The organism is Teichococcus aestuarii (assembly GCF_042651065.1).
GTDB classification, from domain to species: domain Bacteria; phylum Pseudomonadota; class Alphaproteobacteria; order Acetobacterales; family Acetobacteraceae; genus Pseudoroseomonas; species Pseudoroseomonas aestuarii.
In genome coordinates, this window is record NZ_JBHSCH010000041.1 from 1 (window position 1) to 42352 (window position 42352).

Consider the following 42352-nt stretch of genomic DNA (forward strand, 5'->3'; position numbering starts at 1 on the left):
CGGCGGCGACGACGTGCTGGTGATCGCCCAGGGGCCGGCGCAGCCCATGGTGGTGCGCCGCAAGGTCCGCGTGCTGGGCCTGTGGCTCAACGGCGCCTCGGCCCGCTTCTGGCGGGTGCCGGGCTACTACCTGCTCGCCGGCACGCGCCCGCTGGCGGAGGTGCTGAGCGAGGAGGAGCGCGCCGCCAAGCGCATCGGCCTCGAGGCGCTGCCGCTGGAAGCGGCGGGCAACCAGCAGAGCGAGTTCCGCGAGGCGCTGATGGAGCTCAAGCAGGCGGCCGGGCTGTGGGGGGAGGCGGGCAGCATGCACATCGCCGGCGCCCGGCTGTTCCGCGCCAGCCTGCCGCTGCCCGCCACCGTGCCGACCGGCGACTACCTGGTGCAGGTGCTGCTGGTGCGCGAGGGGCGCGTGGTGGCGCGGCAGGAGCTGGGCTTCCGCGTCGGGCGCGTCGGCACGGCCGCCCGCATCGCCAATGTCGCCAAGGTGCAGCCGGTGGTATACGGCCTGCTCTGCATCCTGCTGGCCGCCCTGGCGGGCTGGCTCGGCAGCGTGCTGTTCCGGAGGGGATGAATGCCCGAAGCCGCGCGACGCGACCGTGTCTTCCTGGTGGTGGTCGATGACAGCCCGGAGCTGCGCATCGCGCTGCGCTATGCCTGCCTGCGCGCCAAATACGGCGGCGGCCGCGTGGCGCTGCTGCGCGTGGTGGAGGAGGCCGGCACGGTGGAATGGGCCGGCGTCGGCGCCATGCTGCAGGAGGAGCGGCGCGACGAGGCGGAGAAGCTGCTCTCGGCGCTGGCCGCCGAGGTGCAGGAGATCACCGGCGGCATCCCCATCCTGCTGATCCGCGAGGGCAACCCGCGCGACGAGCTGCTGGCGCTGCTGGAGGAGGACCCGCGCATGTCCATCCTGATCCTCGCCACCGCCGCCAATGGCAGCGGGCCGGGGCCGCTGATCACCGCGCTGACCGGCCGCTACGCCCCGCGCCTGCGCGTGCCCATGACCATCGTGCCCGGCACGCTGGACGAGAAGGACCTGGAACGCGTCACCTGAGGGCCAGCCCGGCCCCCGGCGCGGGCCCGGGCCGGTTGCACGCGGCGCCCCGACCGCCCAAATCCCGGCACAAGACCAGAGCCGACCTCACACGGAAAAGCCCAGAACAATGTTCATCGAGACCGAAGCCACCCCGAACCCCGCCACCCTGAAGTTCCTGCCGGGCCAGGACGTGATGGGCGGGCGCGGCACGGCCGATTTCACCAGCGCCGAGGGCGCCGGCCGCAGCCCGCTGGCCGAGCGGCTCTTCGCGCTGGAGGGTGTCGCCCGCGTCTTCCTCGGCGCCGACTTCGTCACCGTCACCAAGTCCGAGGCGGTGGACTGGCAGGCGCTGAAGCCCATGGTGCTGGGCGGCATCATGGAGCACTACATGGCCGGCCGCCCCGTGGTGCTGGAAGCCGAGGGCGAGGACGCGGTCGAGGACAGCGACCCGGCCGATGCCGAGATCGTCGCCCAGATCAAGGAGCTGCTCGACACCCGCGTGCGCCCGGCGGTGGCCGGCGATGGCGGGGACATCGTCTTCCGCGGCTTCCGCGACGGCGTCGTCAAGCTGCACCTGCAGGGCGCCTGCTCCGGCTGCCCCTCCTCCCGCGCCACGCTGAAGCATGGCGTCGAGAACATGCTGCGCCACTACGTGCCGGAAGTGATGGCGGTGGAGCAGGTGGACGCCTGAGCCATTGGCCGGGTGGAGCCGGGCCGCGCGGCCCGGCTCCACTCGGCTCCCATTCACGGGGCGAATGTCGGCCATCCGGGCGGGCCGATTGGCAGGCTCCGGCATCGGCACCATCCTGGGCGCAAGCACAGGAGCCACCCGATGACCACCGCCCTCGACGACACCGCGCTCGACCAGCTGTTCCGCACGGCGCGCACCCACAACACGTGGCAGGACCGCCCCGTCAGCGACGAGACGCTGCGCCAGCTCTACGACCTGGTGAAGATGGCGCCGACCAGCGCCAATGCCTCCCCCGCCCGCTTCGTCTTCATCCGCACCCGCGAGGGCAAGGAGAAGCTGCGCCCCGCCCTCTCGGCCGGTAACCTGGAGAAGACGATGACGGCGCCGGTGACGGTGATCGTCGCCTGGGACCAGAAATTCTACGACAAGCTGCCGGTGCTGTTCCCGCACGCCGACGCCAAATCCTGGTTCACCGGCAGCGCCGCCTTCGCCGAGGCCACCGCCTTCCGCAACTCCTCCCTGCAGGCGGGTTACCTGATCATGGCGGCGCGGGCGCTGGGGCTGGATACCGGCCCGATGAGCGGCTTCGACAACGCCAAGGTGGACGAGGCCTTCCTCGCCAACACAGGGTGGAAGTCCAACCTGCTGGTCAATCTCGGCTATGGCGACGAGGCCGGGCTGTTCGGCCGGCTGCCGCGGCTGCCCTTCGACGAGGCGGCGGATCTGGTTTGAGGATCTTCTTTTTCTGAAGAAAAAGAAGCAAAAAGACTTTTCGGGTTTGGCGCTGCGCCATCAACCAGCGCAGCGCCAGACCAGCAAAAGTTTTTTGGTTCTTTTTTCCAAAAAAGAACCCTTCTTTTCTTCCTCTTAACTGTCCAGACGAATGCCAAGCTCGCGGATCAACGGCCGCCAGACGGCGTTCTCGCGCAGGACGAAATCGTTGAACTCCGCGGGCGACCAGGGCGCGCTCTCGATGCCCAGGTCGCGCATCCGCGCCTGCATCGCGTGGGCGGCGATGGCGGCGCGCATCTCCTGGTTCAGCCGCGCGATGACGGGCTGCGGCGTGCCGGCGGGGGCCGACATGGCCTGCCAGCCGAAGGCCACCGCCTGGCCGATGCCCAGCTCCAGCGCCGTCGGCACCTCCGGCGCCTGGGCCGAGCGCGCCTCGGAGAGCACCAGCAGCGCCCGCGCCTTGCCGTCGCGCAGGAAGGGCAGGCCGGTGGCGCAGTCGATCAGCACGCTGTCCAGCGTGCCGGCCAGCAAATCCTGCATCGCCGCCGGGCCGCCGCGATAGGGCACGTGCGTCGCGTCGAAGCCGGCGCGGCGCTTCAGCATCTCCATCGCCAGGTGGTGCGGCGAGGCGACGGCGGGGGAGCCATAGGTCGGCACCTGCTGGCGCGAGGCCGCCACGTAGCCGGCGAAATCCGCCACCGCGCTGTCCGCCCGCACCACGAGGAAGAGGGGGAAGCGGCCGATGAAGCCCACGCCGGTCAGGTCGCGGTCCGGGTCGTAGGGCAGGCGGGCGTAGAGGGCGGGGTTGTAGACGAGGTTGCCATTGTCGGCGTGCAGCAGGGTGTAGCCATCCGGCGCGGCGCGGGAGACGGTCTCGCTGGCCAGCACGGCGCCGCCGCCGGGCCGGTTCTCCACCACCATGGTGTGCCCGAGCGCCGGCCCGATGCCGGCGGCGATGAGCCGCGCGAAGGTGTCGGACGGCCCGCCCGCCGGGTAGCCCACCACCCAGCGCAGCGGCCGCTCCGGCCAGCTGCCCTGGGCCTTGCCGCTGCGCGCGGCGAGGGCGCCCGCAAGGCCGAGGGCCAGGCTGCGTCGCTGTATGTTCATGCTGTGCCGTCCCGCATCTGTCCGCCCCATCATGCGGCGCACAACCCCGCAGAAAAAGATGATGGGGGGTGCGGGGGGAAGAATTCCTTCTTCCCCCCGCCCGATCTCAAAGCGCCAGCAGCGCCACCCAGAGCGGCAGCGTCAGCATGGCGAGGAGGTGCTGCGTCGTGGTCATCGCCGCCATCAGCGGCGCGTCGCCGCCCATGGCGCGGGCCTGCACATAGGCGGTGGTGGCGGTGGGCTGGGCCATGAACAGCACGGCGACGGCCAGCGCCTGCGTCTCCAGCCCCAGGACGCGCCCCAGGCCCAGGGTGACCACCGGAACCACCAGCAGCTTCAGCGCCGCCGTCAGCCCCTGGGTGAGCGGGCTGGCCGCCAGCGCCCCCGGCGTCAGCGCCGCGCCGACGCAGAGCAGCCCGATGGCGAGCGAGCCCTGCGCCAGGCTGCGCAGCAGCCCCGCCACCCCCGGCGGCGCCCCGCCGACCAGCGAGAGCGCCAGCCCCGCCGCGCAGGCCAGCAGCAGCGGGTTGGTGACCATCTGCCAGAGCACGCGCACCGGGTCCGGCCGGCGGGTGCCGCCCAGGCTGAACACCAGGGTGATGATAACCTGCACGAAGGGCACGATCAGCCCGGTGGCGATGCCGCCGAAGGCGATGCCGGCCGGCCCGTACACCGACCCCGCCACGGCGAAGGCCAGCAGGGTGTTGAAGCGGATGCCGCCCTGCAGCACGGAGGTGGCGGTGGCATGGCTGTGCCCCAGCGCCCGCGCCAGCAGCAGCGACAGCACCGCGCCGAGCAGCAGCGCGCCCCAGATGGCGCCGGCCATGCCGCCCAGCGGCAGCTCGGCCAGCCGCACCGCGCCGATGGAGGAGACCAGCAGCGCCGGCAGCAGCACGGTGAAGACCAGCTTCTCCATGCCGGCCCAGACGGCCACATCGGTGAGCACCCTGCGGCGCAGCAGCGCGCCGAGGCCGATCAGCCCGAAGGTGGCGACGAAGGCATCGAGCCAGGCCCCCATGGTGGCCGCCTCCTGTGCCCGGCGGCCCTCAGGCGCCGACCAGCGCCTTCAGCTCGGCCTGCGGGCGGGCGCCGAAATGGCCGATGCACTCGGCCGCGGCGACCGAGCCCCAGCGGCCGCATTCCGGCAGGGCGTGGCCCTGGGTCAGCGCCGCCAGGAAGCCGGCGGCATAGGCGTCGCCCGCCCCGGTGGTGTCCACCACGGTGGTGGGCTCGGCGGCGATCTCGTGCGTCGCCTCGCCGGCGACGATGATGCTGCCCTTCTCGGAGCGGGTGATGGCGGCCAGCCCCGCATCCCGCCGCACGGCCTCGATCGCCGCCTCCAGCCTGTCCGTCTCGTAGAGGCTCATGATCTCCGCCTCGTTGGCGAAGACGATGTCCGCCTGGCGCGCGACGAAGGCGCGGAAGGCCTCGCGGTGGCGGCCGACGCAGAACGGGTCGGAGAGGCTGATGGCCACCTGCCGGCCGGCCGCGTGCGCCAGGGCGGCGGCGCGGCGGAAGGCGGCCTGCGCCGCCGGCGGGTCGAACAGGTAGCCTTCCAGGTAGGTGACGGCGGCGGAGGCCACCATCGCCGCGTCCACATCCTCCTCGCCGAAGCTGACGCAGGCGCCGAGATAGGTGTTCATCGTCCGCTGCCCGTCGGGCGTGACCAGGATCAGGCAGCGCGCGGTGGGGTCGCCGCCCTGCAGCGGGGCGGTGGGGAAGGCGACGCCGGCGGCGCGGATGTCGTGCGCGAAGACGCGGCCCAGCGCGTCGTCCGCCACCTTGCCGAGGAAGCCCACGCGGGCGCCGAGCGCCGCGGCCACCGCGCAGGTGTTGCCGGCCGAGCCGCCGCTGCTCTCCACACCCGGCCCCATGGCGCCGTAGATCGCCTCGGCGCGGCTGGTGTCGATCAGGGCCATGGCGCCCTTGGTCATGCCCTGCGCGGCCAGGAAGCCGTCCTCGGCGCGGGCCAGCACGTCCAGGATGGCGTTGCCGATGCCGAGGATGTCGAGGGTGGAGGCGGCCATGTGCGAAACCCTGTGCTCTGGATGCGGCGGTGCCGCGCAGCCCCGCCGATAGCAGCCCCGCGCCGCCCGGCATAGGGCAGGGCGGGCCGGGGCCAGGGCCCGCCCAAACCTGGCGGCGCGAAAGTTTATTAACCGTTATGGAAGGATTGCCCCGCATTGTTCCCGCAGGGGGCGAGCCGGCCCGGCGAACTTCCGGAAGCTTCTGGAAAATCGGGGATTCGTTGCGCCCAGCCGGTTGTCCGGACGGGCCGCCGCGTGATAGCCGGAGTGAGGAGCGCGCCAGCCCATGATGGAGCTGGCGCGCAAGGCTTCATACCCAGCCGTTGCACAGGGGGAGCAGATGTCCATCTTCCGCCGCCGCGAAGAGCCCACACCGCCCGCGCCCGGCGCGGGAGGGGCAGAGGAAGGTTCCGGCGCGCCGACCACCGTTCCGGTGGCGCGCGATCCGGACCTTGCTGTTCCCCCCTTCCGCCCCGCGCCCAGCAAGGAGGCCGCCATGAACCTGCCGCCGAAGCCCAGCCAGCCCCCTGCCGGAATGGGCATGCCGCCGCGGCCGCCGGTGAACGCCGGCATGAATGCCGGCATGAACGCGGGCGCCCAGCAGGCCCCGGCCGCCGCCGCCCGCGCCCCCGGCCCGGCCGCCGCCACCGAGCGCCGCACCATGGTGGTGGGCAAGGGCATCAGCCTGCAGGGTACCGTGACGGATGCCGAGCGGCTGGTGGTGGAAGGCACCATCGAGAGCCAGATGATGCAGGCGGCCGAGCTGTTCATCAGCCCGAGCGGCGTGTTCAAGGGCGAGGTCGAGGTGGACGACGCCGAGATCGCCGGCACCTTCGACGGCACGCTGACGGCGCGCGGCAACCTGGTCATCCGCGGCACCGGCAAGGTGCTGGGCGTGGCCCGCTGCCGCAAGCTGCAGGTGGAGGAGGGCGGCCAGCTCTCCGGCCGCATGGAGATGCTGAGCGACAGCGCGCCGCAGCACAGCTACGCGCCCTCGCCGCTCGCCATCCCAGCCGCGGAGGTCTGACCGGCGGCGCGGGCGGCCCGTCTCCGCGCCGGCCTTCCGCGCCATCCTCCTCCCATGCGTCCCACCCTCCTGACCGCCCTGCTGCTGCTCGGCGCCTGCGCCGCGCAGCCCTCTCCGGCCGATCCGCACGCGGTTCTGCAGGAGGTGCTGGACAGCTACCGCGCCAACTTGGCCGGCATGCAGCCGACAACCGCCCCCGTCCTGCCACGGCTGGAAGGGGCACCCGAGCGTGCCGCCCAGCTTCTCGGCCAGTCGCCCGAGGCGCTGCGGCGCTGGCTGGGCGAGCCGCGCCTGCGCCGCACCGAGGGCGCGGCGCAGATCTGGCTCTACCAGACCCCCTTCTGCCATCTCGACGTGGTGCTGGACCGCGACGACGCGCCCGGCTCGCCCCTGCGGGTCAGCTACGCCGCCGCCCGCGCCTCGGGCACCGAGCGGCGCACCGAGGCCGCCTGCCTGCGGCAGCTCGCCGGAGGCATGCGGAGCGCCGCGAATTGACAAGGCGGCGGCCATCGCCCCATTCCCGGCGGGTCCCGCCGCCGCAGATATCGAAAGCTCCCCGCCCATGCGCCCCTCCGGCCGTGCCCCCGACGCGTTGCGCCCCGTCAGCCTGGAGGTCGGCGTGGCCCGGCATGCGGAAGGCTCCTGCCGCATCCGCATGGGCCACACCGAGGTGCTCTGCACCGCCAGCGTGGAAGGGCGCGTGCCCTCCTTCCTGCGCGGCAAGGGGGAGGGCTGGGTGACGGCCGAGTACGGCATGCTGCCGCGCGCCACCCACAGCCGCGGCGAGCGCGAGGCGGCGCGCGGCAAGCAGTCCGGCCGCACGCAGGAGATCCAGCGCCTGATCGCCCGCAGCCTGCGCGCGGTGGTGGACCGCAGGGCGATGGGCGAGCTGGCCGTGGTGCTGGATTGCGACGTGCTGACGGCCGATGGCGGCACGCGCTGCGCCGCCATCACCGGCGCCTGGGTGGCGCTGCACCAGGCCTTCGAGCATTGCGTGCTGAAGAACATGATCAGCGGCAACCCGATCCGCGACCAGGTGGCCGCCATCTCCTGCGGGCTGTGGAAGGGCGAGCCGGTGCTCGACCTCGACTATGCCGAGGACAAGGACGCCCAGGCGGACGGCAATTTCGTGCTGACCGGCAAGGGCGGCATCGTCGAGGTGCAGGGCACGGCCGAGGGCGCGCCCTTCTCCGACGCGCAGCTCACCGCCATGCTCGGGCTGGCGCGGCAGGGCACGGCGGCGCTGTTCGCCGCCCAGCGCCGGGCGGTCGGCCAGTGAACGGCGCCCCGGTGAGCGGCGCCCCGGTGAACGGAACCCCGCACCGCCGCCTGACGGAGCGGCGCATCGTCATGGCCAGCCACAATGCCGGCAAGGTGGCGGAGAACGCCGCGCTGCTGGCCGAGTACGGCATCGGCATCGTCAGCGCCAAGGAACTCGGCCTGCCGGTGCCGGAGGAGACGGAGACCAGCTTCCTCGGCAACGCCACGCTGAAGGCGCTGGCCGCCGCGCGCGCCTCCGGGCTGGTGGCGCTGGCCGATGACAGCGGCTTCTCGGTCGCCGCGCTGGACGGCGCGCCGGGCGTCCACACCGCCGACTGGGCGGAGCTGCCCGGCGGCGGCCGGGACTACGCCGCGGCCATGGCGAAGGTGCGCGACCTCGCCGCCCCGCATGCCGACCGCACCGCCTGGTTCACCTGCGCCCTGGTGCTGGCCTGGCCGGACGGACATGTGGAGGGCTTCGAGGGCCGGGCGATGGGCGAGTGGGTCTGGCCGCCGCGCGGCCCGGGCGGCTTCGGCTACGACCCGATGTTCCAGCCCGCCGGCCAAGCGCTGACCTTCGCGGAGATGGACAAGGCCGGCAAGCACGCCATCAGCCACCGCGCCAACGCCTTCCGGATGCTGGCCGAGGCCTGCCTGAAGGGCTGAGGCCTGCCTGAAGGGCCGAGGCGTGGCGGGAAGGGGGCCGGGGCTCAGCCGGCCGCCACCGCCATCACGGCGCGCGCGAATTCCTCCGGCGCCTCCTGCGGCACATTATGCCCGATGCCCGGCAGGATGCGGCGCGCATAGGGTCCGGCGAAACGCGGCGCGTTCCTGTCCTCCGCCGGCAGCGGCCCCTCCACGCCATCCGCCGCGCCCTGCAGCACGATGGCGGGCACAGGGATGCGGGGTTGCGCGGCCAGCCGCGCCTCGATCTCCTCCAGCGCCGGGTCGCCGGGGGCGCCGCCATGGCGGTGCCGGTAGGAGTGGATGACGACCTCCACGAAGTCGGGGTTGTCGAAGGCCGCGGCGCTGCGGGCGAAGGTGGCCTCGTCGAACGCCCATTCCGGCGACCACAGCCGCCAGAGGAGGCGGCACAGGTCGCGCCGGTTCTGCGCCAGGCCGGCGCGGCCCCGCCCGGTCTGGAAGTAGTACTGGTACCAGTGGCGGAGCTCCTTCTCCGGCGCCGCCGGCTCCCCGGCGCGGGCGAGGTCCTGGATGTTGTAGCCGGTGCCGCAGCTGACCAGGCCACGCACCCGCTCCGGCCACAGCGCCGCGGCGACGCAGGCGGCGCGGCCGCCCCAGTCATACCCCGCCAGCACCGCGCGCGGGATCCGCAGCGCCTCCATCAGGGCCAGCAGGTCCGCCCCCAGCGCCGCCTGCTGGCCGGAGCGCGGCGTCCCGGCCGAGAGGAACCGCGTGCCGCCATAGCCGCGCAGGAAGGGGATGACGCAGCGCCACCCGGCCGCCGCCAGCATCTCCGCCACGGCGTCATAGGCATGGATGTCATAGGGAAAGCCGTGCAGCAGGATCGCCACCGGCCCCTCGGCCGGGCCCGTCTCCCGATAGGCCACCGACAGGCCGCCCGCCTCGATCCGCCGCATCATCGCCCCGCCTCCCCTCTGGCCGGGCGGCAGGATAGGCCGGGCCGGCATTTCGCGCGCCCCGTCCCGCCGAGTCGCGCGCCGATCGCCGGAAGCCTCTCGCCTTCCGGCCGCAAGGGGCCTAGCCTTTTCCGCCATCCGCCCCCGGCTGTGCAGGATCGACCATGAACCAGATCAACGTGCCGCGCCCGAACGACCTTGATGCGTTCTGGATGCCCTATTCCGACAACCGCTACTTCAAGTCGCACCCGCGCCTGCTGGCCCGCGCCGAGGGCATGTCCTACTTCACGGCGGACGGGCAGGAGATCATCGACGGCACCGCCGGGCTGTGGTGCTGCAACGCCGGGCACGGCCGGCGCGAGATCACCGAGGCGATCCAGAAGCAGGCGGCGGTGATGGACTTCGCCCCCACCTTCCAGCTCGGCCACCCCATCGCCTTCGAGGCGGCGGCCCGCGTGGCGGAGATGACGCCGGAGGGGCTGGACCGCGTCTTCTTCACCAATTCCGGCTCCGAGAGCGCCGACACCGCGCTGAAGATCGCGCTGGCCTACCAGAAGGCGCGCGGGCAGAGCCAGCGCGTGCGCCTCGTCGGGCGGGAGCGCGGTTATCACGGCGTGGGCTTCGGCGGCATGTCGGTGGGCGGCATCGGCGGCAACCGCAAGCAGTTCGGCGCCATGCTGCCCTATGTGGACCACCTCCCCCACACCCACCTGCCGGAGCAGAACGCCTTCTCGAAGGGCCTGCCGCAGCACGGCGCCCACCTGGCGGACGCGCTGGAGAACCTCGTCGCCCTGCACGGGGACACCATCGCGGCCGTGATGGTCGAGCCGATGGCCGGCTCCACCGGCGTGCTGGTGCCGCCCGTGGGCTACCTGAAGCGCCTGCGCGAGCTGTGCGACAAGCACGGCATCCTGCTGATCTTCGACGAGGTGATCACCGGCTTCGGCCGACTCGGCACCAATTTCGGCGCCGAGCGCCTCGGCGTCACGCCCGACATCATGACGATGGCCAAGGGCCTCTCCAACGCCGCCGTGCCGATGGGCGCGGTCGCGGTGAACAACGCCATCTACGACACGGTGGTGAACGGCGCGCCGGAGGGCATCGAGCTGTTCCACGGCTACACCTATTCCGGCCACCCGCTGGCCTGCGCCGCCTCCATCGCCACGCTGGTGCTGCACAAGGCGGAGGACCTGCCGGGCCGCGCCGCCGCCATGGAGCCCTATTTCGAGGAGGCGGCCCACTCGCTGCGCGGCCTGCCCAACGTCATCGACATCCGCTCGATCGGCCTCGTCACCGGCATCGAGCTGTCCTCGCGCCCGGGCAAGCCCACCGCCCGCGCCGTGGACATCTTCCGCGACTGCTTCGACAAGGGCGTGCTGATCCGCACCACCGGCGACATCATCGCCCTCTCGCCGCCGCTGATCGCCGAGAAGCACCACATCGACCGGATCTTCGGCACGCTGTCCGACGCCATCCGGGCGGCCGCCTGAGCAGCCTCCCGGGGAAGGCGCGCGCCTTCCCCGGGACCCCTTCTTCTCAGCGGGACAGCAGCAGGCGCAGGCCCAGCGCGGCCATCGCCGCGCCCGCCAGGCGGTCCAGCCAGCCCTTGCCGCGCAGATAGGCGGCGCGCGGCGCGGCGGTGGAAAGAGCCAGGGCCACCAGCCCGTACCACCCGGCCTCCACCGCCAGCACCAGCGGCGGCAGCACGACGGCAAGCCAGAACGGCGCCTCCGCCGGCAGCAGGGCGGCAAAGATGCCGGCATAGACCAGCGCGGTTTTCGGGTTGCTCAGCTGCGTCGCCAGCGCCAGCAGGAAGGTGCGGCCCAGCCCCGCCTGCGCCCTCTCTCCCGCCGGGGCGCTCCCCTCCTGGGCCAGCGGCACATCCGCGCCACGCCAGATGCGCCAGCCCAGCCAGACGAGGTAGAGCCCGCCCGCCACCCGGACCAGGAGGGACAGCGCCTCCACCTGCGCCAGTAGCGCGGTGAGGCCCAGCAGCGCCAGGGTGGCGAAGGCGGCACCCCCCACCCCCATGCCAAGCGCCGCCGCCAGCCCGCACAGGCGGGATCGCGTGACGGCGATGCGGCTCACCAGGACGAAGCTCGGGCCGGGGCTGATCGCCCCCAGCAGGAGCGCCCCCAGAATGGCCATCAGGGCTGTGGTCGCGGACATGACAATCTCTCCGTCAGGGAGGGTGGATTGCCCAGGCGAGCGGCATGCGGCATGGCCCCGCACTCCCCGATGGTGCTCCATCTTTTCTCGCCAGTTGCGCGGGAGGGCAGGCTAAGCCAGGGCGGCGGCCCGCGTCCAGCACAGGCGTGGGATGCTCTTCGCGCCGCCCCCCGTGACCTTCGGAGGGAACCGTATCATATAACATGGCCGAACGACGTCCCCCTCCCGGCAGGAGACCGCGCGCCATGAGCGAGACCAGCGACACCATCCCCGTCACCGTGCTGACCGGCTATCTCGGCGCCGGCAAGACCACGCTGCTGAACCGCATCCTCACCGAGAACCACGGCAAGAAATTCGCGGTGGTGATCAACGAGTTTGGTGAGCTCGGCGTGGACAACGACCTCGTCATCGACGCCGACGAGGAAGTGTTCGAGATGAACAACGGCTGCATCTGCTGCACCGTGCGCGGCGACCTCGTCCGCATCCTCGGCGGGCTGATGAAGCGGCGCGGCAAGTTCGACGGCATCATCGTCGAGACCACCGGCCTGGCCAACCCGGCCCCCGTGGCGCAGACCTTCTTCATGGACGAGGACGTCAAGCGCGCCACGCGGCTCGACGCCATCGTGACCGTGGTGGACGCCAAGAACCTCATCGCCCGGCTGGCCGACAGCACAGAGGCCGAGGAGCAGATCGCCTTCGCCGACCTCATCGTGCTCAACAAGATGGACCTGGTGAGCGAGGAGGAGGCCGCCGAGGTGGAGCGCCGCATCAAGGCGATCAACCCCTATGCCGAGATCCAGCGCGCCACCAAGTCCGCCGTGCCGGTGGAGAGCGTCATCGGGCGGGACGCCTTCAAGCTGGAGCGCATCCTGGAGCGCGAGCCGGACTTCCTCACCTCCGACGAGCACGAGCACAATGACGAGGTGATGAGCATGTCCTTCGAGGTGTCGCAGCCGATCGACGCCGAGAAGTTCAACGCCTGGATCAGCCAGCTCCTCCAGGCCAAGGGGCAGGACCTGCTGCGCACCAAGGGCATCCTGGCCTACAAGGACGAGCCGAACCGCTTCGCCTTCCAGGCCGTGCACATGATCGCCGATGGCGACTTCATCGGGCCGTGGAAGGAAGGCGACCCGCGCAAGTCCAAGATCGTCTTCATCGGCCGTAACCTGAACCGGCCGCAGCTGCGCCGCGGCTTCGAGGGCTGCGTGGCCTCCCCGGGGGCGGCATGAGCGAAAGCCTGAGCGGCGGCGCCATGGGAAGCGTCGAGGACGCCGACTTCCTGCTCTCCACGCGCGGGGCGGGGCATGAGCTGGGCGCCTGGGTGGTGAGCGCCGCCTTCGGCCGGGACGGCCAGGGCGCCGCCTTCGGCCTGGGCGACGGCACGCTGCACCTGGCCGACCCGGCGCAGCCGGCCGCCCCCTGGCGGAAGCTGGAGGCGCATGACGGCGCCTGCCTGACCGTGGTGCCCGACTTCGCCGCCGGCTTCCTCTCGGGCGGCGACGACGGCAAGCTGCTGCGCGTGCTGCCCGACGGCAGCACCGCCACGCTGGCCGATTTTGGCATGATGAAGTGGGTGGAACACATCGCCGCCCATCCCTCCGGCCTGCGCGCCGTGGGTGTGGGCAAGGCGGTGCACCTGCTGGACAAGGGCGGCGCGACGCTCAAGACGCTGGCGCACCCCTCCACCGTGGGCGGCGTGGCCTTCGACGCCAAGGGCAAGCGCGTGGCGGCCGGGCACTACAACGGCGTCAGCCTGTGGTTCGTCAACAGCAAGGAGGACAAGCCGCGCGTGCTGCCGTGGAAGGGCAGCCACCAGCTCGTGGCCTTCAGCCCGGACGGCACGCATGTCGTCTCCACCATGCAGGAGAACGCGCTGCATGGCTGGCGGCTGACCGACCAGCAGGACATGCGGATGTCCGGCTACCCCGCCAAGATCAAGTCCTTCTCCTTCACCGCCAAGGGCCGCTGGATGGCCACGGCGGGGGCGGATTGCGTGGTGCTGTGGCCCTTCTTCGCCGGCGGCCCGATGGGCAAGCCGCCGATGGAGCTGGCGGGGGGCGATGGCGTGCTCTGCACCCAGGTGGCCTGCCACCCGCAGCACGAGGTGGTGGCCGCCGGCTTCCAGGACGGGCTGGTGCTGATGGCCGAGATCGGCAGCGGCAAGATCGTCCCCGTGGCCGCGCCCGGCCGTGGCGCCGTCTCGGCGCTGGCCTGGAACGCCACCGGCACGCAGCTGGCCTTCGGCACCGAGACCGGCTTCGCCGGCCTGGTGGACCTCTCGAAGCGCGGCTGAACCGATAGAAGAAAGATGGGGGTCCGGGGGAATTCCTTCCCCCGGCCTTTCTTTGCCTACAGCCCGACCAGCCGCAGCATCTCCGCGAACAGCGCCTCCCGCTGCCCCTTGAGGCTGCCATCCCGCTCCCGCGTTAGCGCGACGATTTCCTCGGGCACGATCCCCTTCGCCGCCAGCCGCTCGGGCGGCGTGAAGCCGATCCATTCCGCCACGCAGCCCGCATTCGCCTCCGGGTGGAACTGCACCCCCAGCGCCCGCCGGTGGCGGAAGGCCTGGATGGTGCCTTCCGAGCGGGCCAGCACCTCGGCCTCCGGCGGCAGCGCCACATGGTCGCCATGCCAGCGCAGCCAGGGGCCGCGCCAGAGGGGCGCGCTGGCCTCGGCCGTCTCCATCCACCCCTCATGGAAGGTGCCCGTGGGCGCCACGCTGCCACCGATGGCGGAGGCGATCATCTGCGCCCCGAAGCAGATGCCGATGGCGGGCCGCCCTTCGCCGATCCAGCGGGCCAGCAGGTCGCGCTGGGTGGCGATCCAGCCATCCCCGTCATAGGCCGCCCTGGGCGAGCCGAGCGTGACCAGGAGATCCGCCTCCGGCAGCGGGCCGGGGGTCAGGTCCGGCCCGGCGAGGGTGGCCAGGGCGGCGCCGTGGCGGGCCGCCAGCCAGTCGCCGAAATGGCCGACCGGCGCCAGGGGGGAGTTCTCGAGGACCAGGACGCGCATCAGACTCGGTTCCGCAGGAAGCTGCGGGACGATGCCATTCCGGTGGCGGGGCGCAAGGCAGCCTCCGCCACTTTCCGCTTCGCAGGGCGCGCCATGCGGCGCAGACAGGGCCTTCCACCCTTCCGGAGTGCACCGCCCATGCCCGCCGAACGCTTCCGCGCCCTGAACCGCCGCCGGCTGCGGCGCCTGCCGCTGCTCTCGCCGCGGCAATGGCGGCGGCGGCTGCTGTTCTGGCTGGGCGCGGCGCTGATCGGGCTGGTGGCGGTGGCCTTCGCCGAGCTGGCGGATGCGGCGCAGCACCTGTTCCTGCGCGTCGCGGCGGTGCATCCGCTGCTGGTGTTCCTGGTGGCGCCGGCGGGGCTGGCGCTCTCCCTGGTGCTGACGCGGCGCCTCTTCCCCGGCGCCCAGGGCAGCGGCATCCCGCAGGTCATCGCCGCGCTGCACGAGCCGGACCCGGCGCGGGCGGGGGCGCTGCTGACGCTGCGCATCGCCTTCGGCAAGGTGCTGCTGACGCTGCTCGGCATGGCCAGCGGCGCCTCGATCGGGCGCGAGGGGCCGACGGTGCAGGTGGGCGCCGCCATCATGCACGCCCTCTCGCGCTGGCAGCGCCTGCCGCGGCCGGAGATGGTGCGGGTGCTGGTGCTGGCGGGCGGCGCGGCGGGGGTGGCGGCGGCCTTCAACACGCCGCTGGCCGGGCTGGTCTTCGCCATCGAGGAGCTGAGCCACTCCTTCCGCTCCCGCAGCGGCGGCATGACGCTGACGGCGGTGGTCATCGCCGGCATCACCGCCACCGCCGTGCTGGGCAACTACGTCTATTTCGGCGTCAGCGAGGCGCAGCTGGCGCTGGGCCCGGCCTGGCTGGCGGTGGTGGTCTGCGGCGTGGCGGGCGGGCTGGCGGGGGGGCTGTTCTCCTCGGCGCTGCTGCACCTGCCGCGCCTGCTGCCGGGGGCGGTGCGGCGCTTCGCCGGGCGGCGGCCGGCAGGCTTCGCGGCGCTGTGCGGCGTGCTGCTCGCGCTGATCGGCTGGCTCTCGGGCGGCACCAGCTACGGCACGGGCTACGAGCAGGCGCGGATGCTGCTGGAGATGCAGCCCGGCCTGCCGGCCGATTTCGCGCTGTGGAAGCTGCTGGCCACCGTGGTCTCCTACCTCAGCGGCATCCCGGGCGGCATCTTCGCGCCCTCGCTCTCGGTGGGGGCGGGCATCGGCGCGCTGCTGCCGCCGCTGCTGCCGGGGGCGCCGGCCGCGGCGGTGGTGCTGCTCGGCATGGTGGCCTATTTCGCCGGGGTGGTGCAGGCGCCCATCACCGCCGCCGTCATCGTGCTGGAGATGACCAGCAACCACGCCATGGCGGTGCCGCTGATGGCCACCGCCCTGGTGGCGCTGCTGGTCTCCCGCCTGGTCTGCCGCCGGCCGCTCTACAGCACCATGGCGACGCGCTTCATGGCCGCGCAGCGCTGAGGCGCTGCCGCCTCAGCCCTGGCGCGGCTCGTGGACGGGGCAGCCATTGCGGGTGCCGCGGAAGCGCGCGGAATCCTCGTAGGCCGGCCGGCGGGCGCGCATGATGCCGCCCAGCGGCCGGTGCGCCTCCAGCCCGTGCCAGGGGCTGAAGGCCATGCCGTCGTCGATCTCCCGCACCCGCTCCGCGTCCCAGGCCGGCTGCGACGGTACGCTGATGCGCGCCACGGCGATGTAGGGGCTCTCCTCCTCCGGCCAGGGCACCGAGGCATCCTCGACCGGCATGGTCTCGCGATTGGTGAGAAGCTGCACCCGCAGTTCCCACTCGCCTCCCTGCTCGCGGAAGAAGGCCTTCACCTCCTCGCGCAGCGCGTCCGGCCGGCCGCCGGTCTCCACCTTGGCGTCCTTCAGCGCCAGCAGCGCCGGGGAAAGCGGAGCGACGGAATACTTGGCCACATAGTCGCCGTGGCGCAGCGGCACCTGGCTCCAGAAGGTCTCGCCCAGGATGTGGGTGCTGGGATGGCCGCCCATGCTCTTCAGCATGGCGCTCTCGCCGCCGAAGGTCTCCACCACCGCCTCGGCACCGCGCAGCACGGTAGACACCATCTTCTTCAGCCCTTGCGGCGTGTCCGTGGTGCGGGCCAGCAGCTTCAGGCTGCCGGCGAAGGCCTTGGGGTCGGGCGCCAGGAAGGCCGGCGCGTTGGCCATGACGAAATCCTGCGTCGCATCCGCCTCCGAGCCGGGCAGCCGCTCCCCCTCGACGCCGATCACCTTCACCGCCAGGCCACGCGGCACGGTGATGCTGTCATCCAGCACGTCGCCGGGGTTGGTGGAGAAGCGCAGCACCGCCGGATACTCCGCCGGATGCGCGAACAGCCCCTGCGCCAGGGTGGGCGGCAGGTGGCCCAGCACCCGCAGCGTGCCCTTCAGCAGGCCGTGGCCCTTGGCGTGCACGCTGCGCACGGCGTGGCCATAATCCTCGAAGGTGGTCTCGCTGATCTTGCGCAGGCTGCCGGTGAGGGAGGCGATGGTCTCCGCCTCGTCGGGCTGCACCTGTTCCAGCGAGGGGTCGTAGCGCACGGGCATGGGGGCGTTCTCCAGGGGGGTCGCCCCGGAAAACGCCGCTCCCCCCGCCGCTGTTGCCCACAAGGGCGCCAGCGGCCCGCCAGGAGGCTTCTCAGCCCATGCGGATGACGCGTGCCAGCGCCGCCACATGCTCCGGCGGCGTCGGCGGGACGATGCCGTGGCCCAGGTTGAACACGAAGGGCCGGCCGCGCATGGCGGCCAGGATCGAGCGCGCCTCGGCCTCCATCGCCGCGCCACCGGCCACCACTGCCTGCGGGTCCAGGTTGCCCTGCAGCGCCACCTCGGCCGGCACCGCCGTGGCGGCCCAGCGCGGGTCCATGGCGGTGTCCATCGCCACGGTGGAGACGCCGGTGCGCTGCGCGTATTCCGGCAGCAGCGGCCCTGCCAGGCGCGGGAAGCCGATCAGCGGGATATCCGGCCGGACCTTGCGGATGTTGCGGACGATGGCGGCGCTGGGCTCGATCGACCAGCGGCGGAACTGGGCGGGGGAGAGCAGGCCGGCCCAGCTGTCGAACAGCATCAGCGCCTCGGCCCCTGCCTCGGCCTGGGCGAGAAGATATTCCGTTGTCGAATCGACAAGCAGGCGGATCAGCTTCCCGAACAGCGCCGGGTCGGCATAGGCCATGCGGCGGGCATGGGCGAACTCGCCGCCGCCGCGGCCTTCCACCATGTAGCAGGCGACCGTGAACGGGCTGCCCGCGAAGCCGATCAACGCCGCCTTCGGCGCCTCCTGAGCCAGCCCGGCCCGCACCCGCGACACCGTCTCATAGATCGGCGCCAGCCGTGCCGCCGCCCCTGCCGGGTCCAGCTTCGCCAGCCCTTCCGCGTCGCGGATCGGCTCCAGCAGCGGCCCCTCGCCCTCGGCGTAGCGCAGCGGCTGCCCCATGGCCCAGGGCAGCATCAGGATGTCGCTGAACAGGATGGCGCCATCCATCCCGTAGCGGCGCAGCGGTTGCAGCGTCACCTCGGCGGCGAGGGCGGGGTTCGTGCACAGGCGGATGAAGTCGCCCGCCTGGGCCCGCAGCTCCCGGTATTCCGGCAGGTACCGCCCGGCCTGGCGCATCAGCCAGAAGGGCGGCGGCCAGATCGCCTCGCCGGAGAGGGCGCGCAGCAAGGGCTTCGGTGCGTTTTCCATGGCGCCCCTTTCTATGAAAAAGAGTCTTTAAGAAAGATGGGGGACTCGTAGGGCCTGTGGATAAGGGGGACGCAGTGGACGCAATTCCTGTCCACAAAGTTCTCCACAGGCGCGAATCGGGCACAAAGCCAGCTCAAAGGCCGGTTTCCGGCGTTTTCCACAGAGTCTCGCGCCACGCTGTGCCCAACAAACCCCAGCCCCCCGGAAATGCGGATTCCATCCCCGCTTATCCCAGGGGGGGTTCCGGTGGGGCAAGGTTTTCCCCAATCTCCACAGCAATCCCCGTTATTCTCCACCGCGCAAAAACGCCGCACGAGGCCGATCGGAGCCGATGTCAAACCGTAGCTTCAACCTGCATCTCGTCTCCGACAGCACGGGTGAGACGCTGAACTCCATCGCGCGCGCCACGCTGGCGCGCTTCGCGGACCCGCATGTCATCCATCACCGCTGGTCGCTGGTCCGCTCCCATTTGCAGCTCGAGCAGGTGCTGGAGGGCATCAAGGCGGAGCCGGGGCCGGTGATGTTCACCCTGGTGGACCGCTCGCTGCGGCATTCGCTGGAGGAGGTGTGCCAGCAGCTCGGCGTGCCCTGCCTCTCGGTGCTGGACCCGGTGATGGACCTGCTGCAGACCCAGCTCGGCCAGCAGGCGCGGGAGAAGCGCGCCGCGCAGTACGTGCTGGACGCCGACTATTTCCGCCGCATCGACGCCATGCACTACGTGCTGGCGCATGACGACGGCCAGGGCGTCGCCGGCATCGAGGAGGCCGACTGCGTGCTGGTGGGCGTCTCCCGCTCCTCCAAGACGCCCACCTGCTTCTACCTCGCCAATCGCGGCATCAAGGCCGCCAACGTGCCGATCGTGCCGACCTCCCCCCTGCCGGAGGAGCTGGAGAACCCGCCCTGCCCGGTGATCGGCCTCACCATCGACGTGGCGGCGCTGATCGACATCCGCCGCCACCGGCTGAAGATCATCGGCGCCGGCGGCGTGCGGCAGGACACCAACGACTATGTGGACCACGAGGCGGTGAAGGCGGAGATCCAGGCGGCGCGGCGGCTCTGCACCAGCCATGGCTGGCCGGTGATCGACGTCACGCGCCGCTCGATCGAGGAGACGGCCGCCACCGTGCTGCAGCTGATGGAAGCCTGGCACGCCCGCCGCAGCCAGGGCGGGCCGAAGCCCGGCGGCATCGGCGCATGATCCGGCTGGTCCTGGCCTCCGGCTCCGCCACGCGGGCGGCGCTGCTGCGCGCGGCGGGGCTCGACTTCACCGCGCAGCCCGCGCCCGTGGACGAGGCCAGCCTGAAGGAGGCCGCCCGGGCCGAGGGCATACCGCCGGCCGATGCCGCCATCCTGCTGGCCGAGGCCAAGGCCATACGCGTGGCGCGGCGGGAGCCGGAGGCGCTGGTGATCGGCGCCGACCAGCTCCTGGTGTGCGAGGGGGCGTGGTTCGACAAGCCGGAGGGCCTGGCCGGCGCCCGCGCCCAGCTTCAGGCGCTGCGCGGGCGCACGCACACGCTGTTCACCGCCATGGTGCTGTGGCGGCATGGCCAGCGCGTCTGGCAGCACGTCGCCACGCCACGGCTGACCATGCGCGACTTCTCCGACAGCTTCCTGGACCGCTACCTGGCGCTGGAGGGGGAGGCGGTGACGCACTCCGTCGGCGCCTACCGGCTGGAGGGGCCGGGCATCCAGCTCTTCCGCGAGGTGGAGGGGGAGCACAGCGCCATCCTCGGCCTGCCGCTGCTGCCGCTGCTGGGGTTCCTGCGGCAGCACGGGGCGCTGGATTAAGGAAGAACCTTCTTTTTCTGAAGAAAAAGAAGCAAAAAGACTTTTCGGGTCTGGCGCCTCGCCATCAACCAGCGCAGCGCCAGACTGACAAAAGTTTTTTGGTTCTTTTTTCCAAAAAAGAACCCTTTCCCTTCTTCTATGCCGGCCGCCGCGCCTTCAGCGCCGCGGCCAATGTCCCGTCATCCATCACATCCAGCGCGCCGCCCATCGGCACGCCCTGGGCCAGCCGCGTCACCACCACGCCGATGGGGCGCAGCCGGTCGGTCAGGTAGTGCGCGGTGGTGGCGCCATCGACCGTGGCGGGCAGCGCCAGGATCACCTCGCGCGCCTCGCCCTCCGCCACGCGGGCCAGCAGATCCGCCACGCGCAGATCGTCCGGCCCGACGCCGGAGAGCGCCGAGAGCACGCCGCCCAGCACGTGGTAGAGGCCGCGGTGCACATGCGCCCGCTCCAGCGCCCAGAGGTCGGAGACGCCCTCCACCACGCAGAGCACGTCGTGCTCCCGCGCCGGATCGGTGCAGATGCGGCAGGGGTCCTGGGTGTCGAGATTGCCGCAGACGCGGCAGGGGCGGACGGCCTCCGCTGTCTCGCGCAGGGCCTGGGCGAGCGGCAGCATCAGCCCGCCCGGGTCCTGCAGCAGCTTCAGCGCGGCGCGCCGGGCGCTGCGGCGGCCGAGCCCCGGCAGCCGCGCCAGCATGGCGACGAGCCGCTCGACTTGGTCCGGCCCGCGCACGCTCAAGGCCGGCGGCTCAGAACGGCAGCTTGAAGCCGCCGAGGCCGCCACCGCCGCCCATGCCGGGGATGTTCAGCCCGGAGGTGGCCTTCTGCATCTCCTCGGCCATCATCGCCTCCACCTTCGCCTTGGCGTCGGCATGGGCGGCGACGATCAGGTCCTCCAGCACCTCGCGCTCATCGGCCGCCATCAGGCTGGGGTCGATGGCCAGGCGCTTCAGGTCGCCCTTGCCGGAGAGCGTCACCTTGACCATGCCGGCGCCGGCGGCGCCCTCCACGGTCATGGCGTCCAGCTTGGCCTGCATCTCCTGCATCTTGGCCTGCATCTGCTGGGCCTGCTTCATCATCGAGGCAAGGTTCTTCATGCGTCCTCCCCATAGGGATCAGAGGAATGGAAATCGTCGAGATCGGCCGGCTCGGCATCGGGCGGCGCGAATTCGGGGCCGTCGTCGGGCGCCTCGGGCGCCGGCGGCAGGCCGTATTCATCCAGGCTGTCGTCGCGCAGCGCCTCCACCTGGGCGCCGGGGAAGGCGAGCAGGATGGACTGCACCAGCGGGTGGGCCTTCGCCATCTCCAGCCGCTCGCTCGCCACGTGGCTGCGCTGCTGCGCGATGGTCGGCTCGCCCTCGGCGTTGGAGAGGCTGATGGTCCAGCGCCGCCCCGTCTGCTCCAGCAGCAGGCCGGCGAGCTGGGCGGCGAGGTCGCGCGGCGCCTCGGGCCGCTGGCGGATCTCGATGCGGCCGGGCGCGAAGGACACCAGATGCACATTGTGCAGCAGGTGGGCGTGCAGCATCGGCGCGCGGCCCGAGGCCAGCGCCACCACCTCGCGGAAGCCGCGCGGCTGGGCCAGGGCGGGCTGCGCCTCCATCACCGTCGTTGCCACGGGGGCGCCATTGGCCGTGGCGCGGCTGCCGCCGCCCATGGGGCCGCCCGGGGCGCCGGAGGGCAGGGGGCCGCCTGCCGCCGCGGTGGCACCGCCCTCGGTCAGGCGCCGCACCAGGTCGCCCGGCGTCGGCATCTCGGCGAGGTGGGCGAGGCGGATCAGCACCATCTCGGCCGCCGCGCGCCGGTCCGGCGCCTCGGCGATCTCGGTGATGCCCTTCAGCAGCACCTGCCAGGCGCGGCCCAGCACCGGGATGCTCAGCGCCCCGGCCAGGGCGGTGCCGCGCACGCGCTCGGCCTCGGGCAGCGAGGGGTCCTGGCGCAGCGCCGGCACGGCGCGCAGGCGGGTGAGGGTGTGGGTCAGCTCCAGCAGGTCGGCCAGCACCACGCCAGGGTCGGCGCCCCGCTCATGCCCGGCATCCATGGCCGAGAGCACGCCGGCGATGTCGCCGCGGAAGGCGGCTTCCAGCAGGTCGAACAGCAGGGTGCGGTCGGCCAGGCCCAGCATGTCCCGCACCAGCTCCGCCTGCACCCCCTCCGGGCTGCCGGCGGCCTGGGCGATCGCCTGGTCGAGCAGCGAGAGGCCGTCGCGCACCGAGCCATCCGCCGCGCGGGCGATCATCGCCAGCGCTTCCGGCGTGGCGGGCACGGCCTCGGCCTCGGCGATGCGGGTGAAGTGGGCGCGCAAGCTCTCCTGCGGCACGCGCTTCAGGTCGAAGCGCTGGCAGCGGGAGAGGATGGTGGCCGGCACCTTGCGGATTTCCGTCGTCGCGAACAGGAACTTCACCTGCGGCGGCGGTTCCTCCAGCGTCTTCAGCAGCGCGTTGAACGCCGCCGTCGACAGCATGTGCACCTCGTCGAGGATGTACACCTTGAAGCGCGCGCGGGCCGGGCGGTAGCGCACCGCCTCGCGCAGCTCGCGGATGTTGTCGACGCCGTTGTTGGAGGCGGCGTCCAGCTCCAGCACGTCCGGGTGGCGGTCGGCCAGGATCGCCTGGCACTCGGCGCAGACGCCGCAGGGCTCGGCGGTGGGGCCGCCATTCCCGTCCGGCCCGACGCAGTTTAGCGCGCGGGCGATGATGCGGGCGGTGGTGGTCTTGCCGACGCCGCGCACGCCGGTGAGCATGAAGGCATGCGCCACGCGGTTCTGCGCGAAGGCGTTGCGCAGGGTACGCACCAGCGCGTCCTGGCCGATCAGGTCGGCGAAGCTCTGCGGGCGGTACTTGCGGGCGAGCACCCGGTAGGGCGTGGCGGCCGGCTCGGGCGCCGGAGCAGCGGGAGAGGGGGCGGGCTCCGCCTCGCCGAACAGGCCCGGCCTCTCGGGGGGCGGCGGGTCGCCGAACAGGCCGGGGCCTTCGGGCGCCGGGGGCTGCTCGAAGGCGGGCTGTGCAAGCTCGTCGGGGCGGGTGTCGCTTGGCATGGCGCGCGGCGGATCCGATGCTGGCCGCGGCGGGCCATTCAGCGAGAGGTGAAAACCTCAGAAGGTGGAAGACCGGCGGAACGACCCAGACGGGAACTCGCTGCGGCTGCTTCCTTCCGGACCTGACCGGGTTGGCAAGGCGCCTGTCCGCCGCCGACCTTCCGAGGGCACCATATCATGCCGCCCCCCCTCCGCGGCAAGGGGGGCATCCCCGATCGGGCCGAGTTGCCGTGCGCGCCGGCCCATGGCAGGGTCGCGGCCGCATGCTGTCCATCCCGGCTTCCCGTCCCAATGCCTACACCGGCAGCCCCCTCGACCGTGCCTCGGGCCGGCGGGAGGAGGCCGATTTCATCGCCGCCGCCATGGCCTCGCCGCAGGCGCTGTTCGTGCCGGTCTGGCGCAGCCGCAGCCTGATGCGCGGGGTCGAGGAGGGCCGGCCCGAGGCCGTGCTGCTCTCGGCCGAGGCGGCCGAGGCGGTGCGCATGGCCGGCGGCCCCTGGGCCTTCCTGGGCTTCTGGGAGGGCCGGCCGGTCTTCAGCGTGGATTGCTCCGCCGCCGAGGACCCGCTGCCGCTGCTGCCCGAGGGCTTCGGCGCCTTCGCCGACCTGCGCGCCGTGGCCGGGCTGCTGCCGGCGGGCGAGGCCAGCGTGCTGGCGCATGCGCGCGGGCTGATGCACTGGCGCGTGCGGCACCGCTTCTGCGGCGTCTGCGGCGGGGTGTGCGAGCCGCGCAGCGCCGGCAACGCCATGGCCTGCACCGCCTGCGGCGCGCAGCACTTCCCGCGCACCGACCCGGCGGTGATCATGCTGGTGACGGATGGCGCGCGCGCCCTGCTCGGCCATTCCACCCGCTTCCCCACCACCACCATGTACTCCACCCTGGCCGGCTTCGTGGAGCCGGGCGAGAGCCTGGAGGAGGCGGTGCGCCGCGAGGTGCTGGAGGAGGTGGGCGTCCAGGTGGGCGAGGTGCACTACCATTCCTCGCAGCCCTGGCCCTTCCCGGCCTCGATCATGCTGGGCTTCCATGCCGAGGCGCTCTCCCACGAGATCACCATCGACCCGGAGGAGCTGCGGGATGCCCGCTGGTTCACCCGCGCCGAGCTGCGCGCGCATGAGCAGCACGGCTTCAGCCTGCCGCGGCTGGATTCCATTGCGCGCCGGCTGATCGAGGACTGGCTGGAGGCCGAATGATGCGCCCGACCCGAGCCCTTCTGCTGCTGCCCCTCCTGGCCGCCTGCGCCACCCCGCCGCCGGCCCCGCCCACGCCGCCCGAGCCGCCAGGCCATGCCGCCTGCCGCGCCGAGGCGCGCAACGACCCCGCCGTGCAGGCGCTGGGGCGGCAGGAGAACCCGCTGAACTGGGGCAACCGCGAGCGCGTGCAGAACGATTTGCGGGTGGCCGAATTGCGGGCATTCCGGGACTGCCTGCGGCGCAACGGGCTGGCCGCGCCGGGGGGCGTCGAGCCCGCCCGCTGAGGCGCGGCTGGCCACGCCACGCCTCGCCCGGCGATGGCATGGAAATTGCACAGCGACATTTTGCCCCGCTTCCGCAACTGGCCTATGAGGCTCCCCGCGGAACAGCCGAGGAGCCGCCATGACCCGTCCCGCCCCTTCCCCCGCCGCCGCGGCCACCCGGCCGATCGTCGACGCGCGGGGCCTGTGGAAGCGCTTCGGCCCGCTGACGGTGCTGAAGGGCGTCGACCTCAGCGTGGCGGAGCGCGAGCTGGTCTTCATCATCGGCCCCTCCGGCTCCGGCAAGTCCACCCTGCTGCGCTGCCTGAACCGGCTGGAGGAGCCGGATGACGGCTCCATCCATGTCGACGGCATCGAGTTGCTGAGCCGTGCCACCGACATCAACGCGGCGCGCCGGCGCATCGGCATGGTGTTCCAGAGCTTCAACCTCTACCCGCACATGACGGCGCGGCAGAACGTGATGCTGGCGCTGCGCAAGGTGCTGAAGCAGGAGCGCGCCCAGGCCGAGGAGGCTGCCGCCCGGGCGCTCGACCGCGTCGGCCTGGCCGAGCGGATGGACCACTACCCGGCGCAGCTCTCGGGCGGGCAGCAGCAGCGCGTGGCCATCGCCCGCGCCATCGCGCTGGAGCCGCGCGTCATGCTGTTCGACGAGCCGACCAGCGCGCTGGACCCCGAGCTGGTGGGGGGCGTGCTGGCGGTGATGCGCGAGCTGCGGCAGGACGGCATGACCATGGTGGTGGTGAGCCACGAGATGGCCTTCGCGAAAGCCGCCGCCGACCGCGTGGTGTTCATGGCCGATGGCGAGAAGCTGGAGGAAGGGCCGCCCGCCCAGATCTTCGGCGACCCGCGGCACGAGCGCACCCGCGCCTTCATCCGCCAGATCGACCGGCACTGAGGCGGCGGGGCGCGCGCCATGGGCGGTCTTGAAAGCTTCCTCTTCTCCTTCTTCAACCTGAAGGTGATGGGCACCTACCTGCCGCTGATCGCGCAGGGGCTGGGGCTCACCGTCATCCTGGCGCTGCTGATCGTGGTGTCCGGCCTCGCCCTCGGGCTGGCGCTGGCGCTGCTGCGCGCCTGCGGCATCCGGCCGCTGAACTGGCTGATCATCTTCGTGGTCGACCTGTTCCGCGCCCTGCCGCCGCTGGTCATCATCGTGCTGCTGTTCTTCGGGCTGCCGGCCATGGGGCTCGGCATGTCGGGCTTCGCCGCCACCTGGCTCTCGCTGACCCTGGTGCTGATGGCCTTCGCCGAGGAAATCTATTGGGCCGGCATCACCGCCGTGCCGAAGGGGCAGTGGGAGGCGGCGCGCTCCACCGGCCTCGGCTTCTTCCAGACGCTGCGGCTGGTGGTGCTGCCGCAGGCGCTGCGCATCACCATCCCGCCGCTGACCAACCGCACCATCGCCATCACCAAGGGCACGGCGCTGGGCTCGGTGGTGGGCGTGGCGGAAATCCTCGGCGCCGCGCAGAGCGCCATGTCCTTCTCGGCCAACCCCTCGCCGCTGACGCTCGGCGCCATCGCCTACCTGATCCTGTTCATCCCCGTCGTCGCGCTCGGCCGCTGGGTCGAGACGCGCTTCGCCTGGAAGCGCTGAGGGAGCCGCCACCCATGGAAGAGTTCCTCTTCGCCTTCCTCAACGGCGACATCCTGCGCGAGGCCTGGCCGATCCTGTGGCAGGGCTTCCTCTACACCCTGGCGCTCTCCGCCATCACCGTGCCGCTCGGCCTCGCGGGCGGCGTCATCCTGGCGCTGCTCTCCACCTCCGGGCCGCGCGGCATCCGCCTCGCCGCGGCGGCGTGGACCGACCTGTTCCGCGCCATCCCGCCGCTGGTGCTGCTGGTGTTCCTCTATGCCGGGCTGCCCTTCGCCGGCATCGATGTCGGCGCCTGGGGGGCGGTGGCCATCGGCTTCTTCCTCAACACCGGCGCCTATTACGGCGAGGTGCTGCGCGCCGGCATCGGCAGCGTGCCGGCGGGGCAGATGGAGGCGGCGCGCTCCACCGGCCTCACGCGCGGGCAGGCGCTGCGCCATGTCATCCTGCCGCAGGCGGTGCGCAACGTGCTGCCCGACCTAGTGAGCAACACGCTGGAGGTGGTGAAGCTCACCTCCATCGCCTCCGTCGTCGCGCTGCCGGAGCTGCTGTTCCAGGCGCGGCAGGCGCAGAACGCCACCTACAACGCCACACCCATCGTGGCGGCGGCGGTGGCCTACTTCCTGCTGCTCTGGCCGCTGGTGCGGCTGATCTCGCGGCTGGAGAACAAGGCGATGGCCGGGCGTTAGCGCCCGGAGGGGCCATGGCCGGGCGTTAGCGCCCGGCGCGGGAGGGAAACCGCGCCGGGGTGGCTTCCCTCCCGCCCCCGGCGGGAGGATGGTGCGGCCGCCATGATCCTGCGCCCCCGCCCCGGCCCGCTCGGCCTGCTCTTCATCCTGCGCGGCTCCATCGTGCCGCGCATCGCCAGCCGGCTGGCCGTCGTCACCACGCTGGCCACGCTGCTGACCCTCGCCGACCTCAGCTATCCGCACCTCTTTCCGCAGGTGACGGCGGTGCCCTTCACCTTCATGGGGCTGGCGCTGTCCATCTTCCTCGGCTTCCGCACCAACACCTGCTACGCGCGCTGGTGGGAGGCGCGCGGCCTGTTGGGCGCGCTGGTGATCGCGGCGCGCGACCTGGCGCGGGAGGTCACCACCCTGTTCGCGGCGGATGCGGCGCTGCGGCAGCGCGTGCTGTACCGCGTGGCGGGCTTCGCGCGCGGCCTGGCGGCGCAGCTGCGCGGGGAGGATGCCACCGCCGCCCTCGGCCCCTGGCTGCCGGTGGCGGAGGCCGCGGCGCTCCCCGGCACGCGCAACCCGCTGCAGGCGGCGCTGCGCGCCTGCGCCGCCGATTTCGCCGCCTGCCGGGCGGAGGGGCGCATCGGCGAGGTGCTCTATGCCCGGCTCGACGGCCACCTCGCGGCGCTGAACGCGGTGCAGACGGGCTGCGAGCGCATCCGCAACACGCCCACCCCCTTCGCCTACTGGCTGCTGCTGAACCGCACCGCCTGGCTGTTCTGCCTGCTGCTGCCCTTCGGCTTCGTCGGCACGCTGGGGCTGGCGACGCCGGTGGTGGTGGCGATCCTGGCCTACACCTTCTTCGGCCTGGACGAGCTGGCCGACGAGCTGGAGGACCCCTTCGGCCGCGCCGCCAACGACCTGCCGCTGGACGCCATCGCGCGGGTGGTGGAGATCGACCTGCGCGAGGCGCTGGGCGAGGCGGCCCTGCCCGAGCCGCTGCAGCCGGAGAGATACGTGCTGCTGTGAGGTAAGCTCCGGCCCGGCGTTCCCGCCGGGCCAAGGCCCGCTCAGCCCTTCGGCAGCACCGCCCCGGGCGGCACCGCCATGCCCATGGCGAGGTAGCCGGCGCGGTTGGGGTGCAGCTTGTCGCCCGCGGCGCCGGTGGTCGAGTCGGGCACCATCTCGGGCTTCAGCCCGCCGGTGGCGGGGTCGCGCGTGGCGGCGTCGAAATCCACCACCGCGTCGAACAGCCCGCCCTCGCGGATGAAGGCGTTGAGTTGCCGGCGCTTCTCGTCCTGCTCGGCATGGCCATGCGCGGCGCTGCTGCTGCCCAGCGCCGGCGTCACCGTGGCGCCCACCACCCGCAGGCCGGGGATGGCGGCGCGCAGCCGCTCCACCCCCTGGCGCATCCCGTCGCGCACCGCCTCGAAGCTGGCATTGCCGTTGCGGCTGAAATCGTTGGTGCCCTCCAGCCAGACCACGGTGCGGATGCCGGAGAGGGAGATGATGTCCCGCTCCATCCGCGCCAGCGCCGAGGGGCCGCCGGGGAAGGGCTTTTCCGGGCTGTATTCGGCGGGGCCGACCACCTGGTTGCCGCCGATGCCGGCATTCACCACCGCCACCCGGTTGCCCAGCGTGGCGTGCAGCCGGCGGGAGAGCACGTCCGGCCAGCGGTCGTCGCCATTCATGGTGGAGGCGGTGCCGTCGGTGATCGAATCGCCGAAGCAGAGCACCACGGGGGTGCCGGCGGGCGCCGCCATATCCACCGCGTCGAGGAAGAACCAGGAGGCGGTGGAGTAGGGGAAGGCGGCCTCGCCCTCCTCCGCGCCCTGCGCGCCGCTGCCGGGGGGCGAGACATAGGAGGTCTGCAACGCCTTGGCGTGCCACGTCATCGGGCCCGAGGGGCCGGGGACGTGGAAGGAGACGGCCAGCTTGCGGCCCATCAGCAGGGCGGCGTCCGGCTCGGCGGCGAAGGGCAACTCCACGGCGTCCGACCAGAGCTGGCCGCCGGGCGGGATGGTGGCCTCGGCCGCGCCGCCGAACAGCACGGGTCGGTTGCTGCCCGGCACCAGCGCCGCGCCGCCGAAATGCAGGCCCGCATGCACGCCGGCGAGGCGCAGCGGCCGCGTGCCGAAGGCGTTGGTGAAGCGGAGCCGCGCCCGCCGGCCCCAGAGATCGGGGCGCAGCACCAGGCGGAAGGTCTGGTCCCGCGCGCCTTCCGCCGGATCGGGGAAGGCGAAGGACTGGTTGGGCTGGGCCGAGGGGTTGCCCACCGGGTAGGGCCCCTGGGCCGAGCCGGTCCAGGCCGTCGTCCAGGCTTCCGGCCCGGCGCCGGCCGGTTGCGCGCGGGCCGGGGCGGCGAGGCCCCCCGTGCCCAGGATGGTGCCGGCCAGGATCATCCCCTGCGCCAGTTCCCTGCGGTTCATGCGTTCCTCCCGCCCCTTGCCCGGGGCTTTCCGGCTGCATTCCACGCCCGAACGGGGCGGAAAAGAAGAGGCCGGCAGGAGGAACCCCCGGCCCCCGCGCGTTTGTTACGCCTTTTCCCGCGCCGGCACCCCGGAGACGGTGGCGCCCGCCGGCACATCTCCCACCACCGCCGCGCCGAGCGCGATGGTGGCGCCATCCCCCACGGCGGTTCCCGGCCTGATTCCCGCCAGGATGCCGACCAGCACCTCCGCCCCGAGCCGGACGCCGCCGCCCAGCACCGCCCCGGGGGCGATGTGGCAGCCCGGCCCGATCACGGCGTCATGCTCCAGGATGGCGCCGGTGTTCAGGATGGAATGCGCCCCGAGCCGGGCCGCCGCCCCCGCCACGCTGCGCGGCATGGCCACGCTGCCCGCGCCCAGGGTGGCGGTGCCGGCGACGATGGCGGAAGGGTGGCGCAGCGCCGGCAGCGCGTAGCCGAGCGCGAGCAGCGCCTCGCCCAGCCGGCGCCGCGTGGCGTTGTGGCCGAGCGCCACATGGGCGGCGGCGGCGCCCTCCGCCCGCAGCGCCGCCATGCGGGAGAGCGGCCCGAGATGCGGCACGCCGGGCAGGCCGGGGCTGGCCGGGCCGTCGTCCAGCACGCCGAGGGGAGGCGGGAAGCCGGCGTCCCGCAGCAGCTCCAGCACGGCGCGGCCATGCCCCCCGGCGCCGAGGATCAGCAGCCGGGGGCGCTCCATGGCTCAGATGGCCACCCGCACGCCCAGCTCCACCACCCGGTCGCTCGGGATGCGGAAGAACTCGGTGGCGGGCATGGAATTGCGGCTCATCACCGAGAACAGCCATTGCCGCCAGGCGGCCATCTTCGGCACGGAGGAGGCCACCAGCGTCTCGCGGCCGAGGAAGTAGCTGGCCTGCATGGCCTCGAACTGCACGCCGTATTCGTGCAGCGCCTCCAGCTCGCGCGGGATGTTGGGGCTCTCCTGGAAGCCGTAGCGCAGCATGACGCGGTGGATGCCCGGCGCCAGCTCGGTCACCTCCCGCCGCTGCGGCGCCTGGGGCACGTCCAGGTTCTCCACCGTGACGAACAGCACCCGCTCGTGCAGCACCTTGTTGTGCTTGAGGTTGTGCAGCAGGGCGGCGGGCACGTAGTCGGCCTGGCCGGTCATGAACACGGCGATGCCCGGCACGCGGATGGTGCGGGACTGCGGCAGCCGCGCCAGGAAGGATTTCAGCGGCAGGCTGTCCTGCCGGAAGCGGGCGAAGAGCAGCTCCCGCCCGCGCCGCCAGGTGAGCATCAGCACGAACAGCCCGGCGCCCAGCAGCAGCGGCACCCAGCCGCCATCCGGCACCTTCAGCACGTTGGAGATGAAGAAGCCGGAATCGAGCAGGAACAGGGGCACGATGATCGCCCCCACCGCCAGGCGCGACCAGCCGAACTGCCGCCGCAGCACCAGCCCCGCCAGCGAGGTGGTGCAGAGGAAGGTGCCGGTGACGGCGATGCCGTAGGCCGCCGCCAGGCTGTCCGAGTCGTGGAAGCTGACCACCAGGATGACGACGCCGACGAGCAGGGCGAGGTTGATCTGCGGCATGTAGATCTGCCCCTCCTCCGTCTCGGAGGTGTGGCAGACGACGAGGCGCGGCAGCAGGCCGAGCTGCACGCATTGCCGGGCGATGGAGTAGGCGCCCGAGATCATGGCCTGGCTGGCGATGATGGTGGCGCAGGTGGCCAGCACCACCAGCGGTAGCCGGAACCAGGCGGGGGCGAGCAGGTAGAACGGGTTCTCCAGCGCCGCGCGATCGGTCAGCAGCAGGGCGCCCTGGCCGAAATAGTTCAGCGTCAGCGCCGGCAGCACCGCCCAGAGCCAGACGAGGCGGATGGGGCGGGCGCCGAAATGGCCCATGTCGGCATAGAGCGCCTCCGCCCCCGTCACCGCCAGCACCACCGAGCCGAGGGCGATGAAGGCGGCGAGGTGGTAGTTCACGCAGAACTCGACGGCGTAGTAGGGCGAGAGCGCCAGCAGCACCCTGGGCTGCACCGCGATCTCGACCAGGCCGAGGATGGCGAGGCTGCCGAACCAGAGCGCCGTGACCGGGCCGAACACCTTCCCGATGACATGCGTGCCCTTGTACTGCACCAGGAACAGCGCCAGCAGCACGCCGAGCGAGATGGGGATGACCGCGCCGGTGAAGGCGGGGGAGATGACCTTCAGCCCCTCCACCGCCGAGAGCACCGAGATGGCGGGTGTGATGATGCCGTCGCCGAAGAACAGCGAGGCGCCGGCGATGCCCACCAGCAGCACCAGCATGCGGCCGCGCTCGCCGCGCGTCACGCGCTGGGCCAGCGCCATCAGCGCCAGGATGCCGCCCTCGCCGCGGTTGTCGGCCCGCAGCACGAGGAGCACGTACTTGATCGTGACCACCAGGATCAGCGACCAGAAGATCAGGCTGAGGACGCCGAGGATCTCCCAATCCTCCAGCCCGTCCGCCGCGAAATGCAGCAGCGAGGCGCGGAGCGCGTAGAGCGGGCTGGTGCCGATGTCACCATAGACCACCCCCAGCACGCCAAGCAGCAGCGCGGGGGTGAGGGGGCGCGAGGCCGGGGATGAAGGGTGCTGGGACACTGCCGTGCTGTGAGGATGCCGGGCGGCAAGGTCTAGGATGCCACCGGGCGCCGCCGCAAGAGGCAGCTCCGTGAGCGGCCGGGGGCGGGCAGCCGCCCCCGGCCCGCCCGCGGCTCAGTGGCCGCGCAGGATCTGGCTGAGGAAGGTCTTCAGCCGGTCCGTCTTGGGGTCGTTGAAGAGCTGCTCCGGCACGCCCGACTCGACGATCTCGCCGCGGTCCATGAACACCACCCGGTCCGCCACCTGGCGGGCGAAGCCCATCTCGTGGGTGACGCAGACCATGGTCATGCCGTCCTCGGCCAGCCCCACCATGGTGTCGAGCACCTCCTTGATCATCTCCGGGTCGAGCGCCGAGGTCGGCTCGTCGAACAGCATGATCTTGGGCTTCATGCACAGCGCGCGGGCGATCGCCACGCGCTGCTGCTGCCCGCCGGAGAGCTGGCCGGGGTACTTGTTCGCCTGCTCCGGGATCTTCACCCGGGACAGGTAGTGCATGGCCAGCTCGTCCGCCTCCTTCTTCGGCATGTGCCGCACCCAGATCGGCGCCAGGGTGCAGTTCTCGAGGATGGTCAGGTGCGGGAACAGGTTGAAGCTCTGGAACACCATGCCGACCTCGCGGCGGATGGCGTCCAGGCTGCGCGTGTCGTCGGTCAGCTCCATGTTGTCGACGATGATGCGCCCCTCCTGGTGCTGCTCCAGGCGGTTGATGCAGCGGATCATGGTGGACTTGCCGGAGCCCGAGGGGCCGCAGACCACCACGCGCTCGCCGGTGGCGACGCTCAGCGTCACGTCGCGCAGCACATGCATGCTGCCGTACCACTTGTTCACCTTGTCCAGCACGATGGCCGGCGGCGCGTCGGTGCGGGCGGCGGAGGCGAGGTGCGGGGCGGCACCCGCGGGATCCATGGTGGTGCTCATGCGTGCGGTCCCTGGGTGAGGATGGTCATGGCCGGCATCTCAGCGGACGCGGTGGCGGTTCAGCTCCGCCTCCAGCCCCTGGCTGTAGCGGGACATGGCGAAGCAGAAGACGAAGTAGATCAGCCCGACCGTGACGTAGATCTCGATGCCGAAGCCCTGCCAGGCCGGCTCGACGATGGCGGTCTTGCCGGCGGTCAGCAGGTCGAAGATGCCGATGATCAGCACCAGCGAGGTGTCCTTGAAGAAGCCGATGAAGGTGTTCACCAGCGGCGGGATCACCAGCCGCAGCGCCTGCGGCAGGATGATGAAGCCGGTCTTCTGCCAGTAGGTGAGGCCGAGCGCGTCGGCCGCCTCGTACTGGCCGCGCGGCAGGGCCTGCAGGCCGGCGCGCACCACCTCGGCCAGGTAGGCGGCGGCGAAGAGGATGATGGCGATCTGCGCGCGCAGCAGCTTGTCGATGTTCATGCCCTCCGGGAGGAAGAGCGGGAACATGACGCTGGCCATGAACAGCAGGCTGATGAGCGGCACGCCGCGGATCAGCTCCACATACAGCACGCAGAGCGTCTTGATGGCCGGCATGCTGGAGCGCCGGCCGAGCGCCACCAGGATGGAGAGCGGGAAGGCGAGCGCGATGCCGAAGGTGGCCAGGATGAGCGTGATGACGAGGCCGCCCCAGCGCTCCTGCGGCACATAGGAGAGGCCCAGCATGCCGCCCCACATCAGCACGCCGATCACCGCCAGCGTGGCCAGCCAGATCAGCGCCAGCGCCGGCCGCCAGAAGCGGCGCATGGCGGAGACGATGTAGAGGCCGATGAACAGCAGGACGCAGATGGCCGGCCGCCAGTGCTCCTCATAGGGGTAGGTGCCGAACAGGATGAAGCGGTGCTTCTCCGTCACCACCGCCCAGCAGGCGCCGGTGCCGCCCAGCGCGCGGCAGGCCTGGGTCTGCGCCCCCTGGGGCGTGACGGGCACCGACCAGATGGCGTTGATGAAGGCCCAGTCGATGAAGCCCATCGTCCAGCGGACGAGCAGGTAGCCCAGCGCCAGGGTGACGGCGGTGGAGATCCAGGAGGAGAACAGGTTCGCCTTCGCCCAGGCCAGCGGCCCCACCGCCAGCAGCGGCGGGCGGCGGTGGCCGAGCTCGGCGTCCTGCGCCGGGCGGGGGGCGGTGGCTTCGGCGGTGATCTCAGCCATGGTTCAGCGCTCCACCAGCGCGATGCGCGCCGCGTAGCCGGCCCTTGGGCCGGCGAAGCCAGACATCGCGTAGCCGGCCCTTGGGCCGGCGAAGCCGGGCGAAGACTTGCCGGCCCTTGGGCCGGCGAAGCCGGGCGAAGACTTGCCGGCCCTTGGGCCGGCGAAGCCCGGGGACTGCACGATGCGCGGGCTGTGGCCCGGAAGGTTCGGCATGCCCATGCTCAGCGCTCCACCAGCGCGATGCGCGCATTGTACCAGTTCATGAAGAGGCTGATCGACAGGCTGATGGTCAGGTAGACCACCATGATGATGGCGATGCCCTCGATCGCCTGGCCGGTCTGGTTCAGCGTGGTGTTCGAGATCGAGACGATGTCCTGGTAGCCGATGGCCACGGCCAGGGAGGAGTTCTTGGTCAGGTTCAGGTACTGGCTGGTCATCGGCGGCACGATCACGCGCAGCGCCTGCGGCAGCACGATCATGCGCAGGATGCGGCCGCGCTGCAGGCCGAGCGCCTCCGCCGCCTCCCACTGCCCCTTGGCCACCGAGAGGATGCCGGCGCGGACGATCTCGGCGATGAAGGCGGCGGTGTACATCACCAGGCCGATCAGCAGCGCGAAGTATTCCGGCGTGATGGTCAGGCCGCCCTGGAAGTTGAAGCCGCGCAGCGCCGGGATGTCGCCCTGCCAGGGGGCGCCGAGGCCGGCCCAGATCAGCACCGGCAGGCCGAGGACCAGCCCCGCCGCCACCGGCCACACCTTGCGCGGCTGGCCATCGGCCATCTGCTTCGCGCGGGCGGAGCGGGCGTAGAACACGGCGCCGACGATGCCGAGGATGAGGCCCAGCAGCGCGAAGCTGTGCGCATCCTGCCACTGGATCCAGGGCAGCTTCAGGCCGCGGTTGGAGAGGAACACGCCCTCCACCGGGTGCAGCGCCTGGCGCGGGGCCGGCAGGCCCTGCAGGATGGCGTACCAGAACAGCAGCTGCAGCAGCAGCGGCAGGTCGCGCACCACCTCGATATAGGCGGCGGCGATGCGCGAGAGCAGCCAGTTCTTCGACAGCCGGGCGATGCCGACCATCGTGCCGAGAATGGTGGCCACCACCACGCCGACCACGGCGATCTTCAGCGTGTTCAGCACGCCTACCATCAGGGCGCGGGCATAGGTGTCGGTCGGGCTGTAGGGGATCAGGCTCTCGGCGACCGGCAGCCCGGCCTCGCGCGAGAGGAAGCCCCAGCCCGTGGCAATGCGCCGGACCTCAAGGTTGTGCGCCGTGTTGCGGACCAGCCACCAGACGATGCCGACCACCACGCCCACCACCAGGATCTGCCAGATGATGGAGCGGAACCGTTCATCGGCCCAGGAAAGCCGGATTCCTCGCTTGGGTGGCGCGCGCAGCAGCCGGGGATCGGCGGCGGTGTCGGACATGCGTTGAAGCCCCGTTGTGTGTCTCTTTGCCCGCTCGGTCGGTCCGCCCCGCCTGCACCCCCGGCTGCCCGCAGCGGGACGAGGAACGGGGGGCGGGGCGGGAGCGCGGGGCCGGCCATGCCGCCGGCCCCGCTTCGTTCAGCCGCCCGCGCTCAGCGGAACGGCGGCGAGTACTGCAGGCCGCCCTGCGTCCACTGCGCGTTCGGGCCGCGCTGGATGCCGAGCGGGGTCAGGTGCTTCTCGAAGATCTCGCCGTAGTTGCCGACCGCCTTGATGACGTTGACCGCCCAGGCGTCGCTCACGCCCAGCATCTGGCCCAGGCCGCCGGTCTTGCCGAGCAGGCGCTGCGCCTCGGGGCGCTGGTCGTTCGCCACCGCTTGGTCGACGTTCTTGCTGGAGATGCCGAGCTCCTCGGCGGCCACCAGGACGTTGTGCGTCCAGCGGACGAGGTCGGCCCAGCGCTGGTCGCCATGGCGCACGGACGGGCCGAGCGGCTCCTTGGAGATGACCTCGGGCAGGATCACGTGCTCGCCCGGGTTGGGCTGGGCGGAGCGGGTGGCGGCGAGACCGGAGACATCCGTCGTGTAGGCGTCGCAGCGGCCGGCCACATAGGCGGAGACCAGCTCCTCCAGCCGCTCGATGATGACGGGCGTGAACTTCAGGTTGCTGGCGCGGAACCAGTCCGTCAGGTTCTGCTCGGTGGTGGTGCCGGGCTGCACGCAGACCGTGGCGCCGTCAAGCTCCTTGGCCGACTTCACGCCGAGCGAGGCCTTCACCATGAAGCCCTGGCCGTCATAGAAGTTGATGGCCGGGAAATCGAGGCCGAGCGAGGTGTCGCGCGAGAGCGTCGCCGTCGTGTTGCGCGGCAGCACGTCGATCTCGCCGGACTGCAGCGCCGTGAAGCGGTTCTGCGCCGTGGTCGGCACGTAGCGCACCTTGCTGGCGTCGTTGAACAGGGCGACCGCCAGGGCGCGGCAGTACTCCACGTCGAAGCCTTGCCAGCGGCCCTGGCTGTCGGGCTGCGCGAAGCCGGCCAGGCCGGTGTTCACGCCGCAGCTCAGCGTGCCGCGTGACTTCACGGCATCCATGGTGGCGGCGTTCTGGGCCGGCTGCTGGGCCATGGCCGGCGCCGCGAGGGCGGTGGCCAGGGCAGCCGCGCCGAGTGCGCGGAAGGTCGAAAGCCGCATGGGCTTCATAAACTCTCTCCCAATTCTTATCCGCCATCCGGCTGTTTGCCGGCGGCTCCTCCCCTGAGTCCGGCGAGGCGGCACCGGGGACCGGGGCATTCCGCCGCGCTGGGCGCGCAGCGATACCGCCCAGATTGCCCGTTAGCCTTGCAAGGCACGCGGCGCAATGATCACGCCATGTTTCCGCCCCGAAGGCTTTGCCGTCCGCCGAGTTTAGCAATCGGTATGCCATGCGGCGCAACGGCTTTCCCTGCCCGCGCGCAGGCCTAGGATGGCCACCTGGAGCGAGGAGAACCGTGCCCGATGCGCCTGATGGACAAGGCCGAGACGGAAGCCAAGCTGCCCTGGCCGGCATTGCGTGACGCGCTGGAAGGCATCTTCCGCCAGGGCTGCGAGGCGCCGCTGCGGCACCGCCATCCGCTGCCGCAAAAAGAGGCAGCGGAAGGCTCGCTGCTGCTGATGCCGGCCTGGCAGGCGCACCGCTACACCGGCGTGAAGATTGTGCATGTGAACCCGGCCAATGCCCGCCAGCCGGGGCTGCAGGCGGTGCATTCCGTCTACCTGCTCTCCGATGGCGAATCGGGGCGGCCGCTGGCGATTCTCGATGGCGGCACGCTGACCGACCGCCGCACCGCCGCCGCCAGCGTGCTGGCCGCCGGCTTCCTGGCGCGCCCGGAAAGCCGCCGGCTGCTGCTGCTGGGCAGCGGCAAGGTGGCCCATGCCCTGGCCCAGGCCTATGCCGCGCGCTTCCCGCTGGAGGAGATCCGCGTCTGGTCGCGCCGGCCGGAGAGCGCGGCGAGGCTCTCCGCCACCCTGGCGGGCGAGGGGCTGCCGGCCCGCGCCGTGGACAGCCCCGACCCCGCCGGGGCCGACATCGTCTCGGCCGCCACCCTCTCCACCCTGCCGCTGCTGCGCGGCGCGGACGTGGCGCCGGGCACGCATGTCGATCTCGTCGGCGCCTTCCGGCCCGACATGCGGGAGAGCGATGCTGGCCTGGTGGCGCGCGCCAGCCTGTTCGTGGACACGCGCCCGGGCGCGCTGGCCGAGGCGGGGGATGTGGTGCAGGCCATCGCGGAAGGGGCGATCGGGCCGGGGCACATCGCCGCCGACCTGTTCCAGCTCTGCCGCGGGGAGCATCCGGGGCGGCGCTCGGCGGCGGAGGTCACCCTGTTCAAGTCGGTGGGCTGGGCAGGGGAGGATCTGGCGGCGGCCGTGCTGGCTTACGAGACGGCATGAAAAAAGCCCGGGGGAATGAATTCCCCCGGACCCCCATCTTTTTTCTGTTCGTTTCCAGGCGCGCTGTGACGGCGCCCGGAGCCGTCAGCGGCGCAGGCCGAGACGCTCGATCAGGCTCTGGTAGCGGGCCTGGTTCTTGCGCTTCACATAGTCCAGCAGGCCACGGCGCTGGCCGACCAGCACCAGCAGGCCACGGCGGCTGTGGAAATCCTTCGGGTGCGCCTTCAGGTGCTCCGTCAGGGAGGAGATGCGGTCGGAGAGCAGGGCGACCTGCACTTCCGGGCTGCCCGTGTCGCCTTCCTTCATCGCGTACTCGGCGATGATCTTCGCGCGGCGCTCGATCTCGGTCACGTCGGTCGACATCGGCTTGTGCCTTTCAGTCTGTCTCGCCATCCGGCATCGGCTGGACGGGGAGGAGGGTGTTGTCGCCCGGGCTGAGCCAGCGCTCCGGCTTCACCAAGCCGGAATCGAGGCGCACGAGACCCTTCAGGCGCTCCCCCGCCATTGCCCGCACAAGCCCACCATCGGGGCTGGCGTCGCCGGGTATCCGCCCCATGAACTCGACCATGGAGATGGTCTGTCCGTAGGAGAGGCGTGCGGCCTCGGCTTCGGTGAGGGCCAGTGCCGGGATGTCGGCCAGCGCGGTCGTCACGGGAAGCAGAAGGTCCGGGGAAGGAGGCGGGGTATCCTCCGAACCCGTCAGCTTGTCCAGTGGAATCGCCGCCTCCTCCAGGAAGGGGCCGACACGCATCCGCCGCAGCACGGCGATGTGCCCGACGCTGCCCGCCGCGCGCGCGATGTCCCGCGCCAGGGAGCGCATGTAGACGCCCTTGCCGGACTGCACGGTGAACACCGCCGTGTCCGCGTCGGGGCGGGATTCCAGCTCGAACTTGTCCACCCGCGCCGGGCGCGCCGCCATCTCCGGGATCTGGCCGTCGCGCGCCAGGTCATAGGCGCGGGCACCGTTGATCTTGATGGCCGAGAAGATCGGCGGCACCTGCATGATGTCGCCGATGAAGGCGGGCAGGGCGGCGCGGATCTGCGCGTCTGTCGGGCGCGCGTCGCTGGTCTCGATGACCTGGCCCTCGGCGTCGTCCGTGTCGCGCGCCTCGCCGAACCGCAGCGTGAAGCGGTAGGTCTTGGTGCCGTCCATGACGTAGGGCACCATCTTGGTGGCGGCGCCGAAGGCGATCGGCAGCACGCCCGTGGCCAGCGGGTCCAGCGTGCCGCCATGGCCCACCTTCTGCGCGTTGAAGGCGCGCTTCAGCTTGTTCACCACATCGGTGGAGCCGATGCCCGAAGGCTTGTCGACAATGAGCCAGCCATCCATCGGACGGCCCTTCGGCTTGCGGTTCGGGCGTGCCATGAAATTCTCTTTGAATGCGTCGTGTCTGCGGAAGGGCGCCGCCCTCCCGCGATCTCCCGCAGGAAACCAGGGTTCCCCGGCCTTCCCTCAGCTCGCGGGAACGGGGCGGGGCCGGCCGGTGGCGTCCAGCGCGACGAAGGTGAACACCGCCTCCGTCACGCGGTTGGTGTGGTCGCTCTCCCGCTCCCGCCGCCAGGCCTGCACGCGGATGCGCATGGAGGTGCGGCCGGTGTGCAGCACCTCGGCGTAGAGGCTCACCTCGTCGCCGACGCGCACGGGGGAGTGGAAGGTGATGGCCTCCACCGCCACGGTGGCGCATCGGCCCCGCGCGCGGCGGGCGGCGGCGTTGCCGGCGGCAAGGTCCATCTGCGCCATCAGCCAGCCGCCGAAGATGTCGCCCGCCGGGTTGGTGTCGGCCGGCATGGCGATGGTGCGGATCATCGGCGCCACGTCCGGCGGCGCGTCAGGGGTTGTCACGCCTCGTCATCCTCCTGCGGCGCGCCAGGCTTCCCTGGAGGGGGCGCGAGATCCTGCTGGACCTCGGGGCGGCGCATCACCGCGTCGATCTTCATGGCATAGTCCAGCGCCGTGTCGGGCTGGAAATGCATCTCGGGGGCGAATCTCAGCCGCACCGCCCGCGCCACCTGGGTGCGCAGATAGGGCTGCACGCGGCGCAGCCCCTGCAGCTCCTCCTTCGTCACGGCGCGCCCGAGGGCGGCGACGAAGCAGGTCATGTGCCTGAGGTCGGGCGAGGCGCGCACCTCGGTGACGGTGATGTGCCGCCCGTCGAGATCGGGGTCGTGCATCTCGCCGCGCAGGAACACGGCGGAGAGGGCGTGGCGCACCTCTTCGGCGACGCGGAGCATGCGCTGGCTGGGAGCGCCGGCGGTGGCAGGTTTCTTGGCCATGGTATGTCCGGGGAACAGCTCCGGCCCCTTGGCGTTGATGGGACCCTGTCCCGACCCTGACCGGCAGCTTGCAGAAAAAAGAAGGGGGTGCCGGGGGAATTCCTTCCCCCGGCGCTTTCCGTTCAGACGGCGGCCACCGTCTCGGTCTCGTAGCACTCGATCTGGTCGCCGACCTTGATGGCGTCGTAGTTGGCGAAGCTCATGCCACACTCGTAGCCATTGGTGACTTCCTTGACGTCGTCCTTGAAGCGGCGGAGCGTCGCCAGCTCGCCCTGGTGGATGACGATGCCATCCCGCAGCAGGCGGACGCCACAGCCGCGGCGCACCACGCCCTCGGTGACGCGGCAGCCCGCGATGTTGCCCAGGCGCTTGACCTCGAACACCTCGAGGATCTGCGCGTAGCCCAGGAACTTCTCGCGCTGGATCGGCGCCAGCTTGCCGCGCACCAGCTGCTCCACGTCGTCCGCCACCTCGTAGATGATCGAGTAGTAGCGGATGTCGACGCCCTCGCGCTGCGCCAGCTCCCGCGCCTGCGCCGTGGCGCGGACGTTGAAGGCGACGACGATGGCGTTGGAGGCCTTGGCGAGCTGGATGTCGCTCTCGGTGATCTGGCCGACCGCCGAGTGCAGCACCCGCACCTTCACCTCGTCGCGCGACAGCTTGTTCAGGGTCACGCCGAGCGCCTCGGCCGAACCCTGCACATCCGCCTTCACGACGACGGCCACTTCCTTCTGCTCGCCGGCGGCGACGCGGGCCATCATGTCGGCCAGCGTGCCACGGGCGGCGCCGGCGGCGGCCGCCTGCTTCTCCCGCAGCTTGCGCTGGCGGAACTCGCTGATCTCGCGCGCCCGGCCCTCATCCTCGACGAAGGAGAGCGGCTCGCCCGCCGCCGGAACCCCGGACAGGCCCAGGATCTCGACCGGGAGGCTCGGATCGGCCTCCTTCAGCTGGCGGCCCTTGTCGTCGAGCATGGCGCGCACGCGGCCCCACTCGGCGCCGGCCACCACCATGTCGCCCTGGCGCAGCGTGCCCTTCTGCACCAGCACCGTGGCCACCGGCCCGCGGCCCTTGTCCAGCTTGGACTCGATCACCGTGCCCTCGGCGCCCCGGTTCGGGTTCGCCTTCAGGTCCAGCACCTCGGCCTGCAGCAGGATGGCTTCCAGCAGCTTGTCGAGGTTCATCGCCTTGGTGGCGGAGACCTGGATCTCCATCGTGTCGCCGCCCAGGCTCTCCACCACGATCTCGTGCTGCAGCAGCTCCTGCCGCACGCGGTCGAGGTTGACGCCCGGCTTGTCGATCTTGTTGACCGCCACGATCAGCGGCACGCCGGCCGCCTTCGCGTGGTGGATCGCCTCGATCGTCTGCGGCATCACGCCGTCATCGGCGGCCACCACCAGCACCACCATGTCCGTCACGCTGGCGCCGCGGGCGCGCATGGCGGTGAAGGCGGCGTGGCCCGGCGTGTCGATGAAGGTGACCTTCTGGCCGCCCTGCACCGTCACCTGGTAGGCGCCGATATGCTGGGTGATGCCACCCGCCTCGCGCGCCGCCACGTCGGTCTTGCGCAGCGCGTCCAGCAGGCTGGTCTTGCCGTGGTCGACATGGCCCATGATGGTGACGACCGGCGGACGCGGCAGCATGTCCTCGTCGGCATCGACGGTGCCTTCCAGCCCCTGCTCGACATCCGACTCGGAGACGCGGCGCACGCGGTGGCCGAACTCGTTGACCACCAGCTCCGCCGTATCGGCGTCGATGGTCTGGGTCAGCGTCGCCATCACGCCCATGCGGAACAGCGCCTTCACCACCTCGCCGCCACGGGCGGCCATGCGGTTGGCGAGCTCCTGCACGGTGATGGCTTCCGGCACCACCACGTCGCGCACCACCTTCACGCCGTCCGAGCGGAGGCGCTGCAACTCCTGCTGCCGGCGCTCGCGCTCACGGGCGCGGCGGACGGAGGCCATGGAGCGGCTGCGCTCGTCCTCGCCCTCGATCGCGGCGGCGACGTCGATCTTGCCGTCGCGGCGGCGGTCGCCACCGGCGGCCGGCTTCTTGGTCGGCGCGGCGGCCGGCTTCTTGGCCGGCATGGCGGGCATGCCGGGGCGGCGGATGGCGGGGCGGCGCTCCTCCTCCTCGCCCTCGCGGCCACGCAGCGTCAGGCGCGGCGCGGCGCCGGCC

Annotated in this window: 45 protein-coding genes, 1 other RNA gene and 1 riboswitch; of the genes, 21 read left to right on the top strand and 25 right to left on the bottom strand. The window is 71.9% G+C overall.

The genetic code is table 11. The features are described from left to right. From ACFOY6_RS15245 to ACFOY6_RS15260, 4 genes are all read left to right on the top strand, one after another. Positions 1 to 571 (top strand): TIGR02186 family protein (locus ACFOY6_RS15245; protein ID WP_379651587.1); only part of this gene is annotated, 571 nt, incomplete at its 5' end. Then, complete coding sequence (locus ACFOY6_RS15250; RefSeq protein ID WP_109515754.1) at positions 572 to 1051, top strand: universal stress protein; 480 nt, start codon at positions 572 to 574, stop codon at positions 1049 to 1051. Positions 1052 to 1160: 109 nt separating this feature from the next. Further along, positions 1161 to 1724 carry a NifU family protein gene (locus ACFOY6_RS15255; protein ID WP_379631860.1) on the top strand — a complete coding sequence of 188 codons (564 nt, stop codon included), beginning with the start codon at positions 1161 to 1163 and terminating at the stop codon, positions 1722 to 1724. Positions 1725 to 1865: 141 nt separating this feature from the next. Then, positions 1866 to 2456, top strand: coding sequence for a malonic semialdehyde reductase (locus tag ACFOY6_RS15260; protein ID WP_379631858.1), 591 nt, complete (start codon positions 1866 to 1868; stop codon positions 2454 to 2456). A gap of 135 nt (positions 2457 to 2591) precedes the next feature. Here ACFOY6_RS15260 and ACFOY6_RS15265 read toward each other — a convergent pair whose 3' ends face one another. From ACFOY6_RS15265 to ACFOY6_RS15275, 3 genes are all read right to left on the bottom strand, one after another. After that, complete coding sequence (locus ACFOY6_RS15265) at positions 2592 to 3563, bottom strand: Bug family tripartite tricarboxylate transporter substrate binding protein (protein WP_379651588.1); 972 nt, start codon at positions 3561 to 3563, stop codon at positions 2592 to 2594. 106 nt (positions 3564 to 3669) lie between these two features. Beyond that, positions 3670 to 4581, bottom strand: coding sequence for an AEC family transporter (locus ACFOY6_RS15270; RefSeq protein ID WP_379651589.1), 912 nt, complete (start codon positions 4579 to 4581; stop codon positions 3670 to 3672). 28 nt (positions 4582 to 4609) lie between these two features. Then, positions 4610 to 5590 carry an adenosine kinase gene (locus tag ACFOY6_RS15275; RefSeq protein WP_379631848.1) on the bottom strand — a complete coding sequence of 327 codons (981 nt, stop codon included), beginning with the start codon at positions 5588 to 5590 and terminating at the stop codon, positions 4610 to 4612. Between the two features lie 496 nt (positions 5591 to 6086). Between ACFOY6_RS15275 and ACFOY6_RS15280 the strand changes: the two genes are divergently transcribed. The 4 genes from ACFOY6_RS15280 to ACFOY6_RS15295 all read left to right on the top strand — a co-directional run bounded on the left by ACFOY6_RS15280 (position 6087) and on the right by ACFOY6_RS15295 (position 8543). Continuing rightward, positions 6087 to 6617 carry a bactofilin family protein gene (locus ACFOY6_RS15280; protein WP_245906109.1) on the top strand — a complete coding sequence of 177 codons (531 nt, stop codon included), beginning with the start codon at positions 6087 to 6089 and terminating at the stop codon, positions 6615 to 6617. Positions 6618 to 6671: 54 nt separating this feature from the next. Beyond that, on the top strand, positions 6672 to 7112 hold the full coding sequence (locus ACFOY6_RS15285; protein ID WP_109515762.1) for a hypothetical protein: 441 nt from the start codon (positions 6672 to 6674) through the stop codon (positions 7110 to 7112). Between the two features lie 67 nt (positions 7113 to 7179). Then, on the top strand, positions 7180 to 7896 hold the full coding sequence (gene rph / locus ACFOY6_RS15290) for a ribonuclease PH (RefSeq protein ID WP_109515763.1): 717 nt from the start codon (positions 7180 to 7182) through the stop codon (positions 7894 to 7896). Positions 7897 to 7967: 71 nt separating this feature from the next. Continuing rightward, positions 7968 to 8543, top strand: a complete 576-nt coding sequence (locus ACFOY6_RS15295; RefSeq protein WP_379635801.1) for a non-canonical purine NTP pyrophosphatase — start codon at positions 7968 to 7970, stop codon at positions 8541 to 8543. 44 nt (positions 8544 to 8587) lie between these two features. On the opposite strand, the gene ACFOY6_RS15300 is transcribed toward ACFOY6_RS15295, so the two are convergent. Next, complete coding sequence (locus ACFOY6_RS15300; protein WP_379651590.1) at positions 8588 to 9481, bottom strand: alpha/beta fold hydrolase; 894 nt, start codon at positions 9479 to 9481, stop codon at positions 8588 to 8590. Positions 9482 to 9642: 161 nt separating this feature from the next. Here ACFOY6_RS15300 and ACFOY6_RS15305 point away from each other — a divergent pair, with 161 nt between their 5' ends. Continuing rightward, on the top strand, positions 9643 to 10968 hold the full coding sequence (locus ACFOY6_RS15305; RefSeq protein WP_379651591.1) for an aspartate aminotransferase family protein: 1326 nt from the start codon (positions 9643 to 9645) through the stop codon (positions 10966 to 10968). A 46-nt stretch (positions 10969 to 11014) separates the two neighbouring features. On the opposite strand, the gene ACFOY6_RS15310 is transcribed toward ACFOY6_RS15305, so the two are convergent. Then, on the bottom strand, positions 11015 to 11647 hold the full coding sequence (locus ACFOY6_RS15310; protein WP_109515765.1) for a LysE family translocator: 633 nt from the start codon (positions 11645 to 11647) through the stop codon (positions 11015 to 11017). A gap of 22 nt (positions 11648 to 11669) precedes the next feature. Then, a riboswitch (ZMP/ZTP riboswitch) is annotated at positions 11670 to 11755 on the bottom strand. Between the two features lie 137 nt (positions 11756 to 11892). Between ACFOY6_RS15310 and ACFOY6_RS15315 the strand changes: the two genes are divergently transcribed. Next, a complete protein-coding gene (locus ACFOY6_RS15315) occupies positions 11893 to 12876 on the top strand; it encodes a CobW family GTP-binding protein (RefSeq protein WP_379651592.1) in 984 nt (327 codons plus the stop codon). Beyond that, positions 12873 to 13940 carry a WD40 repeat domain-containing protein gene (locus ACFOY6_RS15320; protein WP_379651593.1) on the top strand — a complete coding sequence of 356 codons (1068 nt, stop codon included), beginning with the start codon at positions 12873 to 12875 and terminating at the stop codon, positions 13938 to 13940. Before ACFOY6_RS15315 ends, ACFOY6_RS15320 begins: the two co-directional genes overlap by 4 nt. Positions 13941 to 13996: 56 nt before the next feature. Here the strand turns inward: ACFOY6_RS15320 and ACFOY6_RS15325 are convergent, their stop codons facing one another. Beyond that, a complete protein-coding gene (locus ACFOY6_RS15325) occupies positions 13997 to 14659 on the bottom strand; it encodes a type 1 glutamine amidotransferase (protein WP_379651594.1) in 663 nt (220 codons plus the stop codon). A 138-nt stretch (positions 14660 to 14797) separates the two neighbouring features. Between ACFOY6_RS15325 and ACFOY6_RS15330 the strand changes: the two genes are divergently transcribed. Further along, a complete protein-coding gene (locus ACFOY6_RS15330; protein WP_109515769.1) occupies positions 14798 to 16117 on the top strand; it encodes a chloride channel protein in 1320 nt (439 codons plus the stop codon). 12 nt (positions 16118 to 16129) lie between these two features. On the opposite strand, the gene ACFOY6_RS15335 is transcribed toward ACFOY6_RS15330, so the two are convergent. Both ACFOY6_RS15335 and hemE read right to left on the bottom strand, forming a co-directional pair. Next, positions 16130 to 17200: a catalase family protein gene (locus ACFOY6_RS15335; protein ID WP_379651595.1), complete on the bottom strand. Its 1071-nt coding sequence runs from the start codon at positions 17198 to 17200 to the stop codon at positions 16130 to 16132. A 91-nt stretch (positions 17201 to 17291) separates the two neighbouring features. Next, entirely contained in the window at positions 17292 to 18335 is a 1044-nt protein-coding gene (gene hemE / locus ACFOY6_RS15340) for a uroporphyrinogen decarboxylase (RefSeq protein WP_379651596.1), read from the bottom strand. Positions 18336 to 18666: 331 nt separating this feature from the next. On the opposite strand from hemE, the gene ACFOY6_RS15345 reads away from it, so the two are divergent. Both ACFOY6_RS15345 and ACFOY6_RS15350 read left to right on the top strand, forming a co-directional pair. Beyond that, positions 18667 to 19533 carry a pyruvate, water dikinase regulatory protein gene (locus ACFOY6_RS15345; protein ID WP_109515772.1) on the top strand — a complete coding sequence of 289 codons (867 nt, stop codon included), beginning with the start codon at positions 18667 to 18669 and terminating at the stop codon, positions 19531 to 19533. Next, entirely contained in the window at positions 19530 to 20123 is a 594-nt protein-coding gene (locus ACFOY6_RS15350; protein ID WP_379651597.1) for a Maf family protein, read from the top strand. The genes ACFOY6_RS15345 and ACFOY6_RS15350 overlap by 4 nt, the downstream gene beginning before the upstream one ends. 136 nt (positions 20124 to 20259) lie before the next feature. Here the strand turns inward: ACFOY6_RS15350 and recR are convergent, their stop codons facing one another. The 4 genes from recR to ffs all read right to left on the bottom strand — a co-directional run bounded on the left by recR (position 20260) and on the right by ffs (position 23316). Beyond that, positions 20260 to 20862, bottom strand: coding sequence for a recombination mediator RecR (gene recR / locus ACFOY6_RS15355; RefSeq protein WP_379631831.1), 603 nt, complete (start codon positions 20860 to 20862; stop codon positions 20260 to 20262). Between the two features lie 10 nt (positions 20863 to 20872). Then, positions 20873 to 21220, bottom strand: coding sequence for a YbaB/EbfC family nucleoid-associated protein (locus ACFOY6_RS15360; protein ID WP_109515774.1), 348 nt, complete (start codon positions 21218 to 21220; stop codon positions 20873 to 20875). Continuing rightward, complete coding sequence (locus tag ACFOY6_RS15365; protein ID WP_379651598.1) at positions 21217 to 23157, bottom strand: DNA polymerase III subunit gamma/tau; 1941 nt, start codon at positions 23155 to 23157, stop codon at positions 21217 to 21219. The genes ACFOY6_RS15360 and ACFOY6_RS15365 overlap by 4 nt, the downstream gene beginning before the upstream one ends. 67 nt (positions 23158 to 23224) lie before the next feature. Then, positions 23225 to 23316, bottom strand: an RNA gene (ffs, locus tag ACFOY6_RS15370) — signal recognition particle sRNA small type. Between the two features lie 104 nt (positions 23317 to 23420). Between ffs and nudC the strand changes: the two genes are divergently transcribed. From nudC to ACFOY6_RS15400, 6 genes are all read left to right on the top strand, one after another. Next, positions 23421 to 24347, top strand: a complete 927-nt coding sequence (gene nudC / locus ACFOY6_RS15375; RefSeq protein ID WP_109515776.1) for an NAD(+) diphosphatase — start codon at positions 23421 to 23423, stop codon at positions 24345 to 24347. Next, complete coding sequence (locus tag ACFOY6_RS15380; RefSeq protein ID WP_245906110.1) at positions 24347 to 24631, top strand: phosphoribosylamine--glycine ligase; 285 nt, start codon at positions 24347 to 24349, stop codon at positions 24629 to 24631. Before nudC ends, ACFOY6_RS15380 begins: the two co-directional genes overlap by 1 nt. 118 nt (positions 24632 to 24749) lie before the next feature. Next, positions 24750 to 25523, top strand: a complete 774-nt coding sequence (locus tag ACFOY6_RS15385; RefSeq protein ID WP_109515778.1) for an amino acid ABC transporter ATP-binding protein — start codon at positions 24750 to 24752, stop codon at positions 25521 to 25523. 18 nt (positions 25524 to 25541) lie between these two features. Then, complete coding sequence (locus ACFOY6_RS15390) at positions 25542 to 26222, top strand: amino acid ABC transporter permease (RefSeq protein WP_109515779.1); 681 nt, start codon at positions 25542 to 25544, stop codon at positions 26220 to 26222. 14 nt (positions 26223 to 26236) lie between these two features. Further along, the gene (locus tag ACFOY6_RS15395; RefSeq protein WP_109515780.1) at positions 26237 to 26908 is read left to right on the top strand and encodes an amino acid ABC transporter permease; all 672 of its coding nucleotides are present in this window, start codon (positions 26237 to 26239) and stop codon (positions 26906 to 26908) included. Between the two features lie 102 nt (positions 26909 to 27010). Then, positions 27011 to 27925 carry a bestrophin family protein gene (locus ACFOY6_RS15400; RefSeq protein WP_379651599.1) on the top strand — a complete coding sequence of 305 codons (915 nt, stop codon included), beginning with the start codon at positions 27011 to 27013 and terminating at the stop codon, positions 27923 to 27925. Between the two features lie 41 nt (positions 27926 to 27966). Here the strand turns inward: ACFOY6_RS15400 and ACFOY6_RS15405 are convergent, their stop codons facing one another. The 8 genes from ACFOY6_RS15405 to ACFOY6_RS15440 all read right to left on the bottom strand — a co-directional run bounded on the left by ACFOY6_RS15405 (position 27967) and on the right by ACFOY6_RS15440 (position 36676). Continuing rightward, positions 27967 to 29325, bottom strand: coding sequence for a GDSL-type esterase/lipase family protein (locus ACFOY6_RS15405; RefSeq protein WP_379651600.1), 1359 nt, complete (start codon positions 29323 to 29325; stop codon positions 27967 to 27969). Between the two features lie 105 nt (positions 29326 to 29430). Further along, complete coding sequence (locus tag ACFOY6_RS15410) at positions 29431 to 30060, bottom strand: acetyltransferase (RefSeq protein ID WP_379651601.1); 630 nt, start codon at positions 30058 to 30060, stop codon at positions 29431 to 29433. Between the two features lie 3 nt (positions 30061 to 30063). Then, entirely contained in the window at positions 30064 to 31983 is a 1920-nt protein-coding gene (locus ACFOY6_RS15415) for a potassium transporter Kup (RefSeq protein WP_408904635.1), read from the bottom strand. Between the two features lie 75 nt (positions 31984 to 32058). Continuing rightward, entirely contained in the window at positions 32059 to 32862 is an 804-nt protein-coding gene (locus ACFOY6_RS15420) for an amino acid ABC transporter ATP-binding protein (protein WP_281262093.1), read from the bottom strand. 39 nt (positions 32863 to 32901) lie between these two features. Beyond that, complete coding sequence (locus tag ACFOY6_RS15425) at positions 32902 to 34056, bottom strand: amino acid ABC transporter permease (protein ID WP_109515784.1); 1155 nt, start codon at positions 34054 to 34056, stop codon at positions 32902 to 32904. A gap of 3 nt (positions 34057 to 34059) precedes the next feature. Continuing rightward, on the bottom strand, positions 34060 to 34269 hold the full coding sequence (locus ACFOY6_RS15430; RefSeq protein ID WP_379651603.1) for a hypothetical protein: 210 nt from the start codon (positions 34267 to 34269) through the stop codon (positions 34060 to 34062). Between the two features lie 8 nt (positions 34270 to 34277). Next, a complete protein-coding gene (locus ACFOY6_RS15435) occupies positions 34278 to 35480 on the bottom strand; it encodes an amino acid ABC transporter permease (protein ID WP_109515786.1) in 1203 nt (400 codons plus the stop codon). A 152-nt stretch (positions 35481 to 35632) separates the two neighbouring features. Then, complete coding sequence (locus ACFOY6_RS15440; protein WP_109515787.1) at positions 35633 to 36676, bottom strand: amino acid ABC transporter substrate-binding protein; 1044 nt, start codon at positions 36674 to 36676, stop codon at positions 35633 to 35635. Positions 36677 to 36970: 294 nt separating this feature from the next. On the opposite strand from ACFOY6_RS15440, the gene lhpI reads away from it, so the two are divergent. Next, the gene (gene lhpI / locus ACFOY6_RS15445) at positions 36971 to 37903 is read left to right on the top strand and encodes a bifunctional Delta(1)-pyrroline-2-carboxylate/Delta(1)-piperideine-2-carboxylate reductase (RefSeq protein WP_379651604.1); all 933 of its coding nucleotides are present in this window, start codon (positions 36971 to 36973) and stop codon (positions 37901 to 37903) included. An 84-nt stretch (positions 37904 to 37987) separates the two neighbouring features. Here lhpI and rpsO read toward each other — a convergent pair whose 3' ends face one another. From rpsO to infB, 5 genes are all read right to left on the bottom strand, one after another. Further along, positions 37988 to 38266: a 30S ribosomal protein S15 gene (gene rpsO / locus ACFOY6_RS15450; protein ID WP_109515789.1), complete on the bottom strand. Its 279-nt coding sequence runs from the start codon at positions 38264 to 38266 to the stop codon at positions 37988 to 37990. Between the two features lie 13 nt (positions 38267 to 38279). Further along, on the bottom strand, positions 38280 to 39269 hold the full coding sequence (truB, locus tag ACFOY6_RS15455) for a tRNA pseudouridine(55) synthase TruB (RefSeq protein ID WP_379631811.1): 990 nt from the start codon (positions 39267 to 39269) through the stop codon (positions 38280 to 38282). Between the two features lie 87 nt (positions 39270 to 39356). Beyond that, positions 39357 to 39746 (bottom strand): acyl-CoA thioesterase, encoded by a 390-nt coding sequence (locus ACFOY6_RS15460; RefSeq protein WP_379651605.1) that lies wholly within the window; start codon positions 39744 to 39746, stop codon positions 39357 to 39359. After that, on the bottom strand, positions 39743 to 40177 hold the full coding sequence (gene rbfA / locus ACFOY6_RS15465) for a 30S ribosome-binding factor RbfA (RefSeq protein WP_109515791.1): 435 nt from the start codon (positions 40175 to 40177) through the stop codon (positions 39743 to 39745). Before rbfA ends, ACFOY6_RS15460 begins: the two co-directional genes overlap by 4 nt. A gap of 122 nt (positions 40178 to 40299) precedes the next feature. Further along, a partial coding sequence (gene infB, locus ACFOY6_RS15470; RefSeq protein WP_379651606.1) for a translation initiation factor IF-2 occupies positions 40300 to 42352 on the bottom strand: 2053 nt, incomplete at its 5' end.

Bases quoted from the DNA above. Each gene is read 5' to 3' on its own strand.
- ACFOY6_RS15250 (WP_109515754.1), top strand. From the start codon at position 572: ATGCCCGAAGCCGCGCGACGCGACCGTGTCTTCCTGGTGGTGGTCGAT.
- ACFOY6_RS15255 (WP_379631860.1), top strand. From the start codon at position 1,161: ATGTTCATCGAGACCGAAGCCACCCCGAACCCCGCCACCCTGAAGTTC.
- ACFOY6_RS15260 (WP_379631858.1), top strand. From the start codon at position 1,866: ATGACCACCGCCCTCGACGACACCGCGCTCGACCAGCTGTTCCGCACG.
- ACFOY6_RS15265 (WP_379651588.1), bottom strand. From the start codon at position 3,563: ATGAACATACAGCGACGCAGCCTGGCCCTCGGCCTTGCGGGCGCCCTC.
- ACFOY6_RS15270 (WP_379651589.1), bottom strand. From the start codon at position 4,581: ATGGGGGCCTGGCTCGATGCCTTCGTCGCCACCTTCGGGCTGATCGGC.
- ACFOY6_RS15275 (WP_379631848.1), bottom strand. From the start codon at position 5,590: ATGGCCGCCTCCACCCTCGACATCCTCGGCATCGGCAACGCCATCCTG.
- ACFOY6_RS15280 (WP_245906109.1), top strand. From the start codon at position 6,087: ATGAACCTGCCGCCGAAGCCCAGCCAGCCCCCTGCCGGAATGGGCATG.
- ACFOY6_RS15285 (WP_109515762.1), top strand. From the start codon at position 6,672: ATGCGTCCCACCCTCCTGACCGCCCTGCTGCTGCTCGGCGCCTGCGCC.
- rph (WP_109515763.1), top strand. From the start codon at position 7,180: ATGCGCCCCTCCGGCCGTGCCCCCGACGCGTTGCGCCCCGTCAGCCTG.
- ACFOY6_RS15295 (WP_379635801.1), top strand. From the start codon at position 7,968: ATGGCCAGCCACAATGCCGGCAAGGTGGCGGAGAACGCCGCGCTGCTG.
- ACFOY6_RS15300 (WP_379651590.1), bottom strand. From the start codon at position 9,481: ATGATGCGGCGGATCGAGGCGGGCGGCCTGTCGGTGGCCTATCGGGAG.
- ACFOY6_RS15305 (WP_379651591.1), top strand. From the start codon at position 9,643: ATGAACCAGATCAACGTGCCGCGCCCGAACGACCTTGATGCGTTCTGG.
- ACFOY6_RS15310 (WP_109515765.1), bottom strand. From the start codon at position 11,647: ATGTCCGCGACCACAGCCCTGATGGCCATTCTGGGGGCGCTCCTGCTG.
- ACFOY6_RS15315 (WP_379651592.1), top strand. From the start codon at position 11,893: ATGAGCGAGACCAGCGACACCATCCCCGTCACCGTGCTGACCGGCTAT.
- ACFOY6_RS15320 (WP_379651593.1), top strand. From the start codon at position 12,873: ATGAGCGAAAGCCTGAGCGGCGGCGCCATGGGAAGCGTCGAGGACGCC.
- ACFOY6_RS15325 (WP_379651594.1), bottom strand. From the start codon at position 14,659: ATGCGCGTCCTGGTCCTCGAGAACTCCCCCCTGGCGCCGGTCGGCCAT.
- ACFOY6_RS15330 (WP_109515769.1), top strand. From the start codon at position 14,798: ATGCCCGCCGAACGCTTCCGCGCCCTGAACCGCCGCCGGCTGCGGCGC.
- ACFOY6_RS15335 (WP_379651595.1), bottom strand. From the start codon at position 17,200: ATGCCCGTGCGCTACGACCCCTCGCTGGAACAGGTGCAGCCCGACGAG.
- hemE (WP_379651596.1), bottom strand. From the start codon at position 18,335: ATGGAAAACGCACCGAAGCCCTTGCTGCGCGCCCTCTCCGGCGAGGCG.
- ACFOY6_RS15345 (WP_109515772.1), top strand. From the start codon at position 18,667: ATGTCAAACCGTAGCTTCAACCTGCATCTCGTCTCCGACAGCACGGGT.
- ACFOY6_RS15350 (WP_379651597.1), top strand. From the start codon at position 19,530: ATGATCCGGCTGGTCCTGGCCTCCGGCTCCGCCACGCGGGCGGCGCTG.
- ACFOY6_RS15360 (WP_109515774.1), bottom strand. From the start codon at position 21,220: ATGAAGAACCTTGCCTCGATGATGAAGCAGGCCCAGCAGATGCAGGCC.
- ACFOY6_RS15365 (WP_379651598.1), bottom strand. From the start codon at position 23,157: ATGCCAAGCGACACCCGCCCCGACGAGCTTGCACAGCCCGCCTTCGAG.
- nudC (WP_109515776.1), top strand. From the start codon at position 23,421: ATGCTGTCCATCCCGGCTTCCCGTCCCAATGCCTACACCGGCAGCCCC.
- ACFOY6_RS15380 (WP_245906110.1), top strand. From the start codon at position 24,347: ATGCGCCCGACCCGAGCCCTTCTGCTGCTGCCCCTCCTGGCCGCCTGC.
- ACFOY6_RS15385 (WP_109515778.1), top strand. From the start codon at position 24,750: ATGACCCGTCCCGCCCCTTCCCCCGCCGCCGCGGCCACCCGGCCGATC.
- ACFOY6_RS15390 (WP_109515779.1), top strand. From the start codon at position 25,542: ATGGGCGGTCTTGAAAGCTTCCTCTTCTCCTTCTTCAACCTGAAGGTG.
- ACFOY6_RS15395 (WP_109515780.1), top strand. From the start codon at position 26,237: ATGGAAGAGTTCCTCTTCGCCTTCCTCAACGGCGACATCCTGCGCGAG.
- ACFOY6_RS15400 (WP_379651599.1), top strand. From the start codon at position 27,011: ATGATCCTGCGCCCCCGCCCCGGCCCGCTCGGCCTGCTCTTCATCCTG.
- ACFOY6_RS15405 (WP_379651600.1), bottom strand. From the start codon at position 29,325: ATGAACCGCAGGGAACTGGCGCAGGGGATGATCCTGGCCGGCACCATC.
- ACFOY6_RS15410 (WP_379651601.1), bottom strand. From the start codon at position 30,060: ATGGAGCGCCCCCGGCTGCTGATCCTCGGCGCCGGGGGGCATGGCCGC.
- ACFOY6_RS15420 (WP_281262093.1), bottom strand. From the start codon at position 32,862: ATGAGCACCACCATGGATCCCGCGGGTGCCGCCCCGCACCTCGCCTCC.
- ACFOY6_RS15425 (WP_109515784.1), bottom strand. From the start codon at position 34,056: ATGGCTGAGATCACCGCCGAAGCCACCGCCCCCCGCCCGGCGCAGGAC.
- ACFOY6_RS15430 (WP_379651603.1), bottom strand. From the start codon at position 34,269: ATGCCGAACCTTCCGGGCCACAGCCCGCGCATCGTGCAGTCCCCGGGC.
- ACFOY6_RS15435 (WP_109515786.1), bottom strand. From the start codon at position 35,480: ATGTCCGACACCGCCGCCGATCCCCGGCTGCTGCGCGCGCCACCCAAG.
- ACFOY6_RS15440 (WP_109515787.1), bottom strand. From the start codon at position 36,676: ATGAAGCCCATGCGGCTTTCGACCTTCCGCGCACTCGGCGCGGCTGCC.
- lhpI (WP_379651604.1), top strand. From the start codon at position 36,971: ATGCGCCTGATGGACAAGGCCGAGACGGAAGCCAAGCTGCCCTGGCCG.
- rpsO (WP_109515789.1), bottom strand. From the start codon at position 38,266: ATGTCGACCGACGTGACCGAGATCGAGCGCCGCGCGAAGATCATCGCC.
- truB (WP_379631811.1), bottom strand. From the start codon at position 39,269: ATGGCACGCCCGAACCGCAAGCCGAAGGGCCGTCCGATGGATGGCTGG.
- rbfA (WP_109515791.1), bottom strand. From the start codon at position 40,177: ATGGCCAAGAAACCTGCCACCGCCGGCGCTCCCAGCCAGCGCATGCTC.